The 57,671-nt window shown below is 39.6% G+C and carries 51 protein-coding genes (2 of these 51 only partly in view); 31 read left to right on the top strand and 20 right to left on the bottom strand.

What is annotated here, in order from left to right; all coding sequences use genetic code 11:
• From CJ263_RS17385 to CJ263_RS17370, 4 genes are all read left to right on the top strand, one after another.
• Positions 1-512, top strand: partial view of a superoxide dismutase family protein gene (locus CJ263_RS17385; RefSeq protein WP_094998434.1) — the 3' portion only. It extends 79 nt beyond the left edge of the window; 512 of the gene's 591 nt are visible here — the last part of the coding sequence; its start codon lies beyond the left edge, outside the window; the stop codon is at positions 510-512.
• A gap of 73 nt (positions 513-585) precedes the next feature.
• Positions 586-1,122: an RNA polymerase sigma factor gene (locus CJ263_RS17380; RefSeq protein ID WP_094998433.1), complete on the top strand. Its 537-nt coding sequence runs from the start codon at positions 586-588 to the stop codon at positions 1,120-1,122.
• Positions 1,123-1,923, top strand: a complete 801-nt coding sequence (locus CJ263_RS17375; protein ID WP_094998432.1) for an anti-sigma factor — start codon at positions 1,123-1,125, stop codon at positions 1,921-1,923. It abuts the gene before it with no gap.
• A 54-nt stretch (positions 1,924-1,977) separates the two neighbouring features.
• Positions 1,978-2,163 carry a hypothetical protein gene (locus CJ263_RS17370; protein ID WP_094998431.1) on the top strand — a complete coding sequence of 62 codons (186 nt, stop codon included), beginning with the start codon at positions 1,978-1,980 and terminating at the stop codon, positions 2,161-2,163.
• 9 nt (positions 2,164-2,172) lie between these two features.
• Here CJ263_RS17370 and CJ263_RS17365 read toward each other — a convergent pair whose 3' ends face one another.
• On the bottom strand, positions 2,173-3,261 hold the full coding sequence (locus tag CJ263_RS17365) for a VOC family protein (RefSeq protein WP_094998430.1): 1,089 nt from the start codon (positions 3,259-3,261) through the stop codon (positions 2,173-2,175).
• Positions 3,227-3,928, bottom strand: coding sequence for a glycosyltransferase (locus CJ263_RS17360; protein WP_094998429.1), 702 nt, complete (start codon positions 3,926-3,928; stop codon positions 3,227-3,229). The genes CJ263_RS17365 and CJ263_RS17360 overlap by 35 nt, the downstream gene beginning before the upstream one ends.
• Before the next feature lie 188 nt (positions 3,929-4,116).
• Between CJ263_RS17360 and CJ263_RS17355 the strand changes: the two genes are divergently transcribed.
• On the top strand, positions 4,117-4,905 hold the full coding sequence (locus CJ263_RS17355) for a DUF547 domain-containing protein (RefSeq protein ID WP_094998428.1): 789 nt from the start codon (positions 4,117-4,119) through the stop codon (positions 4,903-4,905).
• A gap of 61 nt (positions 4,906-4,966) precedes the next feature.
• Positions 4,967-7,216, top strand: a complete 2,250-nt coding sequence (locus tag CJ263_RS17350) for an efflux RND transporter permease subunit (RefSeq protein WP_094998427.1) — start codon at positions 4,967-4,969, stop codon at positions 7,214-7,216.
• Positions 7,217-7,568: 352 nt separating this feature from the next.
• Here the strand turns inward: CJ263_RS17350 and CJ263_RS17345 are convergent, their stop codons facing one another.
• From CJ263_RS17345 to CJ263_RS17335, 3 genes are all read right to left on the bottom strand, one after another.
• A complete protein-coding gene (locus tag CJ263_RS17345; protein WP_094998426.1) occupies positions 7,569-8,846 on the bottom strand; it encodes a tetratricopeptide repeat protein in 1,278 nt (425 codons plus the stop codon).
• Between the two features lie 87 nt (positions 8,847-8,933).
• Positions 8,934-9,728, bottom strand: coding sequence for a DUF4331 family protein (locus CJ263_RS17340; protein WP_094999290.1), 795 nt, complete (start codon positions 9,726-9,728; stop codon positions 8,934-8,936).
• A gap of 25 nt (positions 9,729-9,753) precedes the next feature.
• A complete protein-coding gene (locus CJ263_RS17335; protein WP_094998425.1) occupies positions 9,754-10,464 on the bottom strand; it encodes a DUF4331 family protein in 711 nt (236 codons plus the stop codon).
• Between the two features lie 253 nt (positions 10,465-10,717).
• On the opposite strand from CJ263_RS17335, the gene CJ263_RS17330 reads away from it, so the two are divergent.
• A complete protein-coding gene (locus CJ263_RS17330; protein WP_094998424.1) occupies positions 10,718-11,911 on the top strand; it encodes an LETM1-related biofilm-associated protein in 1,194 nt (397 codons plus the stop codon).
• Positions 11,912-11,969: 58 nt separating this feature from the next.
• Here CJ263_RS17330 and CJ263_RS17325 read toward each other — a convergent pair whose 3' ends face one another.
• The 13 genes from CJ263_RS17325 to CJ263_RS17265 all read right to left on the bottom strand — a co-directional run bounded on the left by CJ263_RS17325 (position 11,970) and on the right by CJ263_RS17265 (position 25,558).
• A complete protein-coding gene (locus CJ263_RS17325; protein ID WP_094998423.1) occupies positions 11,970-12,725 on the bottom strand; it encodes a LytR/AlgR family response regulator transcription factor in 756 nt (251 codons plus the stop codon).
• Between the two features lie 77 nt (positions 12,726-12,802).
• Positions 12,803-13,153, bottom strand: a complete 351-nt coding sequence (locus CJ263_RS17320) for a 2TM domain-containing protein (RefSeq protein WP_094998422.1) — start codon at positions 13,151-13,153, stop codon at positions 12,803-12,805.
• Positions 13,153-13,518: a 2TM domain-containing protein gene (locus CJ263_RS17315; protein ID WP_094998421.1), complete on the bottom strand. Its 366-nt coding sequence runs from the start codon at positions 13,516-13,518 to the stop codon at positions 13,153-13,155. The genes CJ263_RS17320 and CJ263_RS17315 overlap by 1 nt, the downstream gene beginning before the upstream one ends.
• Positions 13,508-13,843, bottom strand: a complete 336-nt coding sequence (locus CJ263_RS17310) for a 2TM domain-containing protein (protein WP_308423242.1) — start codon at positions 13,841-13,843, stop codon at positions 13,508-13,510. Before CJ263_RS17310 ends, CJ263_RS17315 begins: the two co-directional genes overlap by 11 nt.
• The gene (locus tag CJ263_RS17305) at positions 13,843-14,145 is read right to left on the bottom strand and encodes a 2TM domain-containing protein (RefSeq protein ID WP_094998419.1); all 303 of its coding nucleotides are present in this window, start codon (positions 14,143-14,145) and stop codon (positions 13,843-13,845) included. Before CJ263_RS17305 ends, CJ263_RS17310 begins: the two co-directional genes overlap by 1 nt.
• Before the next feature lie 49 nt (positions 14,146-14,194).
• Positions 14,195-14,473: a 2TM domain-containing protein gene (locus CJ263_RS17300; protein WP_094998418.1), complete on the bottom strand. Its 279-nt coding sequence runs from the start codon at positions 14,471-14,473 to the stop codon at positions 14,195-14,197.
• A 221-nt stretch (positions 14,474-14,694) separates the two neighbouring features.
• Positions 14,695-16,017 (bottom strand): 2TM domain-containing protein, encoded by a 1,323-nt coding sequence (locus tag CJ263_RS17295; RefSeq protein ID WP_094998417.1) that lies wholly within the window; start codon positions 16,015-16,017, stop codon positions 14,695-14,697.
• A gap of 3 nt (positions 16,018-16,020) precedes the next feature.
• On the bottom strand, positions 16,021-16,644 hold the full coding sequence (locus CJ263_RS17290) for a tetratricopeptide repeat protein (protein ID WP_094998416.1): 624 nt from the start codon (positions 16,642-16,644) through the stop codon (positions 16,021-16,023).
• A 14-nt stretch (positions 16,645-16,658) separates the two neighbouring features.
• The gene (locus tag CJ263_RS17285; RefSeq protein ID WP_158657191.1) at positions 16,659-17,078 is read right to left on the bottom strand and encodes a DUF2141 domain-containing protein; all 420 of its coding nucleotides are present in this window, start codon (positions 17,076-17,078) and stop codon (positions 16,659-16,661) included.
• A gap of 210 nt (positions 17,079-17,288) precedes the next feature.
• A complete protein-coding gene (locus tag CJ263_RS17280) occupies positions 17,289-19,838 on the bottom strand; it encodes a C-type lectin domain-containing protein (RefSeq protein ID WP_094998414.1) in 2,550 nt (849 codons plus the stop codon).
• A gap of 195 nt (positions 19,839-20,033) precedes the next feature.
• Positions 20,034-21,161 (bottom strand): Gfo/Idh/MocA family oxidoreductase, encoded by a 1,128-nt coding sequence (locus CJ263_RS17275; protein ID WP_094998413.1) that lies wholly within the window; start codon positions 21,159-21,161, stop codon positions 20,034-20,036.
• 11 nt (positions 21,162-21,172) lie between these two features.
• Positions 21,173-22,030, bottom strand: coding sequence for a sugar phosphate isomerase/epimerase family protein (locus CJ263_RS17270; protein WP_094999289.1), 858 nt, complete (start codon positions 22,028-22,030; stop codon positions 21,173-21,175).
• Between the two features lie 24 nt (positions 22,031-22,054).
• Positions 22,055-25,558 carry a PVC-type heme-binding CxxCH protein gene (locus CJ263_RS17265; RefSeq protein WP_094998412.1) on the bottom strand — a complete coding sequence of 1,168 codons (3,504 nt, stop codon included), beginning with the start codon at positions 25,556-25,558 and terminating at the stop codon, positions 22,055-22,057.
• A 173-nt stretch (positions 25,559-25,731) separates the two neighbouring features.
• Between CJ263_RS17265 and CJ263_RS17260 the strand changes: the two genes are divergently transcribed.
• From CJ263_RS17260 to CJ263_RS17250, 3 genes are all read left to right on the top strand, one after another.
• Positions 25,732-26,601: an AraC family transcriptional regulator gene (locus CJ263_RS17260; protein WP_094998411.1), complete on the top strand. Its 870-nt coding sequence runs from the start codon at positions 25,732-25,734 to the stop codon at positions 26,599-26,601.
• Between the two features lie 30 nt (positions 26,602-26,631).
• Positions 26,632-28,197 (top strand): NAD(P)/FAD-dependent oxidoreductase, encoded by a 1,566-nt coding sequence (locus tag CJ263_RS17255; protein ID WP_094998410.1) that lies wholly within the window; start codon positions 26,632-26,634, stop codon positions 28,195-28,197.
• An 88-nt stretch (positions 28,198-28,285) separates the two neighbouring features.
• A complete protein-coding gene (locus tag CJ263_RS17250; RefSeq protein WP_094998409.1) occupies positions 28,286-29,578 on the top strand; it encodes a DEAD/DEAH box helicase in 1,293 nt (430 codons plus the stop codon).
• A 120-nt stretch (positions 29,579-29,698) separates the two neighbouring features.
• On the opposite strand, the gene CJ263_RS17245 is transcribed toward CJ263_RS17250, so the two are convergent.
• Positions 29,699-30,433, bottom strand: coding sequence for a LytR/AlgR family response regulator transcription factor (locus CJ263_RS17245; RefSeq protein ID WP_094998408.1), 735 nt, complete (start codon positions 30,431-30,433; stop codon positions 29,699-29,701).
• Entirely contained in the window at positions 30,433-32,394 is a 1,962-nt protein-coding gene (locus CJ263_RS17240) for a histidine kinase dimerization/phosphoacceptor domain -containing protein (RefSeq protein WP_094998407.1), read from the bottom strand. The genes CJ263_RS17245 and CJ263_RS17240 overlap by 1 nt, the downstream gene beginning before the upstream one ends.
• A 187-nt stretch (positions 32,395-32,581) precedes the next feature.
• Here CJ263_RS17240 and CJ263_RS17235 point away from each other — a divergent pair, with 187 nt between their 5' ends.
• The 21 genes from CJ263_RS17235 to CJ263_RS17135 form a co-directional block, all read left to right on the top strand.
• On the top strand, positions 32,582-33,118 hold the full coding sequence (locus CJ263_RS17235) for an ester cyclase (protein ID WP_158657190.1): 537 nt from the start codon (positions 32,582-32,584) through the stop codon (positions 33,116-33,118).
• Between the two features lie 69 nt (positions 33,119-33,187).
• Entirely contained in the window at positions 33,188-33,883 is a 696-nt protein-coding gene (locus tag CJ263_RS17230) for a Type 1 glutamine amidotransferase-like domain-containing protein (protein WP_094998405.1), read from the top strand.
• Between the two features lie 568 nt (positions 33,884-34,451).
• A complete protein-coding gene (locus CJ263_RS17225; protein WP_094998404.1) occupies positions 34,452-34,850 on the top strand; it encodes a nuclear transport factor 2 family protein in 399 nt (132 codons plus the stop codon).
• Positions 34,851-35,035: 185 nt separating this feature from the next.
• The gene (locus CJ263_RS17220) at positions 35,036-35,491 is read left to right on the top strand and encodes a cupin domain-containing protein (RefSeq protein ID WP_094998403.1); all 456 of its coding nucleotides are present in this window, start codon (positions 35,036-35,038) and stop codon (positions 35,489-35,491) included.
• 53 nt (positions 35,492-35,544) lie between these two features.
• On the top strand, positions 35,545-35,880 hold the full coding sequence (locus CJ263_RS17215; RefSeq protein ID WP_094998402.1) for a hypothetical protein: 336 nt from the start codon (positions 35,545-35,547) through the stop codon (positions 35,878-35,880).
• Between the two features lie 225 nt (positions 35,881-36,105).
• Positions 36,106-40,821, top strand: a complete 4,716-nt coding sequence (locus CJ263_RS17210; RefSeq protein ID WP_094998401.1) for an ATP-binding protein — start codon at positions 36,106-36,108, stop codon at positions 40,819-40,821.
• Positions 40,822-40,827: 6 nt separating this feature from the next.
• Positions 40,828-44,499 carry a sensor histidine kinase gene (locus tag CJ263_RS17205; protein WP_094998400.1) on the top strand — a complete coding sequence of 1,224 codons (3,672 nt, stop codon included), beginning with the start codon at positions 40,828-40,830 and terminating at the stop codon, positions 44,497-44,499.
• A gap of 39 nt (positions 44,500-44,538) precedes the next feature.
• Complete coding sequence (locus CJ263_RS17200; RefSeq protein ID WP_094998399.1) at positions 44,539-44,913, top strand: response regulator; 375 nt, start codon at positions 44,539-44,541, stop codon at positions 44,911-44,913.
• Positions 44,913-45,953 carry an adenylate/guanylate cyclase domain-containing protein gene (locus CJ263_RS17195; RefSeq protein WP_188669458.1) on the top strand — a complete coding sequence of 347 codons (1,041 nt, stop codon included), beginning with the start codon at positions 44,913-44,915 and terminating at the stop codon, positions 45,951-45,953. The genes CJ263_RS17200 and CJ263_RS17195 overlap by 1 nt, the downstream gene beginning before the upstream one ends.
• 27 nt (positions 45,954-45,980) lie before the next feature.
• Positions 45,981-46,607, top strand: coding sequence for a Pycsar system effector family protein (locus tag CJ263_RS17190; RefSeq protein ID WP_229702431.1), 627 nt, complete (start codon positions 45,981-45,983; stop codon positions 46,605-46,607).
• A gap of 143 nt (positions 46,608-46,750) precedes the next feature.
• Complete coding sequence (locus CJ263_RS17185; RefSeq protein ID WP_094998397.1) at positions 46,751-48,436, top strand: N-acyl-D-amino-acid deacylase family protein; 1,686 nt, start codon at positions 46,751-46,753, stop codon at positions 48,434-48,436.
• A gap of 17 nt (positions 48,437-48,453) precedes the next feature.
• Entirely contained in the window at positions 48,454-49,953 is a 1,500-nt protein-coding gene (locus CJ263_RS17180) for a serine hydrolase (protein WP_158657189.1), read from the top strand.
• A 34-nt stretch (positions 49,954-49,987) separates the two neighbouring features.
• Positions 49,988-51,475 (top strand): M28 family peptidase, encoded by a 1,488-nt coding sequence (locus CJ263_RS17175; RefSeq protein WP_094998395.1) that lies wholly within the window; start codon positions 49,988-49,990, stop codon positions 51,473-51,475.
• A gap of 44 nt (positions 51,476-51,519) precedes the next feature.
• Entirely contained in the window at positions 51,520-52,497 is a 978-nt protein-coding gene (locus CJ263_RS17170; protein WP_233726862.1) for a metallophosphoesterase family protein, read from the top strand.
• 9 nt (positions 52,498-52,506) lie between these two features.
• Positions 52,507-53,280 carry a DUF6090 family protein gene (locus CJ263_RS17165; protein WP_094998393.1) on the top strand — a complete coding sequence of 258 codons (774 nt, stop codon included), beginning with the start codon at positions 52,507-52,509 and terminating at the stop codon, positions 53,278-53,280.
• 9 nt (positions 53,281-53,289) lie between these two features.
• The gene (locus tag CJ263_RS17160) at positions 53,290-54,039 is read left to right on the top strand and encodes a DUF6090 family protein (protein WP_094998392.1); all 750 of its coding nucleotides are present in this window, start codon (positions 53,290-53,292) and stop codon (positions 54,037-54,039) included.
• Positions 54,036-54,794 carry a DUF6090 family protein gene (locus tag CJ263_RS17155; protein WP_094998391.1) on the top strand — a complete coding sequence of 253 codons (759 nt, stop codon included), beginning with the start codon at positions 54,036-54,038 and terminating at the stop codon, positions 54,792-54,794. Before CJ263_RS17160 ends, CJ263_RS17155 begins: the two co-directional genes overlap by 4 nt.
• The gene (locus CJ263_RS17150; protein WP_094998390.1) at positions 54,791-55,531 is read left to right on the top strand and encodes a DUF6090 family protein; all 741 of its coding nucleotides are present in this window, start codon (positions 54,791-54,793) and stop codon (positions 55,529-55,531) included. The genes CJ263_RS17155 and CJ263_RS17150 overlap by 4 nt, the downstream gene beginning before the upstream one ends.
• Positions 55,528-56,295, top strand: a complete 768-nt coding sequence (locus CJ263_RS17145) for a DUF6090 family protein (protein ID WP_094998389.1) — start codon at positions 55,528-55,530, stop codon at positions 56,293-56,295. Before CJ263_RS17150 ends, CJ263_RS17145 begins: the two co-directional genes overlap by 4 nt.
• A complete protein-coding gene (locus tag CJ263_RS17140; protein WP_094998388.1) occupies positions 56,288-57,043 on the top strand; it encodes a DUF6090 family protein in 756 nt (251 codons plus the stop codon). The genes CJ263_RS17145 and CJ263_RS17140 overlap by 8 nt, the downstream gene beginning before the upstream one ends.
• Positions 57,044-57,132: 89 nt before the next feature.
• A protein-coding gene (locus tag CJ263_RS17135; protein ID WP_094998387.1) for a hypothetical protein crosses the window boundary here: on the top strand, positions 57,133-57,671 show its 5' portion. Its footprint extends 265 nt past the window's final position; only the first 539 of its 804 coding nucleotides appear in the window; its start codon is at positions 57,133-57,135; the stop codon falls past the right edge of the window.

Here is a 57,671-nt window from a genome sequence, read left to right as displayed (position 1 = left end):
CCAATGAAGCTGCCGATGAAATGGAAGAGACCATGGAGGAAATGACTCAAGAGGAAGAAGTGGAAACCGTTAAATTTATGATGGAGCCCAAGAGCGATAGCGGTGTTCAAGGTGAAGTGACCTTTACCGAAGAGGATGGTGAAGTTAAAATGATGGCAACCTTCTCCGGTCTGTCAGAAGGAGAACATGCCATTCATATTCACCAAACCGCAGATTGTTCCGCTGCAGATGGAACATCGGCCGGGGGACACTGGAATCCAACCAATGAACCACATGGTAAATGGGGGTCTAGCGAAGGATATCATAAAGGTGATATTGGTAATTTTACCGCAGATGCTGATGGCAATGCCACAGTTGAATTTTCAACCTCAGAATGGTGTATGGGTTGTGATGACGAAAACAAAAACATTATAGGCAAGGCCGTAATCGTGCACCAAGGAGCAGACGATTTCACTAGTCAGCCAAGTGGCGCCGCAGGGGCCCGTGTAAGTTGTACCGGCATTATTCAATAGGATTAAAATTAAATAGTATAAAAGCCATCTTAAGAGGTGGCTTTTTTTATTTTTAATGGCTAAATTCACATCCATGCAATTAGACCTATTAGTCGAAAAATTTCAAAAGAAGGATGCTTCCGCTTTTGAAACACTTTATGGTATGTATGCGCAAAATATTTGCGGAGTCATTAATACGATTGTTAAGAACGAAGGTCGCTCCCAAGAAATCTGTCAGGATGTTTTCGTGAAAATTTGGAATAATTCCGATAGCTATAATGCATCAAAAGGAAGGTTTTTTACTTGGATTTTAAATATTGCCAGGAATGCGGCCATCGATGAAATACGTAGTAGGTCGTATAAAAATGAAAAAAAGAACCTTTCCGCAGACTACTTCGTAAGTGTTTTGGAAAGTAAGGAGGACGAAAGTAATGCTACTATAGATACAAAAGGTCTTAAAAAGTTGGTACAAAGTCTAAAGAAAAAATGTGTTCAAATCATAGAACTGCTTTATTTTAGGGGATATACCCAAAAAGAAGCTGCCGAGGAATTGGCCATACCAGTAGGAACCGTAAAAACAAGGAATAGAAGCTGTATCTCCAAACTCAGGGAAAACATGGAAGTAAAATAAATGAATGTTCAAGAATACATAGCGTCAGGGATATTGGAACTTTATGTTGCAGGTGTTCTTACAGAGAAAGAAAATCTGGAGGTAGCTGCCTATGCACAGGAATATCCTGAAATCATGGTTGAAATACTAGCCATTGAGAATGCCATTTTGGAATTGACTCGAAAAAGTAGTTCCGTGAATCCGTATTCTTTTGATACGCTAAAACCTAAATTGGACAACTTGGAATCCGATACCAAAGTGATTCCTCTGAAAAAGGAAACTTCTAATTGGACGGCTTATTTAGGTTGGGCCGCTTCCATACTACTGGCTATTGGCTTATTCTGGGTTTATACTCAAAATGAGAATTTAAAATCTGAAATTCAGCTCGTAGAACAACAAAATCAGCAATTGGAACAACAAATTGCAGATTCTGATGCTTCCCTGGAAAAAACCCAGGATTTATTGAACACCTTAAGGGACAAGGATATTTCCGTAATTCCATTGGGCGGACAAGAAGTATCACCGTCCTCCTATGCTAAGGCGTACTGGAACAAGCAGGAAGAAAAGGTTTTTATAGATGCCCAAGGTTTGCCTGAACCACCCAATGGTTTTGTCTATCAGGTCTGGTCGCTAAAACTTTCACCCTTGACTCCAACAAGTATGGGATTATTGGAAGATTTTGCCACGGATGACAACAAGGTATTTGCTCTAAATAATCCTAACGATTCCGAGGCCTTTGGTATAACCTTGGAACCCGCCGGAGGTAGCAAATCCCCTACTTTAGAGCAATTATATGCCTTGGGTGTTGTCTCCACATCCTAAATAAATCGATTCCAAACAGCTTTTGAATATTGGAAAATTTACTATTTTTCCACCATGGATTTAAAGAAACTCTTCGGAACCATTCTCACATTGCTAGGCATTGGTGGTTTGGTATATGCCGCTATTTTATTTGCCAATAGCACGGGAACTACAAAGGCTTTGATTGTTTATGCCGTATTGGGCGGAATATTTTTCTTTTCGGGAATAGGATTAATTAGAACAACCAAGGGGAAAGAGTAACTTAGAGGATTAAATATCCTTGGATATTCTATGAAAGCCCAATGTCCTTACCAACCATTTTGGCAAGGGTTTGGTCGGATTTCGGTTTTTTAAGTTCAAGTACAGTCCCAATGGTTTAAAAATGGGAACCTTATGGGTTTCCACAAACTCTATCAAGGTTCCATCCGGATCTTCTACATAGCTAAAATGGCCTGCCGCATCCCCCATATCAAAACTATTGGCACTATCCACAGTAAAAGGATAACCCAATCTTGTCGCTCGTTCCCTAAGCTTTTCCATACCGTGGACATCAAAGCATAAATGAATATATCCCAAATCTCCCCAAAGTCTATTCTCAAAAATTTTGATGGGATTCCTATCCAAGGCCTGCAGCAATTCTATTTGCGTTGGTCCCAATAACTCTCCAAAGCCTCCTATTTTGGGTCTTGAATGCGCCAATACCACTTTTCGATAAAGGCCAGCTTTATCGGAGTTCGTATTCTGCGGAATTTTTATGGTCTCTTCGCTTAGCACTTTACCATATCCTAATAATTCTTTATAAAACCGGATAGCGTCCGAAATCTGTGACACTCCTATAACGGCTCCCAGAACACCACCAATACTCTGTTTTGTTTTGGAAAAGCGATATCTATCCTGTACAACCTCCACCAAATTGTCCCAAGGGTCTTGAAAATAGAATGAAGTTCCAGTTTTCTTGTTTACGATGGGTGCCGTTAAGTATTCAAGGTTTAATTTCATTAAAGAGGCGTAACTGGCTTCAATGTCGTTGGTTCTTAATTTCATCGCGTTGATTCCCAAATCGCCTAAAATGATAGGGTTTTTAGGCTTTTCCGGAGTCCGACTCGTAAATTGCCAAATTTCCAATCCCCCGCCTCCATGCATATTCAAGGATAGATAGGCATTTCTATGGCAGACCTCTTCTTGGGTGTATCGGGTCATAAGGGTTGCCGGGGCTTCGTCCTTAAATAACAATATATCAAACCCCAGATGCTTTCTGTACCAATTGAAAACAGCCTTGGTATCGGATACACCAATTCCTACTTGCTGAATGCCATTGATTATATCAGGAGTTATAGGGTGTTTTGATGAGTTTATCATGCAGGGTCTTTAATTTTTGGCTAGAATATCCCATTTTAAATAGTACAACCAGCAGTAAATTGGACAGGTTCACTCTTAAATAGGAATTGGAATCGTATTTTCTAGCGGATACAATAAGGTTGTTTTTTACAATTTTATATCTAAGTCCATGCTTTTTTATGCGTTTAAAAAACTCAAAGTCCTCCATCACTACTTGGGTTTCATCAAATTGTCCCAATCTATTGAAGAGTTCTGTCTTGATAAAAAGGCATTGGTCACCGCCCCCCGTAAAAATACCGTTCTTGCCGGTGAAATAGGAATTGATGCGCAAGGGCAGGCTTTCCTTGTCAAACCTATACGAAAAGAATCCGGCATCATATTCTTCCTCCATAGTTCTTCTAATATCGAGTAAAAACGTTTCAGGCGGTCTTACATCGGCATGTAAAAATGCCAAGACATCTCCCTTCGCTGTTCTGGCCGCTTCGTTCATCTGTGATGCCCTACCCTTCTTATGACACTGGAGAACAATAGCATTTTCAAGGGTTTCATTGCAAAAATTGGCCTGGCTTTCCGGAGAAAGCGCCACCAATATTTCAAAGTGTTCCTTCTTCTTTAAACCTGATAGTTTTCGAACTAAAAAGTCAATATTCTCTGCTTCCTTATGTGCTGGGATAATTATACTGATCATAAAAGCAAAAACATCATTCCCTAAAATGTAATTTAATATACGGATGTGCTAAATCTACGGAAATAGATTGCGAAAGGTTTTAAATAAGCACTACAATTCTAGAAATAATATCTGAAAGTTTAAAGATTATTTACGACCTAATATAAAACCTTACCCTATACAACTACGTATATGTTAAAAAGATAAGTATGATTCGATTAAAATATTTATATAGTTTATTGATAATCCTATTTTTAGGATTTAATGAGGGTAACGTACAGGCCCAATCCCCAAAAGAGAAAATTGATTTCAACGAACTTTCAGAGCAGTTTCTCCATAGAATAAAAAACAATGAAAGTACCCAAGAAATTCAGGACATTTTATCAAGCACCACTATTGATGTACTGGAAAAAACGTTGGATACGAACGACAAAAAATTGGCCTTTTGGGTAAACATCTACAATGCCTATATCCAAGTAATCCTTCAAAAAAATCCGGATTTGTACCAAGATCGAAGCGAATTCTTTAAAAAAGATCAAATTCCCATTGCTGGGGAAACGATATCCTTTGAAAAAATTGAGCACGGTATCATTAGAAAATCCCAATGGGAGTATGGATTGGGATTTGTTGGAAAAATTTTTCCGGGCGAATTTGAAAAAAGACTACGAGTTGATGAACCGGATTATCGTATTCATTTTGCCCTCAATTGTGGTGCGTTGGACTGTCCGCCGGTGGCCATTTACGAATGGGAGCGATTGGACCAGCAATTTAAGAAGGGAACCGCTCAGTACCTTAAACGAACCACGGACTACAATGCAGCTGAGAAAAAGGTAATGGTTACGGCTCTTTTTAGTTGGTTTAGAGGAGATTTTGGCGGGGTTGACGGAGTAAAGGATATCCTGAAGGACCAAAATCTTATCCCTACCACAAAAGGCATCGATATTGATTATAAAAATTATGATTGGACCTTGAAATTGGATAATTTTGTGAACCTCTAATTTTAGACAAAATAAGAACAAACTGGTTGTCATTGTTCTTCCCATGCAGTAGATTCACTTTATGAACCACTTATCCCTGATAAAAAAATTTTGTATCATTTTATTTGTGGGACTAGGGATTTTTGCAGCCACCTTACTCCCAAATCTTAAATTTTCATTTGACTTCAGTCAGTTTTTTCCCGAGAAGGATCAGGACCTTGAATTCTACAAAGGATTTGTTGAGGAATTTGGTACCGATGATAATTTCCTTTTGATCGCCATAGAGCAGGACCCAACTGTTTTTGAACCTGGGTTTTTGAAAAGATTCAGAGCGTTTTCAGAAGCCAGCAAGGATTTTGATTACGTTACGGAAAGTGCTTCGTTAACGTCGTTATCCTACCCACTTAAAACCTCCTTTGGCTATACTACCCTACCCATCATCCATATAGAAGATAGTTTGGCCTATGCTAAGGATTGGGAAAAAATAAAGGAGGACGGACTTTTCATAAACTCCTTGGTCGATGAAAAGGGTACCTCCATGGTAGTTGCACTAAGAACCTTGGATGACCTAAACTATGAACAGAGTGAACTTCTGTTGTCTCAAATAAGGACTTCCTTAAAAACATATGAATTAGAAGAATACCATATTTTGGGCAGGGCCTTTTTTTTGGAAGCCATTGTTGAGATGCAAAAAAGTGAGGTACTCAAAACCAGCGTCATAGCAGCTATTTTAGTGTTGATCATTCTCCTACTGGTCTACAGAAGTTTACCCTTGGTATTGATTTCCATGGCCTCTATAAGTCTCTCCTTGGTGATTTTTATGGGTATATTGGCACTTTGGGGCAAGGAGCTCAATGCCATGGCGGCTTTCTATCCCGTCCTGATGCTTATTGTGGGTACTTCTGATGTTATCCATATTACGGATAGTTTTATACGCAAAATTCAGTCCGGAGCGGAAAGGTATACGGCCATAAAATCATCGTTGAGCGAAGTAGGGCTCACCACCTTGCTCACTTCGGTAACTACCGCGATAGGATTTATCACCCTTTTATCCTCCCGACTCCTGAGTATTCAGGATTTTGGTATCAATGCGGCCATTGGGGTCATTGTGGCCTATATCACCGTAATTTTCTTTACGGGTTCTCTATTGATTAGTCTCCCGGAGAAAGCATTATTGGGCAGAAAAAGTGTTTCCAAAAAATGGGTGAATTATTTATTGGTCATTAATCACTTTACCAAAATTCATCCCAGGGCCATATTGTTGGGCACCTTGATTTTTTCAGGTTTGTGTTTCTGGGGCATCAGTTTGGTAAGCACGAATTATGAGTTTAAAAGAACATTGCCCAATAAGAGTGAAATCGCTTCGGATTTTGAATTTTTTCAACAAAACTATTCCGGGTTTAGGCCTTTGGAAATAGCGGTAATGGCCCAAAACGATTTCTCAGTGCTGGATTACGGGGTGGCTGTGGAAATTGAAAAATTGATGGATTATCTCCAAACGATACCTTCGATAGGAAACCTGCAATCCTCAAATTTACCATTTAAAATTCTCCACAAGGCGAACAATGTAAATAAGTCTGATTTTCTGACTATGCCCAAGAGCGCATCGGTTTTTGAGAAGTACAAAAAGGATGTCCGTAGATTGGGAAGAAAGGAGCTGGAACGTTTCGTTAACAGTGATGGTAGTATGGCACGTATAAACGGAAGGTTGCAGGATATAGGTACGGACAACTTGAAGTTGGTATACCAAAACATAGAAAATTTTGCACAAACAAAGTTGGATACCAACATGATAAAAGTAAGGGTCACCGGAAAAAGTATGTTGCTGGATAAAAATTCCGAGTATATACGGGGAAGTCTATTAAAGGGACTATTCTATGGGCTTCTTCTTATTGGGCTATTAATGGTATTTGTCTTTAGAAACTTTAAGATGTTCGTTATTTCGATCATCCCCAATATACTTCCCATTCTTTTTGCGGGGGGCGTTCTAAGCTTTTTGAACATACCCTTGGAAGCCTCCTTATCGGTAGTATTCGCCATAGTTTTTGGCATAGCGGTGGACGATACCATACATTTTTTAGGTAAATACAAGTTAGGGATAAGCCAGGGGCTTACTCAAGAGGAAGCATTGGAAAAAACTTTCGCCCATACGGGTAGAGCCCTTGTTATTACCACAATCATCCTGTTTTTTGGATTTATGGTCATGCTGTTTTCCATTCATCAGCCCAGCATCACCATAGGTTTGATTATCAGTGTAACTTTAGTGACGGCCTTGGTATTGGATCTACTCCTATTACCAGTACTAATACGAAAATTGATTAAGGAAGCGTAGTTTTATTTCCTATCCAACATTTTTTTGAGTGAGCGATGGGCCACAATTGTTTTTCCGAGCATAATGGCCATGAGTGCAATCCACAAAGCAAAGAGTAGGTATTCCATAACACGTGAATTTTAAAAGTTTGGTTCGGTTAAATTCGTATACTATTTCAAAGTTTTGGGGCTTATAAAATAGAACATGAATGTATTTCACCGATAAATATATGTATTTCATCCTACCAATTGTTAAAATTCGTTAACTTTTCGATGAAATGCATCCAAAAAAATCGCCATGACATTAAGCCATGGCGATTTCAACAAAACAATCCAACCTAAAACAAACCAGAAATGAAAACTGTGTTTACCAATTATAAGTCCTGAATTTGTTTTTCCATAAGGGGACCTAATTCATAAGCCGCTCCAATAAGTTCATTTTTTAATTCCTTAACCTTCTTAACATCATTATGGGCCTTATATACCTCCGCAACCTGGTACAACAAAGCGGGCTCATAGGTTTTGTCCACCACATAAATATCCATCAATTCCTTGGCCCTGTCCTTATCACCTGCTTTTAAGTAAGTATATGCTAACCAACTATAGGATTCCGGGGTAGGTCTATTCTGAACTTCCTGTTTTGCCAATTCCAAAGCCTTTTCATATTGTTTGGTCTCATCAATGTACAGGCCTAGATTGTAAACATTATACATACCTCCATAGGACGGGTTGTCCACTCTTTGGAAATATTCGTCTAGATTTTTTAGCCGGATAAGGTTGTTTCCCATATAATCCGCTATTTCTGCCTTCAGCAAATAATAATCAGGGGCATTATAGGTCATGGTGACCGAATCAAGGATTCTTAGGGCTTCCTCCGGATTTTTATCATTTGAAAAAACGATCCATGCTATACCTTTTTTGGCATAGGCATTATTGGAATCGATTTCCAATGCCTTTAAATAATGTTCGTACGAATCCTTCAATCTTCCTGCATGCCCGTAATAGTCGGCCAAATTGGTCAAACTCCATAACATCAAGGATTTATTCTTGGACTCCAAGGCAATGGATTTAGCCTTTTCCATAAAGGTGATGGTCGCATCCAAGTCGCCTTTATAATCGTTCCATTTGGCCAGTCTGATCAGGTAGCCAAAATCCTTCATGTTTTTAGTACTGTCCAGATATTTTTCCGCTAACCCGTAATTTCCCAATTCCATGTGCACATCAAAAAGCAGGAACTGACTTTCCTTTGGATCAGCACCCAACTTTCTAGCTTCCTTGGCCATGACCAATGCCTCCTTAAACCTATGCTGGGAAATATAGTTTCTAGCCAAGGACCTTCTATAACCGGCCCTACCTATAGATGCGATTTCAACGGCCCTTGTGAGACTTTGCTCCGCCTTTTTTAAATAGGAAATATCCCCGGTTTCCTTAAAATATCTATTGTACTCTCCGCCTACAATACCAAAACTGGTAAGCTGCATACTATCCGGCCTTATTTTGGCATTCCATAATTCATAATATTTGGATGTGGTCTTAGTAGGTTCAGTCTTTAAATACGGATTGTAGTCCGCTTCGCTTGCTACAGTTTCATGTGCCTTTTCACTACAGGAAAACGTAAGTAACAGGGCTAAAAAATAGATGTAAAATTTCATTGTCGGTTTCTTTTGGATTGTTGTTTTTAGGCATTTAAAATAAGGGGGAGATTTAAAGCTCCCCCTTGCTCCTCTTTTTCATAGTCTTTATTCAGGAGCTCCCAAATAAGGGAATGTTGTTGAAATATCGGCAGTAAGCCCAACACCATCTGATGTTAATCTTGGTAAATCTTGCATTCCGTCCATATCCGTATCCTGACCGCTGAAACGTGCTCCATCACCACCTCCAAATAATAATATTAGGGAAATATCTATGACATCGTCTTGTGGGGTTCTTCCAGTGAGTCCTATAGCACCTTCATAATTAGGGGCACCCATACCAGGGTTAAAATAGGTTGTTGGTAAATCCGGAGCTACCTCTAGAACATCATTGGCCAATACGGTAGTAAGTACCGTTGCTGATACCGGATTGTTGGTAAACCCATCATCTTCCGGTCCGTTCAAAATATCGCCCAGAATATTTGGTTCAAAATTTACGGCCGCAGGATCTGCGCCCAATATGTTGGCATACACATCGTGATAAGCTTCCAAACGTGCTTCAAAACCTGCTTGGAACATTGCTCCCATCTCGGAAGGGATAGCCATGTTATGGGCATTTTTGGTCTCGTCGTCAGCACTTAGTACCGTATTGATTCCCGGTCTACCCATAAAATCTATTTGGGTGTATGTTCCAGAGAAATCAGGCATCATGGGCTCCATTCCATCTTCGCAAGGGGTACAGGACCCACCGCAATCCACACCGGTTTCATCACCGTTCATCATGCCATCGTTACAGGTGGCCATTGCCATAGGTGGTGTATAGTCGTCATCATTATTACAAGAAGCCAGCATGGCCAGTGAGCCTACGGCTAAGAACAAAATTTTTATATTATTTAGTTTCATCTTTTTATTTTTTACAGTTTGATTATTATTGTTTGGCATTGGTGGTGACCCAGGTCTTATACACATTTAATCCCAAAACATTTGTCGCAGTTGTCTCTCCCAACATACTATTTGGAATTTCTACGACGATAGACATAGTGTTGGCATCATCAAAAGTATCCACAGCTGTAGTATCATCGTCGTCAGTTGAATTGGGATCACCCGCAGGTTTAAATCCATCTGGTGCCATTCCCCCAATTACCGCATTGAATTGAAAAAAGTCAAAGAAGAAGGCATCCTGCCTTGGTCCAGCAAATAGGGAAACCCCATCATCGGTGGTTTCCACAATGGCGGTATCCGAAGAAATATCTACGGAACCTAAGGGACTATCTACCATCACTTGACCACTTATTCCTGTAGTGGTTGGAGCAACCGGCCCAAAGAAGTACATTTTTCCATCTCTTGGAATGGCCTGGATTACCAAATCCTCTACCAAATCTCCATCCGTATCGATATTGATTTCGGTCAATACATTCTCATCAAATGTGCCGTATGCCAAATCTGGCAATACATTGGATTGAATGTCTACAGCAAACACAGTGTTGTCTGAACCCTCAGTAGGCTCAAAAGCATAAAAGTCGGCAATATCGGCAGTGGTTCCCATGGAATCCGGTGCATCGATGTGATCTGCGGCAACCAATACTATGGCTGTCAGGGCCAATGCCCCAAGCCCAATAACTAATTTCGTTTTTTTCATTATTATTAATTTTTAGATTAGAATCACCCTTACCTACGCAGTGGACCTACGAGGGTTTTATATTAAATGTTAAAATATTGTTAATTATATTGAAGGGGGTGTCCCGCCTCCTGGTCTTAACCGTAGTAAAATTTTAAGGCGATACAATATTTTATTATCCCACAATCCAATCCAAAAAGAAATACTTATAACAATTTTGTAAACTAAAGGCAAGAAGCATTTAGCTAACTTTGCGACTTCAAAAAAACAGGAAATGAATCCGTCAGCCAGCGGTTGGATAGATAAGTTTGGGTCCCTTGTAAAGAACCATGTTTCCGCGTACACTACTTTTGGTGATTTATATGAAACCCTAAAGAAAGTTGGCTTTGTTTATGGTATAAATACAGGTTACCCAAATTTCATATTGCCAGAACACGAGTTCTCCGAAGATGAAAAGGCGAAAGTAAATTTGGTAACAGCGCTATACTTTACTTTTAGGATTGAAACGGGCCAAACCGATTTTAACCTGTTCCTTGAAAAAATATTCTTGTTCTATGAAACCTTGGAGGTCAATAAAGTCTCCTTCTTGGGAAAACTTTTTTCGGGTAACAAAACTTCCACAAAGCTTGAAAAAATTCTGGAATCACGCGTTTATCTAGAGGATAATATCATAAGCAAGACCTTCAATAGTTTTATTACCAATTCGCTGTTGTACATTGATGTACTCTTGTTCAGAAAATATTTGTTGAAGGCAAAAGGAATAAAAAAGCACGCTCAAAAGCTTGAATATCTTTCCATTAACATTACCTATCATGCGTTAAACTCAAAGGAAAAGAATAGAAAGGATGAGAAGTTGGCCCAGTTATTAGCCTCTTCATTGACTTTTATAAGCAGTGATACGCAAAAATTCGATGATTCGTACAGGGAGCATTTACTGGCCAATGACGATGAATGGGAAAACAAATATTTATTGGATCTAGCCTGCCTCACCGTATGGGAAGACCATACTTTACAGCCCGTTGAGTCTGAATTTATCCATGAAATAGGTAAGGACCTGAAATTGGATGAAAAAACAGTTCAAGATTCCCTGTCATACGTCACCTATTTTATAACCGCTCACAAGGAAACTATACCGTTTCTACAGGAACATAATATGGCCGTGCAATTTTATGATAGCATGTCCAAACTGGTGAACAGGCTTATCCTTCGAAACCGGAAACGTTTACATAAGGAACTCTCGGAAAGTGCAGAATTAGTATCCCTTTTATCAAAAAGCACTATTAAAGACCTTACAAAGGAGGAAAAGAAAAAAGTGCAATCGCAACTTCTGGACATTTTTAAAAGTATACCTTCCCTGGCCATTTTCTTGCTTCCAGGTGGGGCCATTTTACTTCCGATATTTATCAAATTGATACCTAAACTATTGCCCTCTGCCTTTGATGAAAATCGGGTGGAAAATGAAGGGTAGTTGTTGGTTGTTGTTAAAAAACCAATTCCTTTTAACTATTAACTATAAACCATACCACCTACTCCAACCACAACTTAAAATCCTTGACCCGTTCCCTACTCACAATGATTTCCTGTTCCGAAAATGAATTTAGCTTAATCTGCAAACGGGAATTGGTATAGGAAATGATGTCTTTAATATAGTTGATGTTCACATAAAACTTTCTGCTGACCCTAAAAAAGGTTTCAGGTTGTAGCTCCCCTTCCAAATTTTCCAAGGTTATATCCAGCAAATAATTTCTACCATCGGATGTGGCCGCATACGTGCCCTTGTTCTCACTATAAAAACATTCCACATCATCTGCGTTTATTATTTTCAAATGCTGACCCACTTTGGCCGTAAATCTTTTTTTGTATTCTCTTTCCAAAGGATTTACCAATAGCTTTTTTATATCCTCAAAATCCAAGGTCAATTTTTTGGTCTCGGGTTTTAAGGTGCGGTATTTTTTAACGGCACTTTCCAATTCCTCATCATCAATAGGTTTCAACAGATAATCTATGCTGTTTAGTTTAAAAGCCTGAAGGGCATATTCGTCATAAGCGGTGGTAAAAATAATAGCACTCTTAACATCTACCACATCAAATATTTCAAAGGAAAGCCCATCCGAAAGCTGAATATCCAAGAAAATAAGGTCCGGATGCTGGTTTTCCTGGAACCATATAATGGATTCCTCCACGGAGTGAAGCATGGTAGATACTTCCACATCCAATTCAGATAAAAGTCTTCCAAGTCTTCTGGCGGCAGGTTTTTCGTCTTCTATAATAATTACGTTCATGCTTTTTTCAATGCTTGTGGTATGTTAAAAATACAATTTATTATATGCCTTGATATATTTTTTTAGGTTGTCCATTTTTACCTTTTATGGCTACCAAATTTTTCCGCATCCCGCTTCTCCTGTTCCAGATATTTTTGAATCTGACGCTCCTCCCAATTTTTAGAAAAAAGTGTGGTTCGGTTAAAAACTTTCAGACCATGGAAGAATAAGCCTATTCCCCAGAAAAACCATGTACTAAAGGTACTAAAGTGCCATACCGGCCCCATAAAGGATTCCCCATAGGAGGCATTTCCGATCAATTTCAATATTAAAAGAGTGATGTTTACCACTAAATAAATGGTAAGATGAATATAAAAGCCCTTCAATTGCTTTAGTCTTTCCTGAGCCCTTTTTAGCTTTTTTCTTTCGTTAATGTCCCTTGTTTCCATCAATCCTTATTTTCTTCCTTTAGAAATTTATCCAATTGTCTTTGTTCCCAATCCCTTATGAACTTAGGCTTGAGTTCGTCCCAAGATTTTGATTTGAACTTAAAAACATAAAGTGCATGTCCTAAAAGCCCTATTCCCCAAAAAACAGGAGTTCCTAGAAGGTTTATACCTATCCAGTCGCTAAATTGAGGATCTTGCATCCAGTCATAATCATCCTTAAACCAATTAAATAAATTTAATTTCACAACTAGTAACAATACATTTACTATAATGTAGACTCTTAGATGACGATAGAACTTTTTCATATCGTTGACCCGTTTGCGAGCTTTTATTAATTTTTCCGATTGGTGTAGTCTATCTTCCATTTCTGCCAAATTTTTCAGCTTCCTGCCTATCCTTTTCCATAAATTTCTGAATTTGTCGCTTTTCCCATTCCTTTGAAAAAATAGGATTATAGGAAAACACCTTCATCCCATGGAAAAATAAACCGATTCCCCAAAATATCCACACTGCAAAGGTTCCAAAATCCAGTACATCCAAAAAATTGGCTCCGTTACTCATTCTACCAATAATAGAAGAAATGCTTATAAAGCTGTTAACTCCTATATAGGCTGCCAAGTGCCAATAAAAGCCCTTTAATTCCTTAAGCCTTTCCTTGGCCCTTTGCAATTTTTCGTTATTTTTTTCCATCACTTCCATTTTGTTTGTTCCTCTTCTTCTTTCATCAGCTCTTTTAGCTTTCTGTTTTCCCAGTCCTTACCAAGTATTGGGTTGAAACCGTATGCCTTGACCGCTTGAAAGATTAAACCAATTCCCCATCCGAATGCCGCCCATAAAAACCATGGGTAATTCCACTCATCGATCCAATAATTCAATCCCGCCAAAAAGGCTATAAAGATGGCGTAGGATAATAAACTGGTATAGAACTTCTTTATATTTTCTACTCGCTCCTTCGCCCTATAATATTTGGACTCTTGATTATTATTTATCATAACGTGTTGGTTTATTGATTCTTTGGATTATTTAAAGATACCTTATTCCTTAAAATTCATCTCTTTTCATAAATTCTTCCAGTTTTCTCCTTTCCCAGTCCCTACCAAAAAATGGATTGTACCCATAGGCATTGGACCAATGACCAAGCAAACCTATGCCCCAGCCTATTGCGGGAAAAAGGACCCATGGAAAACTGGTCGTGTTATAGTTTATCCAAGCTAAAAAAGGGATAATGATGCAATATGCCAGCAAATTATTGTAAAAACCTTTTATAGCTTCAACTCTTTCCTTTGCTCTCCTGTACTTAAATTCATTTGTAGTTTCCATGTTATTGATTTTTTTAATGAGTATGAACTCCTGATTTATTTTTGATTACACTTCAAATTTCCCCAAAGTATGGGGGTTTTAAAAAAAGGAAGTACCCAACTGTATTTTTTTTAGGATGGATTGTAAAAAAGGGGATTATATGGCGAAATACATTTTGAAGTTTAACCAAATAAGGGATAAAAACAAGGAAACCAAAAGCTGATTTTACAGTAAAATAAGGGCTAAAAATCGTCCCTTTCCATTAATTCACGCAATTTCCTTTCCTCCCAACGTTTACCCCAAATAGGATGGTATCCAAAGGCCTCCATGCCATGGGTGAGTAACCCAAAGCCCCAGCCCACTACCGGAAAGATAATCCAAGGAAAACTAGTTGTCTTATAATTTAAAAAAGCCAGACAGGGTATTACGATACAATACGCTATAAGATTTCCGTAAAAGCCCTTTATATTCTCTACACGCTCCTTGGCCTTTTGATACCGCTTGTCCTCTATAAAATCTTCTTGGGTCTCAACTACAGATATTTTTTGGGTTAACATGGGAAGCTGCACGGTAAAATCAGTGGCCGTTTTTTGGATTTTCATTTTTCGCGTACTCAGAAGTTCATAGCGCTGCTGAATATTTTGCAAGCCTACCCCACTACTTTTTTTAACCACCTGTTTTTCCTGTAGGTTATTGGTAACCTTTAAATGCCCGTTTTCCTCATAAATCCTGATATGCAATGGTTTTGCCGAGTTGACAATATTATGTTTTACGGCATTTTCCAGCAATAATTGTAGTGAGAGTGGAACTATTTTGGCCTCCGGATCGGAAGCCTTTTCAGGAATATCCAAGATTATGCTATCCTCGAACCTCATCTTTAGGAGCTTTACATAGGTCTTGGCGAACTGTAATTCTTCATCCACGGAAACGAGATCCTTGTTTTTCTGTTCCAAAACATACCGATACACCTTGGAGAGCGAGGTTGTAAATTTTTGCGCTTGATCCGGGTCTTCCTCAATTAAGCTCGTCAATACATTAAGACTATTGAACAAAAAGTGGGGGTCTAATTGGTTCTTTAGCGCATCAAACTTGGCGGATGCCGTACCTGCTATAATTTTCTGTTCCTTGACCTTATTTTCCTGCAGTGCCTTATAAAAATGAAAGGCATGCAGAAACAAGGATATCAAAACAGTAATGATAATGGCAAAAACATAGGAAAAAGACTCTTCATTCTCCAAAAAACTACTAAAGGAATTTCCATAGAGGACCATGGATAAAAACATCCGTACCAGTCCAAAGGCAATAATGGAGAGTATGACCGAACCTAATGCTCCCACCCAAAGCCGAGCTTTAGGTTGTGTGGCCCAATCATATCTTATGGATACACCATCATAGTAATAGGCATTTACCAAGGTCAGTACAAAGCTGAACAAGAAACAGATACCTAGGTACTCCAAAAAGACAGGCCAGGTTAATGGTTCATTTAGAAAAAACAAAAGGTTAAGCAGGGTTACCCCTGCTGTGATATAAATGGATATTCTTAAGAGTTTTAGAAATTTTTCCATTTCCTAACCTTTACACTGTTCCAACATGGCCTTGGCTCTATCTTCTCCCCAATCTGGGTAAAAGGGACCTTTCGGTTTAAAGTTAGCAAAAAGTTCCAAGGAGTGCTCCACATCCTTACAGAACGGAGCGGTATCCTGGCCAAAGTAGGAGGCGGCACCCATGTCCCATTCCGCTTTTGAAAATACTACACGTGGATTTTCTGGTGCAATTTTAAGTGCCTCGTTATAAAGTGCAACTACTTTTCCTGAGTGCGTCATCCCATAGGTGGCTCCATCGTAAGCAATCCACGCGGTATAAGTCATGGCCTGTTGGACCATAAGCTCGGGATTGTTGGGCGATATCCGCTTGGCGATGTCCAGAAATTCCTGGGCTTTTTCCAATTGTTGTTTCAATCTTTCTTCGTCCTTTTCGCCAAAAGAGTTGATGGTATTTATTTGGGCAACATAATAAAAGGGTAACCAATTGTCCTGCTCTGCATTCGATATTCTTTCGAACAGGTTTGAAGCTTCATTTGATTTGCCTTCCCCCCAAAGGGCAAAGGCCTTTTCCATTCCTTTGGTAAACTGATCCTGGGACCAGACATGGGTGGTGAGCACTACCAAGAGCAGTGTGATGATTTTTTTCATTTTGAACAGCTTTTTTAATGAATTTGTATTGAGTGTTTCAATGTTCCGCCCAACAAATGAAATTTTGCGTCCCGCCATTTGGGAGGGCCAAATTTGGAAGGTGCGTTGTTGGAAGCTCCAAATCGTTCAGTAGGAAGACCAAAAAGCCTGTTAAGCTTTCCATCATTGTCCTTGTCGTGAAACACGGAAATGGCATAAACTCCTTCTGGAACATCCCTAAAAATAACCGTGGCAACGCCATTGGCAATTTTCCCAAAAGCTCCCTTGTAAGGTTTTAGCAACCATCCTTCCTCGGAATTATAAAGTCCGATCAACATTTGACCTTCGTCATTTTCCATACCGGTTATTTCCAGTTCAATGGTTCCCATAGCGGCTGTCTGTGCCATTCCTAGGGAAAACCAAAAAATACCGACCATGGTAAAAAGACATTTCATTGGGTTAAACATTTGTTTGCTGTTCAAATTTCCTTGAATAGACCTGCAATTTATAAAAAGAATGACCCAACTGTAGATTTTCTACGATGGATTGTATGTTTTTATTTAGATGGTACCATAAAACTACAGGTATAAAATTTTTGTTTGATCGGAATTATATCCAATTGACCTGAGAACTTGTTTAAATTGAGACTTTATGAGTTTTTCCGACTAGTTTTTATTGACTCGATGGGTAATACGCCTATTGGTAACTATGGTGCGCACACCAATGGTCAAAATAGCGGCCTGGGAGACTAATGGCGGACATGATGCGGTGGAATTGGATACCAATACACGGTAACGATAGCTATTCTTCTGTAGGTCTACAGAAGTTCCTAAAAGTTGCAAATTAGGTGTTTGAACACCCGCATAGCCGTTGCCATTGACTAGGTCAGTAAAGGATGTTCCACCATCCGTACTTACTTGCCATTGGTATTGGTCCGCATTGTTCGCAATAACCATAAAGTCAATAGTAGTTCCCGCCACAGTAGATATATTGGAGGGTTGTGTAGTTATTTCCACGTTATAGACATTGATAGTTTGAAAAACACTACTAGAGTTCCCGGCACTATCCGTAATACTATAAGTCCTAGTTATGATTTCCGGGTTAGTGCCTCCATCGGTACTATCTCCTATGTGGGCCACCGTCAAGGGACCGATACAATTGTCGGCTTCATCCGTAACCACGTTTATGTCGGGAGCAGGTACGTCGGCACTACAAAAAACGGTAACGGAAGCGGGATTGCTGGCTGTGGGCGCCGTGGTATCCTGCACGGTTATGGTCTTCGTAAAAGGAACACTTGTATTACCACTGCTATCCGTTGCCACATAAGTTATGACCCTTGTAAAGTCACTGGCCGAACTGAAATTGATAATCGCATCATTTACAATAGAAATGTTCGCTACGGTGCAATCATCCGTGGCCACGGGAGGTGTAAAAGGAAGTGCCCCACAAAAAACCGAAGTACCATTCGAAGAGGGATTATAGCCAAAATTGACTCCAGACCATTCAATATTTCCTCCTGGAATACTTCCGTATGGTGCAATGGGGCCCGTACCGGAAAGGATAAGGTCATACGTACCGTCATTATTGTCCACCTCAGTATAAACGAAAGCACTTTGGTTACTTAACTGACTTGCATTCAATTGATAATCGGCATTAGTGATGCGTACCTCCCAAGCATCAATTTGGGAACCTGTATTGTTTTGAAGACCGAAACCCCATGAATATTGAGCTTCGTTAAAAAAAGTTACATTGAGGGCTCCACAGGCCGCTAGGGAAGGTACATCGGCAGCACATTGGTAATTTTCATCCAAAGCTCCTGTGGCAGTTAACCACGTAGGGGCAGTGTTATCCATGGTCAAAGTGGTGGTGGCGCTGATATTCAGCACAGGATCTCCTGGCATGCCTCCGTATTCCACCACATAGCCTTGTGGGCTGTATGCGCCGCTCCCTCCAGCATTGGGCAAATCGTTCCAAGATCCTAAGGGAGCTCCCCCCCTAACCACGGAGGGGTCTGTAATATGTGCATAATCTTCATTCCCGGACTGATTGGGTTCCCCTCCGTTCCAATTGGCAAAATTAGTGGGCGGCAGGGTAGTTCCACCGGCCGTCCCACTCCAAAACGGTGTTCCCGCCTCTGGTCCGGTAACCCATAACCATTGGCCTTCGGAAGCGGCATCAGAGGCACCTATCCATCCAACGCCCTGCGCTTGGGAACCGGAAAAATCGGCTTCTTCTTGGTTGGTCAGAGTGGCCAGATAGCCCTGGAGCCCGAAATACGTACGATTGCTGGCCGCTACTTCGGCATCTGTCCAGGTAATACCTGCATCAGCCACATATTCATAATAATGTCCTGTTGCAGGCAAAAAATTGGCCTCGCCCACGGTAATGGAAAATTGTCGCATACCTGTAGGATTTGCTGCACTGGTGGAATAGTGGACATCCAAAATGGCATTTTCAAAAGCCGTATAGGACGCCGGTCCCCGTAGCGTTAGTTTTCCTTCAACAGGATCCCAACTTGCGGTGATGCCCGGATGGCTACCGGTAAGGGTTAGTAAGTCTTCCCCGATAACGTATCCATTGGAAATTTGAATATAAACTGCTGTGGTAGAGGTATCGTCTGGATCGGTGATATTTATACTTTGGGCAATGGGTGTGGAACTCCCGTTACAATACACCTGATCCCCTGCTCCAACAACTACTGGAGGATCATTTGGAAAAATGACCGAAAACAATACATTGTCTATATACATCGTTTCAGAATTGCTCCAACCGCCACTACCAGAAATAAAACGGATACCTGCATTGTAAACCATTTGGTTGGCGTTCAAACTATAGCTAAAAGAACCCGAACCATTAAGATTGCCTATTGTAGTATATGAGGTACCATCAAAGAGTTGAACCGAGACGACTTCATTTCCATTGGTCCGCTGAAAATCAAAGGTAAGTGTCGCACTTAAGGCATTTGCCAGGTTTAGGTTTCGAGTAATATAGCTATTGTCCAGATTTTGAAATCGCAGGCGTTGACCATCAATCAGTATTCGTCCAGAACCCGGGTTATCAGATTCTCCTGTTTCGGTCCAATTCCCATCAAAGGTCATAGAACCGTCATTATTGCCGTAGGAAAAGTTGGTAAACGTATCTGAATACGTTTCTTGTCCATGTATAACATGGAATCCTAACACTAAAGTGAAAAGTAAGCCTAGAATGTATTTCAAACCTATTCGAACTAGAGATAAGCCCTAAAATTAAACAACTAGGGTACCTTCCCCTATTTTATGTTGTCAGGTAGGTACTTTTCGTGGCAAACAGACCCTTTAGAGGGGTGAGGTCCAACTTAATAACGTACTTTTCACATAGCCGTAAATCGCTCTACACGAATCAAGTATGCAGAATGAACTATACTTTCGCTCTTAAGAAAATGTAAACTCCGGCAATTTTATGATAGCCCCACCCTGCTGGGCGGATTCATGTGCTAAAATCCCCACACAGGTTATATTGGCCGATTGCTTTGCATTGGGATATGGAGCTCTCTCCTGCACCAAGGCTTCCACAAATTCATGCACCAAGTGCGGATGTGATCCCCCATGCCCAGCACCTTGGGTAAAGGACAAATGTTCATTTTCCTCGGAATCATAAACCCCTTGGGTCGTAAAATGTTGAATTTCCTTGGGCAACAATTTAGCGTAATCCGGACTTTCAACCTCTTCTGGAATCTCTGGTTCTGGTTTTTTAGCGGTGTGGACTACCAAGGGTTTTCCCTCTATCAAGGGCCATTCCACAGATTTCTTGGAACCATAGACTTCAAAACTTTCCCGATATTGTCTGGCGACATCAAACAACGAACGGTAGACTTGTGCACTCAAATCGGAATCCTTGAATTTAATATGGGTCGTTTCCACGGCATACGGCGAATTATATTCTTTGATCAATTCTTCCCTTATTGTACCCGAACCAAAACAGGAAACATATTCCGCTTCACCTTGGGTCAACGCCAAAACCGGTCCCACACAATGTGTTGCGTAATGCATAGGTGGCAGTCCGGGCCAGTAATTGGGCCATCCGTCCATATCCTGTTGGTGGCTTGCCTTTAAAAATTGAACCTTGCCCAACTCACCATTTTCATAAAGCTCTTTCATATATAAGAATTCCCTGGCATAGACCACCGTTTCCATCATCATGTAGGTGAGTCCGGTTTCCTGGGTCAGTCGAACAATTTCGGCACATTCCTCAACCGTGGTGGCCATAGGTACCGTACAAGCCACATGCTTACCGGCATTTAAGGCCTTAATGGATTGTTCCCCATGGTTTGGGATCGGTGTATTGATATGCACGGCATCAATCTCTGGGTCTTTAAGCAGTTCCTCATAAGAGGTATATCTCTTGTCGATACCGAAGGCGTCCGCCAATTCGTTCAACTTGGCCTCGTTTCGTTGGCAGAGGGCCACTAAATTCGCATTGGGATGCTTTTGATATATGGGAATAAATTCTGCACCAAAACCTAAACCGATAATGGCTACGTTCACTTTCTTTGTACTCATATTTTTCAATTTTACTTAAACGTATTCTTTAAAAATTTTAATCCTTCGAATGCAAATGCATCCTGTGTGTCCGCCAGTTTTTTCCAAATATTGACGGCCGCGGCCAATTCGGGGATTTCTGGGGTAAAACTTTCAATTACTATGGCCCCGGAATAATTCACGTCCTGTAGTCCTTTTGCGAATTCGGCCCAAGGTGTCAAACCCGTACCGGGAATCCCCCGGTGGTTTTCCGAAACCTGAACATGGATCAATCTATCACCGGCCAAATTAATGGCTTTACGAATATCCTGTTCTTCTATGGTCATGTGGAATCCGTCCAGAATAATTTTCATGTTATCCTTGTCGATTTCATCCAATAATCTGACTACATCCGAAGTCGTATTGATCAAATCGGATTCAAACCTATTCAAGGGTTCCAATGCAATATCCAAACCGTATACCGTAGCAATGTCAGACAGAACCCTTAAGTTCTTAACGGACCTCTTCCATTCCTTCTTCTTAACATTCTCAGGTGCCAAACGAGCCTTTCCCACAGCGGCATAGAGCGGTCCGGCGACAAAACTTACACCAAGTGCGGAAGCTAGGGAAAAACATTTTTCCGCATGTTCAAAACAATTTTTGTGTAAGGTCTCATCTTCTGAGGTCAAATCCTTATCATCGCCAAAAACAATGCAAATCGTTGGTTGTAGTCCATGGACATCCAATGCTTCCTTTAAAACTTTAACATCAATTAAAGCCGGGTCTTCGACGGGAATTTCCACAACATCAAAACCCATGGCCTTGATTTTTGGAAAAAGCGCTATAGTTTCCGTTGTAAAGGGCGATTGCCAAAGCCACGTACTTACACCAAAATTTATCTTGTTCTTCATGCTTCCCATTCTAAATCTTGGATACTATTTTACGACCATTACCCCTTGCATAATTCTCCAGTGACCAGGGAACGTACATATAAAGGGGTATTCACCTGGCGTTGTTGGCGCCGTAAATTTCAATGAATAGCTGTCGTTCGGATTTAATAACGGAGTTGCAAATAATACATCATCAGTTTGTGGAATATAAAAGAGTTCCGCCGCATCTGGGTCCGCTGCCATTTTATCCGCCGCTGCACCTACCGCTTCCTTTTTACCAGGTTTGGTTATAATGAGGTTATGTTGCATAAAATCAGGGTTTTCCAATATCAATTCCACCTGTTCTCCAGCTTTCACTTCAAACTTGGTAACATCGTATTTCATCTCGTTCGTTATTGTTTTTATAACAATCTTTTTCGCATAGGAAAAATCTTCATCCGTCATATCCGAAGAGACACCACCTTCACTTCCATAATTCTTCATAAGCAATACGGCAAAATCTGCTTCTGTATATGTTTTTGCTACCTTGTTGGAATAGTTCTTTTCCACTTTATACTTCCATGGTCCGGCCAACGAGTACCTTTCTTCGCCAACCCTGATGTTCATTGACCAACTTCTACCATAAATTCCGCCTTCACCACCAGTATCGTCCACGCGTACGGCAATAACATTTTTCCCTGCTCTTAATACGCCTTTCGGGATATCATATTTTCGCATGGATTTATAACTGGCCGCCATACTTCCAACTTCGGTTCCATTGATATATGTTACATCGGAATCATCAACGGGTCCCAAGGAAATTATACCTACTTTATCCGAGGCCGATGATGGTAAGGAGATTTCCTTTCTAAACCAAATAATCCCGTCTATATCCAATCCTGCATCCTCTATGTATTGCGGTAAATCCATAGTCTCCCATTCCGAATCATTGTAATCCATTGCTCCTATATCACTGGTAGTTTCTACAGGCATTTCATACGTTGGGTTATCCTGTGTAAAGGCGTTTAAAAACCCATCACTATGTTGAGCAGATGCAGCATATATTCCTTTGAACATCCACTCATCGTTTAAAACAGCTTCGTTTCTGCCTAAATCATAGAGCAAAGAACCTACCTTTTGTGAGGATGGCCTTTCCGAAAAATAAAGCAGCGCCTCTAGCTGTACATTCGGTTCGCGATCGTTCAGGGTATTCGCCTTAAACAAGGCATCGTCAGAATCATCATTTCGAGGCAATAACTGGATGGCCGCTTTACGAACGCCGGCAGCCTTATGATATAGCGCTCCTTTCACCACACCTAGTGCATTACTGTCAGATTCCAAAGCACCTAGACCATCAATCGTCCAAAGTGCATGTAACGCGACATTATTCAAGCCTTCGCTGTCAACCTCTTTTGTATTCGCCAATTTATACAGGTCATTTAAAACATCGGTTTCTCCTCGTTCCACCAAAAGACGTTGAGCGGTCAATCTCCAAAATTGATTATCGTTGCTTAAAGCATCTACCAATTTATCCGGATCATCATTAGACAGTGTTATGGGTTCGTAGGAATAGTCATATTTTGGAACTATCCTGTAAATCCTGCCATGAGCCTTATCACGTAATGGATTCACATAGGCATTTCCATCCCCATTTTCTGCATCATAACCGCCCCTATCCTTATTTGGGGTGGGATTGTGCTGTACAATAAAATTATACCAGTCCGCGACCCAGACCACACCATCCGGACCCACTTTGGCTTCCACTGGGGAAGACCATTCATCGGCGGACGCGAAAAGATTACCGGCATCTTCCTCTACATATCCTGCGCCATCCTTTACGATTCTTGCCTGGTGCACCAGTCCTCCCGTAGGCTCGCATACAAATGCTATCTTGTTCCAATACTTTTCTGGGTAAGCCCTAGCGGTATAGAAATGATGTCCGGCAGCGGCCGTAAAGCCACCAAAAACATCGACCTGTCGGTAATTGGGCGTAATAGGTTGCATGTCATAGTGACCATCTATTTTAGCACTACCATCCGTTCCTATTCCTTTTACATGGGTAAAATTGGCATTGGGTATGCCTACAAAAACGCTGTGCGTATTGTTTGCCGTAGATGCGAAGATTGAATTATCCTCGGTCAAACCTAATCCCCACGTATTATTTGAGGTGTTCGTCAATACTTCAAAGGTGCTTTTTTTAGGATTGAACCTATACACGTTTTGGTTAAATTTAAAATCGGTTCCAAAAATCTGACCTTCAAATCCGGAGTAGCCCACTACCCCATATAATTGATTGTCAATTCCATATTGTAAATTGGAAGGACCTGCATGCGTGTCAAAAGTACCCCAGCCTTCTATTAGGGTCTCCCGAACGTCTGCCTTGTCGTCCCCGTTCGTATCCTTTAAAAAGATGAATTCCGGTGCTTGGGATACTACGATACCGCCATCGTAAAAAGCAAAACTGGTAGGGATGTTCAGTTTATCGGCGAAGACAGTGACCTTATCTGCCTTACCATCACCATCGGTATCCTCTAAAATCTTTACTTTATCATCACCTATACTATCATCGTTTCGTACTGTATTTGGGTAATCCACCGTTTCAATCACCCAAAGTCGGCCTTTTTCATCCCAGTTCATGGCAATAGGATTTATGATATCCGGTTCCGAAGCAAACAATTCAACTTCAAAGCCTGCGGGCACCTGAATGAATTTCTGGGACTCTTCGGGAGATAATGGCAATTGGTATTTAGGAGCGGGGTCCCTTTTCTCGTAATTTGGAATATTTTCCCTATCCTCATATTTCAAAGTAGGAATATCACTGGCGAAAGCCATCCAATTTTCTTTTGCCTTTTCCGGAACGGCCCAAAGAATTCCCTCCTTGACCAAATTTTGGAAACCAGGGTTGTTCCAAGTGCGCTCGTCATGACCGTAAGCGGTGTAGAACACTTTTCCTTCCCCATAATTCTTAACCCAGGTCCATGGTTCCCTATGGTCGCCCTCCACACGTTCCATTAAAACGTGAATATCATCCGCAATTTTATCGTGTACGTAGGTTTCGTCCCAGGTTTCAAAAGGTTTTAAGTCCTTTGTGATTGGATGTTCCTTATCTACAATTTCAGCCGTGAAGGTACCCGTCTCGTGACTCATGAACTGCGCCCCGACCAAGTCTATATATTCCGGTGAATTTTTAAAACAAAAACTGGCCGAATGAATAGGAATAAATGCATGGCCTTCACGAACATAATCCAATAAGGCTTTTTCTTGTGCGGCTGTAATCTCTTCGTGATTGGCGTAGATTATCAGTCCATCGTAAAGTGATAATTCCTCTGGATTTAAGTCGTTCACATCTTCCGTATACGTAATATTGATGCCATCCTTGGTTAAGGCCGAAGCCAGTATGGGGAAATACGCACCAGAATTGTGATGTTCAATGGAATGCCCCAGAAATAACATTTCTATTCTTCGGGGAGAATCGTCCTTAAATGCCTTTTCCTTCTTTTCCGATTTGCAGCTTGTTATCAGTATAAAAACACCAAACAATACTGCACATATCTTATAAAACGTCTTCATAAAATGCCAGATATTAAATTAAGTACCAATTTTAATCATAATTTGACAAATTAAATTCCTTTCATTTATCTCATACTGACTGTATTTTGTCATGTTTAAAAACAAAATAGTATTTTTACTGGCAAATAAGTGTTTTGTTTTCGTAAAACCAAATCTCTTATCCAAAACGAAGTATGAAATTAGCGCTAGAAAAATCACCAATTCCCGAATCCCATGCCTTGGTCGCCAAAGCGTTGAAACAACCGCTGTTCGACCCTAATTGGCATTTTCACCAAGAATACCAGTTGTTTCTGGTTCTAAAGGGAAGGGGCACGCAGTTTATTGGGGATAGTATTCGACCCTACAAGGAAGGGGAAATTACCTTTACAGGGCCCAACTTGCCCCATTTATGGAAAAGTGACTTTGACAGTCAATTACCTAGCCATAAAGCCTATTCTGAAGGAATAGTTGTGTATTTCAACGGAAATTTTTTAGGAGAACACCTTTTACAGAAAGAAGAGGGACTTAAGTTGAACCAACTTTTTCAGAAAAGCCTTAGGGGGTTACTTATCAATGGAGACACATCCCAGGAAATTAAAACATTAATGCAGAATTTGCTTCAATTGGAAGGATTGGAACGCGTTTTGGAGCTTTTAAAAATATTAAACCTCTTGAGCGAGACCAAAGAAATGGAAGTATTGGCAAGCCCTGGGTACATAAACTCGCTTAAGCAAGGAGATACGGAACGCATGAATAAGGTATATGACTATGTCATGAAACACTTCCAAAGAAAAATAACTTTAGAGGAATTGGCGGAATTGACCAATATGACCCCTACTTCTTTTAGCCGGTATTTCAAGGTGCACGCCAACAAAACATTTTCCGAATTCGTCAGCGAAATTCGGATAGGCCATGCCTGTAAGCTTTTACTAGACCATAATATGAATGCTTCACAGGCCTGTTACGAAAGCGGTTTCCAAACCTTGTCCAACTTTAACAAACAGTTTAAAGCGAATACCCGTAGAACGCCATCGGCCTATAAAAAGGAGTTCGGTCCACGCTAACTATCATTTTATTTCGAGTAATTTTACCTCATGGTCAGAAATATGCAATTACGGGTTAGCTTAAAGGAGGTTGAGGAAGCTGAAGAAGAAAAAGGCCTACTGCAGCAGAAAATAGCCCATCGTTTAGGGTTGTCCATTACTGAAATCAACTTTAAAATACTTCGAAAATCCATCGATGCCCGTAAACCCACCATTTACTTTAATTATAAATTGGCGGTTTACACGAAGGGCGAAACCTTGGATAAAACCGAATATACATTTGACTATCGAGATGTTTCCAAAGCCAAACCTATTCATATCATAGGATTTGGTCCCGCAGGAATGTGGGCGGCACTTCGCTGTCTGGAACTTGGGTACAAGCCCATTGTTTTTGAACGTGGCAAAAATGTACAGGACCGCAGACGTGACCTCAAGGCTATCAATCAAGACCATATCGTAGGCGAAGATTCGAATTACTGCTTTGGTGAAGGGGGTGCGGGCACCTACTCGGATGGTAAGCTCTATACCCGTAGCTTAAAACGGGGCGACGTGAGACGTATTTTTGAAAGTCTTGTCCATCACGGTGCCAAAGAAGATATCCTCATTGATGCCCATCCGCATATCGGTACGAACAAATTGCCCAAAATTGTACAAAACATGCGGGAAACTATCCTGAAATATGGTGGTGAAGTACACTTTAATACTAGGGTGACCGACTTCATTATTAAGAATAATCGAATAGTTTCCGTTATTCTGCAAAATCAGAATGAAGTTCCGGTAGAACGGGTCATACTGGCTACCGGACATTCCGCTCGAGACATTTTTGAACTGCTCCACAAAAAGAAAGTTGCCTTGGAGGCGAAGAGCTTTGCCATGGGGGTTCGGGTGGAACATCCCCAAGAAATCATCGACAGTATTCAATACCACTGTTCCGGTCAAAGAAATGAGTTGCTTCCCGCTGCCTCCTACAGTTTAGTAGAACAGGTTAAAGGCCGAGGCGTGTATTCGTTCTGTATGTGTCCCGGTGGCTTTATAGTACCGGCTGCAACCGCCCCAGGTGAAGTCGTGGTGAACGGCATGTCGCCCTCTAAACGTAACAATCAATTTGCCAATTCCGGTATTGTTGTTGAAATTAATGTGGACGAGGACATTCCCAAGTACGAACACTACGGTGCATTAAAAGGACTTGAATATCAAAAAGATTTGGAACGTTTGGCCTTTACTTCAGGAGGAAGGTCGCAAACAGCTCCGGCACAGCGATTAACGGATTTTGTCGAAGGTCGATTTTCTTCGGATTTAAACATAACTTCGTACCAACCTGGTTTGAAATCCGCCCCATTACACTCCCTTTTGCCCAAACTTATCGGTAGCCGCCTACGTGCTGGATTCAAGGCCTTCGGTGAAAAAATGCATGGCTATTATACCGCTGAGGCAAACATCGTGGGTGTGGAATCCAGAACTTCCTCCGCCGTGACCATTCCAAGAAATGAGAACTTAGAACACATTGAAATAAGTGGATTGTTTCCATGTGGAGAAGGCGGGGGTTACGCCGGTGGTATTGTTTCGGCCGCTATGGACGGAGAACGTTGTGCCGAAGCTGCCGTTGCAGGACTTTAGGTGCAGGTTACGATAATTTGTGCTATTGCAGGTAACACCCGAAACATGCTAAAACAAATAACCATACCTTTGCCGCTTATAAAAAATTATGACATTTAAAGAACTCGGCTTAGCCGAACCCATTCTAAAGGCCGTAGAAGCTGAAGGATATACCCACCCTACCCCAATACAACAACAGGCCATTCCTGTATTATTACAAAAGAAGGATTTATTAGGTGTAGCCCAGACCGGTACCGGAAAGACCGCTGCTTTTGGAATTCCGATCCTTCACCATTTATATGAAAGCATTAGCCTTAATCAGAAATCAAGAAAAGTAAAAGCCTTGATCGTAACACCCACACGGGAATTGGCCATACAAATTGGTGAAAGCATGACCGCCTATGGAAAATATACCGGATTAAGAAATACGGTGATTTTTGGAGGGGTTAAACAAGGCAAACAAGTGAATGCCCTGAAAAGTGGCGTAGATATCCTAATTGCTACCCCTGGTAGGCTTTTGGATCTTATGAACCAAGGTTATATTTCTTTTAGGGACCTTGAGTTTGTGGTTTTGGACGAAGCAGACCAGATGTTGGATATGGGCTTTATTCATGATGTGAAGAAAATCATAGCGAAACTACCTGCTAAAAGGCAATCGCTTTTCTTTTCCGCAACCATGCCACAAGCCATCGTTCAACTGTCCAAATCCATGTTAGGTGATTTTGAACGTGTGACCATCAAACCGGAGCAGGCCACGGCGGAAAAGGTTGAACAAGGTATTTACTTTGTAAGTAAGCAAAATAAACCTAAGCTTTTGGTGCATTTGTTAAACGAAAGACCAAAAGACTCGGTATTGGTATTTTCCCGCACAAAACATGGTGCCAATAAAATCGTAAAAAAATTATCGCAGGCCGGTATCAAATCTGCTGCCATCCACGGAAATAAGTCGCAAACCGCCAGACAAAAGGCTTTGGGTGATTTTAAAGATGGTAAGCTAAGGGTTTTGATCGCTACCGATATCGCAGCCCGGGGCATTGATGTGGACGAACTTTCCTTGGTGGTAAATTACGATCTTCCCAACGTATCGGAAACCTATGTGCATAGAATTGGTAGGACAGGAAGGGCAAATGCCAGCGGTATCGCATTGTCGTTCTGCGATAAGGACGAAAGACCCTACCTCCGAGACATTGAAAAGCTGATAAAGCAATCTGTTCCTCGAATGCCGGAGCATCAGTTTGTGGACGATACTCCTGAAGAGAAAAATGATCGACCTGCAAGACCATCTAAAGGCTCAGGAAGTTCAGGTACTAAAAACAGAACTGGCGGCAAGAATTTCCGAGGAAAAAATAACAGGAATACAAGTAAACCTAAAAAGCGAAATGATTCTAGAAGCAGAAACTAGATGGATTTAAAAAGAATCGAAAAATAAACCCTCAATGCTTTAAACCATTGGGGGTTTTTGCTTCAAAATATGAAGTTGCCCAGTAAATCATCTCCACTTTTTTAAATAGATTTCAGTAAACTAAACTGTACGTAATCTACTTAATAACATCCCCTTATAAGACTTACCGATAGGTATAACCTTTCTGCCGATTTCTAAATGACCGTCGGCCAAAATATCTAATCTTGATATATTGATTATATAAGAACGGTGTACACGAACGAATTTATGTTTTGGAAGTTTTTCTTCTAAGACCTTTAAGGTACAGGTAAGCATATACTTAACGTTTGCGGTAATTAGAGTGCAATAATTTCGATCAGCCTCAATGTATAGTATGTCTTCCAAAAGTAATTTTTCCATTCTTCCATTATGGCGAACAAAAATTCTGTCTTCGAGAACTTCTATATCCTGAATATTTTGCCCCGGCTCTTTATCATCTTTAATTGATTCCACTACCAAAGCTATGGTACGCTGTAAACTCAACTTATTAAACGGTTTCGTGATAAATGCCTTCGGATGGGTTTCTTTGGCTTTTTCAAAAGTAACATCGTCGCTATTCGCAGTAAGATATATTATGGGAATATCATTCGATTTTTGAATTGCTTTCGCTGTTTCAATTCCGCTAATCGCTCCTTTTAAATTGATATCCATAAGCAATATCTGTGGTGCATTTTCCCTCACATGTTTTACGGCTTCTTCTCCTCTTGGTAAAATACCAGTAACTTCGTAACCAAGGCTGGTCAACTGAATGGATAAGTTAGCAGCAATGATCATATCATCCTCAACAATTAATATCGATACCTTTTCCTTCTCCATTAGGCGGCCTTCTTATTTTGAAATTGTATGGATACAGAGGTTCCTTTATTTGTAACTAGAACCATCTTTCCATCTAATTGCTTTACCAACAAATTCACCAAATGTGTACCAAAACCTGTAGCATCGTGTAGCTTATCCGCTATCATGCCAATACCATTATCGCGAACTTCTAAAATAAGTAAGTCCTCATTTGTATTTAACGCTAAGTATATGTGACCTTTCCTCCCATCAGGAAAAGCATATTTTAAAGAGTTTGTAATCAACTCATTGACAATAAGACCTATAGGTATCGCCATATCTACATCAAGTTCAAGTTTTTCCATTTCTAAACTTATGTTGACTTGATGACTCTTTCCATAAGAATGAATGATATAATCAGTTAGGTTCTCAAAATAATCCTTCATTTCTATGGCGGCTAATTTTTCGCCCAAATAGAGATTTTGATGAATCATTCCCATACTGTGCACACGATGCTGACTTTGCTCCATGGCCTCTAATATATTCGGATCTTCTATTTGTGAGGCTTGTAAAGAAAGTAAACTGGACACAATCTCTAAATTGTTCTTTACTCGATGGTGTATTTCTTTCAACAAAAATTCCTTCTCCTTATTTTTCTTCTCCAATAATCTATTTTTCTTACTATTATTAGAAATAGCTTTATATGCCAATATCAGTAATAATAACAATAGTACTGTTATAACGATAATGAGCTGTTGACGGATCTGTTGCTTTTTAATTTGTGTTTGCTGTAATTCTATCGTCCCCTCTTTTTGAGCTACATCGAACTCAGTTCTTAATTGCGAGATACGCTGATCGGCTTCTGCGGTAAAGACTTCACTTTTTAAGGAATCATAGACTGCAAACGCCGAATATGCATTTTTATAATCGTTGCTTTTGGCATACGCATTACTCAATTCATTATATGCATCGCTCAAATAATAAGCATCCCCAAAATTCTTGGTTGCAACAGAAATAGATTTTTTGAGTCCTTCAATAGCATCCGTAAAGTTTCCCCTCTTGTTCTGCATTTTTCCGATAGCAAGCCAAGAACGCATGATCATAAAGTTATTATCTAAGAGTTCTGCATATTTCACGGCATTTCTACCGGCTTCACTTGCTCTTTTAAAATCACCAAAATGGGTATAGAGATCAACTAATGAAATATAGACATCACTCAAATTATTATAAAACCCATAACGCTCGCCAATGATTATGGAGTGTTCATAGTATGACCTAGCCTTTTCATACTCCTTTAAAGCCAAATAATTATTTCCAACTACGTATAGGGTAAAGTCATAGTCTAAATCGGTAATACCCCAGGTTTCAAAATATTTTAGGGAACGTAGACCATACTCAAGTCCAGATTCAAATTTTGATTGCTTCCAAAAAAGATTACTTAAATCACTATAAGCCATTGCTTTGGCCTTGTTATCGTTTAGCTTCTCACCTAAATCTAATGCTCTTAAGGCATAATCTGCCGCTTTATCCAATTGTCCCCTTCGTTCAAAAACATAGCCTAATTGAGTGTTTAAAAAAGGTAAATCAGATTCAGGTACTTTTTCTTTGGCAGATTCCAAAACTTGTTGGGCACTATCTAATTTTTCCATTCGTAAAAGAACGGCTCCTTGGGTGATTTGAAACCTACCGTTCCAAAGCTTATTGTTTTTTGAAAAAGTGAGCTGAAGACCTTTTTGGGTAAAATTCATAGCAGTATTCAAATTACGGGTATGCCAGTAATACGCTAAATCATTCAGAATGGAGAACTGAACAGAGTCTACCTTCATTTTGCGATAAGCCTGATTAAGGGTATCTAAATAGGATGCTCCAAAATTATCGGTGTCAACGAACACTTTTTTATACGGATGTTCATTGTTTAAATCAACAATTTGTCCATAGCTAAGGTATAGCCCAAAAAAGGACAATAAAAACACAAATCTGATTCTTTGATATACAATACTCATTTTGCGAATTGATTCTCACTAGGGAAAATGAGTTCTCAATAAATGTACAATAATATATGCAGATATCTTTTGATCAAAAAATAAGAGTATTCGGACAGAATATACAACTACTCATACTCTACCCTTCTCTATTCTAAGAATTTATACTTTCTTTTAAAGTAATGAAATGTTTTGCGAAAAGTCCGTTATGGAAAAACTCAATTTCAAACTTTTTATGGTGCTATTCCTAATAGTCTTTGCATGTAAGAATATCAATTCGAGTGAAACCACAGAAAATTTACATAAACCTACCTGTTTAGAGACAACTTTAAAAAAAGCTACAAAAACCTACTTCTACGCTTGGAGTAAAAACGACAGTACACTGATTGATTCCGTATCCGTTAAAAATTTGATTCGAAATGTGAACGGTGAAATTGTTTCAACTAACCAAAACGAACTTTTAAAGACGATGTATTTCTGGCATACGGCAATGCCCAATTTTAAAATGGTTGATAAAGAAATTAATGTTGTTGGAAACAGAACTTACGTGAATTGGTCAGGCACAGGAACCAATACAGGAATGTATGCAAATACCCCACCAACAGGTAAAATTGGGCATATCGAAGGTATGAGCATTTTAACTTTTAATAATGACGGGCAGATAGTATATGAGGGAGTCTTTTTCGACAAATTGGGTTTATTGGAGCAATGGGGTTATTCTGTTATACCCCCTATTATGAAATAAAATAATATTCTATTTAAAAAAGTAGTACTATCTTTTTTAAATGACTTTAGAATAAATTAATTTGTCTTTATGAAAAGACAACTTTTAGTGTATGGCAGTGGGAGACACACTGTTCAGTTTTTAAAATATATGGCAGAGGCAACAGGCAAGAAAAAGCCCAACCTCTGCTTTATACCTACCGCAAGCGGTGAAGACCCAACATACATCGATGCCTTTTACGAAGTCTGTTCGCAAATCAACGTGGTACCACATGTCATGAGCGTTTGGATCAACTCTTATGACCAAAAAGAATCTTTTGAAGAGATTATTTCAAAAATGGATGCGATTGTCGTTGGTGGTGGTAATACCCTAAATATGCTTTCCATTTGGAAAGCCCAAGGTATTGATGTTGCTTTGAAAAAGGCTTACAAAAACGGAGTTGTCATGGGCGGTGGTAGCGCAGGTTCCCTCTGTTGGTTCAATGGAGGCACCACCGATTCTAGACCCAAAGAATTAAGCATTGTTGAAGGAATGTCGTTTATTGACAAAAGTCACTGTCCGCATTATAATTCGGAAGCTTCCCGACGTCCCTTGTACCATAACAATATACTTTCCGGAAAATTGACCGATGGTTATGCATGTGATGATCGGTCAGCCATTCACTTTATTAATGAAAAAGTATACACCTCTGTTTCATTGGACGGTCAAAATCATTCTTACTATGTAGCTATGAATAATGATGGTACAATCAATGAACAAATTTTAACGAGCACTATTATAACCTAAAGTTAGTCCGAACAAAAATTTTTTTTAGGTTTAGAAATTCTAATTATTATAACAGAGGTATTAAGTTGCTACTGGCAAACTCCCTTACTCCTAATCCTGATTAAATTCTAAACTCTCATCTAGTATAGAAATTCATCTTTTGATTTTCAAATTAAATCCATTACAAAAAGCTTCGATAAATAAAAAGTGACATTCGGACAGTTTAAAATACCATCCGTCCAAAATCGATTGCAATTCATATCTAAAATTGATTCCTTTAAAATAGACCATTATAGATTTTTCAAAAAGTAGAATCGATATGTAAAATGAAAGCTTCTGAAAATAGTTGAAACCAAAATATAAACCATTTAACACCAACTGTACTTTTTTAAGAATAATTATCTAATGACAGTTTAAAAATAACAGGCAGACAAATTTAGGGGGAAACTTCTTGTCAACATAAATTTTTTTTTTTTGAATGTTAGCAACTCATCAATAGACAATAGGAATCTGCCTGTTTATTAATCTAATACAATAAAAAATACCCAAACCAATAGAATAATTTAAGGAAACTCAGAATAATATTCGCATGAAAAATACAACTATAATTGACAATATTTATAAGGCTTTCTCTAATGGGGATGTTCCTGTGGTGCTGGATTTATTAGATGAAAAAGTGGTGTGGAACGAAGCAGAGGGTAACGCATTTGCAGATGGTAATCCTTACATAGGTCCTAATGCCGTATTAAATGGTGTTTTTGCCCGATTAGGAACTGAAAATGAATATTTTAACCTAAAGGACATCGAACTACATGATATGTATAATGATAAAGTACTCGCAACTTTACGTTATGATGCCAAAAGGAAAGATAATGGTGCGGTGTATGATGCCCAGGTTGCCCATTTTTGGAAATTGAAAAATGGAAAAGTTGTATCCTTTCAACAATATGCAGATACCAAAAAATTGGCGGATGCCATGAACAATTAACTATTATAGACTATTCGACATCGACAAAATATCATTTTAAAAATCTAAAATATAAATGACATATTAAATTAAAAGAATATGCTATTCACTTGTTGTGCGTCATATGACGAACGACATTAATAAAGAAAAACGGGAAAGCTGAAAACCGATTAGAGTAAGAACTTCAAATTAAAACTGACCAAAATATGAAATCAACATTTAAATTTTTAATTGCTGTGATTTGCTTTACAGCCTTTTCGACTATTTCTGTTCACGGACAAACAACCGATGAACAAAAGCTTTTGTACAAAACTGGAAATCCAGCGGATTGGCCTAAAGATCAAGATGCAGTTGTGTCTGCACCAAATAACCATAAAATTTTATTGGAAAATGACAAAGTAAGAGTTTTGGAAGTAACTCTTGCGCCAAAAGAATTAGAACCTGTCCATCATCATCAGTGGCCAAGTGTACTTTACATAATGGAAGCAGGAGATTTCATTGACCGTGATGGAGAAGGGAATGTAATTATGGATACTCGTCAAATACCTGAACCTCTTGTTTTTCCAATGACAATGTACAAAGAGCCCGAAGCACCTCATTCAGTAGAGAATCTAAGCGACACAAAAACAATTAGACTCATTAGAGTTGAAATGAAACAATAGGGCTTTTAAAACGGACAAAAATACGAACGCACAACAACCGTATAAATACCGCTATGCATAATTCAAGTAAAAATTGGTCTAAGGAACAACTCAAAGTTTATTTGCTATTGCTATCTGCACAGGCGGATTTCGTTCAAACCAAGAAAGAGATTGACCTTATTAAATCAAAGACAGACAAAACAACGTTTGATGCCATTTTTGAAGAATTTAAAAATGATCATCAAGATACTAGCCTGCAAAAAATTGAGAATGCGGTAGCCAAGCTTAAGTTCAGTCATATGGAGCTGACCGATCTTAGAGAGGAAATCAATGAAGTCTTTCATTCGGATAAAAAATTCTCTGTATCGGAACGCTATTTGGATAAACTCTTGGATAACCTGATTTATTAAAAAAATGGAACGTGTTCCCGATTTACCATCGGGCTTATATTTAGCTCAGGAATGCAAACGCTGTACATATAAACAATGCCATAAAGTACTTTGAACGAAGCAGATTGATTTTATGGCCATAGCCTTAAGGATTAGAATACTAAATTTTTCTAATTTTTTTTCGGTGTTACATCAACAAAAGGAATTGAGAGTTCCTGATTTACAATAGAAAAACCAACTGTAAAATTGACCAAACAAGAAGAAACTGAACTCCTTAAAGTGTATGACGCTTGGTTGTACAGCTACCTTAACGGCGATGTAAAAACGTACGGTTCCTATTTTGATAATACCTTTCATTTCATAGGTTCAACCAACAATGAAGAGTTTTTAAACAGAACAGAAACCACCAACTTCTTTAAATCAACTGCCGAACAGCTTTCCGGAAAATCTGAACTGCGCAACGAAACCAAAATTGTGGAACAGTTTGGTGAATTGTTTTTTATCACTCATTTGTTCGATGCCTGGTTTAAGAATGGAAAAGATTGGTCATTTTATAGCCGTTTTCGTTTTACCAATGCACTCAGAAAGAGTAAAGAAGGTTGGAGATTCATATATCAACATTATTCCACACCGGACAGTAAGGCGCAAGAAGGTGAAACAATTGGTTACAATCAAGTTACAGCAGAAAACCTACAATTACGCGAAGCCATACAACGCCGCACAAAAGAACTCGAAGAAAAAAATCGTGAGTTGGAAATAGAGGGAGCATTGCAAAGAATCCGTGCAAAAGCGGTAGCAATGAAAGAATCTACAGACCTGCTGGATATTGTGGTCACCATGCGGACCGAATTCACTAACCTAGGTCACGAAGCACATTATTTCTGGCATATGATGTGGCTGCCCGATACATACGAGAAGGCAATGACTTCTGGGGACGGAACCAAAATAGGTTTTGTAATGGAGTTACCCAGACACATCCATGGGGATATCCCGTTGTTGGCCAAATGGGAAAAGAGCAAAAAACCTTTGATCGTCTATCCTATGGAGGCCGAAGAGGCCTTAGCGTATATAGATAAAATGATAACCTTGGGCGATTTTCAGAATATAGATCCCCAGGCACCAAGTCATGACGATGTCCGGCATATTGGTGGACTTACCTTCATTATGGCGCGTACTACCCATGGGGAAATCGGGTATAGCTTACCTGGGGTAGTTGAAAATCCGCCACTGGCAGACCTTGAAATTTTGGAACGTTTTGCTGGAGCGTTCGACTTGGCTCACCGTAGATTTTTAGACCTTCAAAAAGCGGAAAAACAGGCCCGTAGGATAGAAATAGAACTCGCTTTAGAAAAAGTAAGAAGCCGTACCATGGCCATGCGCAACAGTTCAGAGTTGGCAGAGGCCTCTGCCCTGTTGGACGAACAGGTACGTAATCTAGGAATCAAAACCTGGGGATGCGCTTTTCATATCTATGCGGACAATGATGAAGGGGATGGCGAATGGTTCACCAGTGAGAATGGGAAATTACCTTTCTACAAAACCCCTAGAGATAAATTCTTTTTAGATTTTTATAAGAAGGGACAGCTAGGAGAAAAGTTTCATGTAGAAGAATTTTCAGGGGCCAAATGCAAGGCGCATTATGAGTATTTAAAATCAATTCCCGTTATAGGTGATTCGCTTAGAGCCATGGAGGACTCGGGTCTTAGCCTACCCGACTATCAGATTGATAATATTGCTTTCTTTAAGTATGGGTACATTCTTTTCATCACATATGAGCATGTGCCGGAAGCCCATACCATTTTTCAACGCTTTGCAAATGTTTTCGGACAAACGTATACCCGCTTCCTCGACCTTCAAAAAGCAGAAGCCCAAGCACGAGAAGCAAGAATTGAAGCTGCCCTTGAACGTGTACGTTCCAGAAGTATGGCAATGCATAGCAGTGATGAATTCAAAGACGTCATTCAGGTAATATATGACCAATTTGTACAGTTGAATATACACATTGAGCATGCTGGATTTATTCTGGATTATAATAACAATAAGGATATGCATATTTGGCTGGCAGATCAGCATGCTGTATTTCCTGAGATAACCCTTCCCTATTTTGATTGTGCCCATTGGAACTGCTTTAACAAGGCCAAGAAAAAAGGGCAACGGTTTTTCGCCAACCAATTGGGTTTTGAAGAGAAAAACAAATTTTATAATGATCTTTTTGAATTTATTCCAGACTTAACGGAAGACACCAAAAAAACATATTTAAAATTTGATGGTTTAGCAATATCTACAGTGTTACTGGAAAGTATTGGTTTATATATTGAGAATTTTTCTGGAATTCCTTTTACAGCAGAAGAAAACGCAGTGCTGATGCGCTTTGGAAAGGTGTTTCAACAAACCCATACCCGTTTTATCGATCTTCAAAAAGCAGAAGCACAAACAAGGGAAGCACAAATAGAAAATGCCTTAGAAAAAGTGCGTTCTCGAACGATGGCTATGCAAAAAAGTGAGGAATTGCCGCTTGCTGCGAACGATTTATTCCTTCAGGTTCAAGAATTGGGGATTCCTGCATGGAGCGCTGGCTATTGCATTTGGCAAAATGAAAAACACAACGCAAGTTGTAATATGAGCTCAGAGGGTGAAATCCAAAAAGGCTTTATTTTACCTAGTATTGGCGAAGGGTATGATTTTTATACACCGCAGAAAAATGGTAAAACATTTCATGTAAAAGAATTGGGGGGTGAGGCTTTGGTAAAGCATTACGAATTTATGATGGAACTCCCTAATGTAGGCAGTATACTGAAGGAACTTAAGGATGCAGGATTAGAACTTCCTACATTTCAAATATTCCATATCTGTTATTTTAAATACGGCTATGTAATGTTTATTACTTATGAAGCTGTGCCAGATTCCCATGATATTTTCAAACGATTTGGAAAGGTGTTTGAACAAACCTATACACGCTTTCTTGATCTAAAAAAAGCCGAAGCTCAGGCCCGGGAAGCACAAATTGAAGCTGCTTTAGAAAAAATCCGTTCGCGTTCCTTAGCAATGCATACAACAGGTGAGTTACAAGAAGTCGTTGCTTTAGTTGCTGAAAAACTTAGAGATTTAGGAGTAATTTTTGATGCAGGAGGTGTGATTCTTTGTACCTATTTTTCAGATAATAAAGACGTGATGCACTGGATTGCCGCTGAAGATTTTTCATATTCAGGAAATTATTTGGTGCCCTATTTTGAATCCACAATATTTAATGATACCTGGGAGTCCAAGAATAGAGGTGACGTCTATTTTTCAAAAGAATTTTCAGTCAAAGACAAGAACAGTTTTTTCGAATATGCATTTGAGCATAGTGATTATAAGCACTTTCCTGATGAATTTAAACAGCATGCGCTACAAGCCAAAGAACATAGAGTTACGGCAGCTTGGTCTAAAAATTCAGCAATACTCATCCCTTCGTTCAATAAAGATGAACCCTCTGAAAACCATGCTGAAATATTAAAACGCTTTGCCAAGGTTTTTGAGCAAGCCTATATCCGATTTATGGATTTGCAAAAATCGGAAAAGAGAGCGCGAGAAACTCAAATTGATATTGCCCTTGAACGCGTTAGGTCACGCGCCATGGCAATGCACCAAAGTGATGAACTTTCTGAAGCAGCAGAAGTACTGTACCAAGAGTTCTATAAATTAGGAGTGACACCTTTTTCTTGCGGTTATCTTATAAATGATGAAGAAAACAAACAGTGGAAAGTTTGGATGACAGATGCCAACTATGAAGCTTTTAAGAATTTTTGGACGCTTCCGTTTAACGCAGATCAACATTTAAAGAATCGCTATAAAAGTTGGAAAAAGAAGGAAGAATTTCACGCTACAGAATTAGAAGGAAAAGAAAATGTTAAGCATCATAAAATCATTTCACACTATGCACCTTGGAAAAAAGAATCCATAGGGCAATTACCAGAAAAATTAGTCCTTAGCAGCGCACATTTCACACATGGTCACCTACTAATCGTTACAGGGGAAAGCTTAATACAAGAGGTAGAATCAATACTAACTCGTTTTGCAAAAGTTTTTGATCAAACCTATATCCGGTTTTTAGACCTTAAAAAGGCAGAACACCAGGCGTTACTTATAAAAGTAGAAAAAGAAAGATTAGAAGCTACATTGGATGATTTGCAAGCCACGCAAAAACAATTGATTCAGTCCGAGAAAATGGCTTCACTTGGGGAACTGACCGCTGGAATCGCCCATGAAATCCAAAACCCTTTGAATTTTGTCAATAATTTTTCCGAAGTCAGTAAAGAATTGTTGGAGGAAATGCAGGAGGAAATAGAAAATGGCGATTTTGAAGAAGTGAAGGCCATCATGGAAGATATCATTCAAAACCTCGAGAAAATAAACCACCATGGCAAACGTGCCGATGGTATAGTAAAAGGGATGCTGCAACATAGCAGAAGCAGTAGTGGCAAGAAGGAACCAACGGACATCAATGCATTGGCAGATGAATACCTGCGTCTGGCTTATCACGGACTGCGCGCCAAGGATAAATCCTTTAATGCGGAATTAATAACCGATTTTGATGAATCCATTGGAGAGATCAATATCGTTCCCCAAGATATTGGGCGGGTAATTTTAAACCTGATTACCAATGCTTTTTACGCCACCAACGAGAAAAAACAACAGGACGACCATTTTAAACCTATCGTTTCTGTCTGCACTAAAAAGACCAAAGAGCATTTGAAAATCGAGGTATCGGATAATGGTAACGGTATACCCCAAAAAGCACTGGATAAAATATTCCAACCCTTCTTCACCACCAAACCCACTGGTCAGGGCACTGGATTAGGATTATCCATGAGCTACGATATTGTCACCAAAGGCCATAGCGGGAATCTAAAAGTTGAAACCAAAAAAGGTGAGGGTACCATATTTACAATAGAATTGCCTAATCTAATATTCACCAATTAAGCCAAAATGAAAACCAGACCAATTCATAAATCTAATTTATTATTAACAGGCCTTTTCATAGCTATATTTCTTGTATCCTGTAACAAAAAAAGTAAATCTGAAACAGAAACCACTATTGGCAATTATAAAGTGCCAGAGACCATTCCGCTACAATTTACGGAACCAGAACCTTTTGAGTGGGAAACCATCACTTCTGATACGCTGACGACGCCGGTGACCTATTCCTTAAATGTGGATGCCTTACCCAACGCAACTTTTGAACTCAACACATTTAAACCGCTAAAGTCCCCAATGAAGGAATATAATTTGGATTGGGACAATTATCCGACGGAGGAATTAAAGTTAGATTCTGTTTCTTTTATAATTACAAAAGCCCCTATAAAAAAGCCCACAATTGTTAAAATGAAACCTCCTGGGATTATGGAAGGCACCTATGCCAATCTCCTACAGCTTTCAACTAATGAAGGTCTGGCAAATAATGATATCACTTCCTTTTTAGAAACGGAAGATGGGGCTATTTGGATAGGGTCTAGCTTAGCACCCCTAACTTATTATGATGGTGAGAACGCCTTTGTTTATGACTATCCCGGGGTCTATAGGATGACCTTGGACCAACAGGGAAAGCTTTGGTTGGTAAGTCCAGCAACCCGTGTTTTAACCGTATTGGATTTTAAGAACGATACCGCATATAGCATCACCAAGACCGATAGCTTTATACCTTTCGACATTATCTGCGACCACGCAGGCACCCTCTACATGGCATCATTGAACGAAGGTTTCTACGCTATGGATCCTCAAATGGAGAGTCTGCAAAGGATAGCGAATAGCGGTAGCTCTCGGCCCTGGAGACTTATGGAAGATAGCAATGACAACCTATGGTTGGGTTTTGTGGATGGCATCAAGGTACTGGACAAAGAAGGAAAGGAACTTAAAACACTTCCGCAGATTGCAGCTATTGAAATGAATTCCGTTGTTACCGATATTACCGAAGATGAATCTGGTGATATCTGGTTGAGTTTACCTGATCCTTCCCAAACGAACAACATAACCTCATCTACCCTTCTGAGGCTCTCCCTACAGGAAGGTACAGTAAAGGTACTGGATGCAGAAAATGGCTATAACAGCACAGGCACCGAAATGGTAGAAGACAGCCAAGGTAATCTATGGATATTTGGAGCTAAAGAGGCGTTCATTTTGAGTGAAAACCGAAACAGGCACAAAACGATAGCCTTGAACAGCATACTACAGGCCTCCCTTAAAATACCCAGACCATTAAAACGAAAAGATGGCTCCCTTTGGATTGCCACAACTGATAAAGGACTGGTCATTGCCAATGATTTTACCTTAAATACAGAATATTTTGATGCCTCTAGAGGTTTAGTTGATGACCAAATTTGGGATATCGAGGAAAGCGTTGGAGGAGAACTATGGCTAGGAACCACTAAAGGTATCAATATTATTGATCAAAAAAATAACACCATTAAGTCGCTAAGCCATGACATACTCCATAGTACGAATGCTATCACAATTTTAAACATCGAAGAGATTTCAGAAGAAATTTATTTTATTAATGCTGGTTCTGGCTTTTCCATTCTAGATCGAAAGAAAAACGAGCTAACGGTTTATGCCAGTAATAAAAAAAAGAATTTTAGGGTATGGGATGTGGAATTGATAAATGACCATGTTTTTTTATTAAGTACGGAAGAAGGCGTATTCACCTATGATATTAAGAATAATAGCTTAATGAAAATCATTTCAAAAACAGATCCGGAATTACTTAAGAGTAGTATCCAGACCATCATGTACTATGATAAAAACGAAATTCTTTGGTTACCAACTAAGAATGGCTTAGCCAAAGTTAACCTGAACGCAAATACCATTAGTTATCTAAGGGAAGAACAAGGGCTTTGTGACAATAATACCAATGTAGCCTCTTTTTCTAAAGAAGGCGAATTATGGGTAGCCACATTAAACGGCATTGCCATAATTAACTTTAAAGACGACACCCTAACTAATTTAATGAGGGAAAATGGCCTGTCACCTACGGAGGTTTATGATCTTGTAGAGAAAGATAGTCTAATGTATGCTGCTAGTGTAAATGGCCTTATTCCTATCCAAAAAGCAACGGTTAAAACTTCAACCAAAGGATATCATACCTTTAACGGTGGTTTAGGTTTTAAGTCAAACGATTACTTAGAAGGCTCCCCAAAATTCCTTAAAAACCAACAGTTTTGGTCTGGTGTTGCGAGTCCGTCAAGTGAATTTAAGCTTATGGTCCTAGATACTGCCCCTAAACAGGATTCCACATCCGGTAGCGTGTATATTACCAACCTGTTCGTCATGGATGAAGAACCAGGTTTTGAGAAGCATAATAGTACGGACTCCTTAACGAATGACGTTTCCTCTTATGCAATCAAAACACAAATGGAATGGGATTCTGTTAGTACGCCGTACGCTATTCCTGAGGGTCTTGTACTTCCTTACGACCAGAACAGTCTAAGCTTTAGCTATGGAAGCGGGGATGTATTTAATAGAGAGCAATTAACCTATCGATTTATTCTTGATGGCGCTGATGATGATTGGAACTATGCCAGTAACGAAACCAAAACCAAGAATTATTACAACTTGAAACCAGGAGATTATACTTTTAAGGTTTCCGCTAGGGGTTTCAACAATAAATGGTCGGTTCCGGATTCTCTGGCCTTTAAAATTAGCCCCCCTTGGTGGCAAACTTGGTGGGCCTATTTAATTTGGATATTGATATTGGCCAGTATATTAAGAGCCTACATCTCGTTCAGGGCTCGTAAATTAAAAAAGGAAAACCGTGTTTTGGAAGAGCGAGTTTCCCATAGAACAGAGCAACTTAAAAATAAAATAGATGAATTAAAGGCTACTCAATCCCAGCTCATCCAATCGGAAAAAATGGCCTCACTTGGAGAATTGACCGCCGGTATCGCCCATGAAATTCAGAACCCGTTGAACTTTGTCAACAATTTCTCCGAAGTAAACACGGAACTTATTGAGGAAATGCAGGAGGAAATAAAAAAGGGGGATTATGAAGAGGTATTGGCCTTGTCAAATGACATTAGGGATAATCAACAAAAAATAAACCATCACGGCAGACGAGCGGATGGAATTGTAAAAGGAATGTTGCAACATAGTCGTAGCAGCAGCAACGAAAAGGAACCCAGCAATATAAACGCCATTGCCGATGAATATTTAAGACTTGCCTATCATGGATTACGTGCCAAGGATAAATCGTTCAATGCCACATTAAACACCCATTTTGATGAATCAATCGGTAAAATTAATATCGTACCCCAAGATGTAGGCAGGGTCATCCTAAACTTAATCACCAATGCGTTCCATGCGGTCATAGAAAAAAAGAAATTAGAAAAAGAAAAGCAAAACGATTCTTTTCAACCTACCGTTTGGGTCTACACAAAACGAAAGGGAACAACAGTTTATGTGTCAATCAGAGATAATGGTTACGGCGTACCGGATAAAGTGAAGGATAAAATATTCCAACCCTTTTTTACTACCAAACCATCTGGCCAAGGTACAGGGCTAGGCCTGTCACTTAGCTATGATATTATAAAAACACATGGCGGGGAACTGTTATTGGAAACCGTAAAAGGAGAAGGAACAACATTCACCATAACACTACCAGAGGTGTAGCTATAGTAAAAACAAATTTAAAAACTAAAGAGTCAAAAAATGAAGATATTAGTTGTGGACGATGAACAAGACGTTAAAATTTTATTTCAGCAACGCTTTCGTAAAGAAATAAGAAACGAAGAACTCAATTTCGTTTTTGCATTTTCGGGGGAAGAAGCATTGGAAAAAATGGAAAGCATTGAGCAGGAAGCCATCCTAATCCTTTCGGATATTAATATGCCGGGAATGAGTGGACTGGAGCTCTTAAAACGTATTAAAGAAAATTACAAGGCGCCTCCACCTGTGGTGATGATGGTAACCGCTTATGGGGATGAGGAAAATAGAACTACCTCAAAGCAATTGGGAGCAGACGATTTTTTAACCAAACCCTTGGATTTTAAGGAGTTAAAGACCAAACTTAAAAATTTAGTATAATGGCAAAAATAATGGTGGTTGATGACGAGACGGATTTGGAAGTCCTGATCAAACAAAAGTTCAGAAAACAGATTCGGCAAAAAGAATATGAATTTCTCTTTGCCATCAACGGTAGAGATGCCCTTGATCAATTAGTGGAAGATCCTGAGGTAGATATTATTTTGAGCGACATCAATATGCCGGAAATGGACGGACTTACCCTGTTATCGGAACTTCAGGAAAGCAGCCCATTGATTAAATCGGTCATTGTCTCCGCATACGGTGATATGGACAATATTAGAGTGGCCATGAACCGGGGTGCCTTCGACTTTATCACCAAGCCTATAAATTTCGAGGATTTGACCATTACCATGGAGAAAACCATAAAACAGGCCAAGCAAATAAAGGATACGCTAAAAGCGATTAAAGAAAATAACATTCTTAAAATGTACGTAGACGAAAACGTGCTCAACTTTATGGGAGGCCATGAATATGAGTCCAAGATCATGGCGAATGAAAGTATAGAGGGTACCGTTATTTTTATTGATGTTTGTGGTTTTACTAAAATTAGCGAAACTTCAAAGCCAGATATCGTAGTAAAAATGCTGAACACCTATTTTGACACCATGGTAAAAGAAATCATGGAACAAAATGGACATATTGATAAATTCATAGGAGATGCGGTCATGGCGGTGTTCAAAGGAGAATATCATCTGGATAGGGCAATAGATGCGGCTTTGGCCATACGCAACCAAGTGAACAAGCTTCCCAAACAAGAAGGTGAAGAAATGTACCAACCAAAAGTATCCATCGGCATTAAAAGCGGGGAAATGATTTCTGGCAACATTGGGTCGGCCACACTACGACGCTTGGATTATACGGTCATTGGGGATACCGTAAACACCGCAGCAAGATTACAGGACGCCGCAAAGGAAAACCAGATAATCATATGCGACGGTTGCTATGAGCAAGTGAAAGAAGCCTTTAAATGTGAAAATATGGGGCAAATTGAAATGAAAAATAAGGCACAACCTGTAATAATATATAATGTGCTAGAATAATTCTTTGGAGTCTTTAAATTTCAATCTATGACCAAACCAGTTTCATCTAAAAACAAAAAAAATACCAAAACCAAGCAAAAAGAGAATCCGTTATCCGCTTTTGAAAAAGAACTGATTGATGAACTTAAATCTAAGGGGCATTCAGAAGAACTGGTGGATCATTACTGGGGTACCATTAATTATATATCCAGTCTTATAAAAGCTTCTGAACTAAAAGCAGGACTTATACTCTCTTTCTACGGCATAATTCTAAACTTCATTTATCAAAGTGCCGCACCGGTTATGCATTCCGTGTCTAATGTCATATTCTTCTATGTATTTATAGGGCTATGGTTTGTAGCTACCACAGTTTCTATTTTTTATAGCATACGCTGTTTCATACCAAAATTAGAGGGAAACTATAGCCCGAATGTTTTTTACTTCGGTGATGTCATTACCAAGTTTGGAAGTATTAAGGAGTTCTCAAAAAAATTCTATGATATTAGTTTAAATGAACAAGAAGTTTTTGAGCAATTGGGAGAACAAATTTATATCAATTCAAAAATATCGGCTTGGAAGTTTAGAAACGTACAGCGATCCATACGATTTTTGGTTGTTAGCCTTATACTTTTATTAATAACATCTGTTTATTACGGGTTTCTTAGACTATTCTAAACCACTATTTTTAGCTGACAATACAGCTCGCTAAAAAGAAAATTTTAAGCATTCTAATTTTTGGAAAAAAATTAGTTAAAATTTTTAATTCATTGAAAATCAATTAATTTAATTATTTTAGAACATACCGAACCAACGACCAAATGAAACACTTATATCACTTTACTTTTTATCTTTTTTTAGTTTTAATTACATCCTGCACCACGACTGAAACCTTTGATATCCTCATTAAAAATGGTCAAATCGCAGATGGTACCGGTCAGCCCATATTCACAGGCGATATCGGTATCAATGCTGATACTATTGCCGCTGTTGGGAATTTGGAAAACTCAAAAGGTCTGCAAGAATTTGATGCTACTGGACTAACAGTTGCACCAGGCTTTATTAACATGCTTAGCTGGGCTACCGAATCTCTAATTGTGGATGGTAAATCTGAAAGTGATATTCGTCAAGGAGTCACATTAGAAGTTATGGGTGAAGGTTGGTCTATGGGTCCGTTAAACGATGAAATGCGCCAACAAGAGCAAAGTAGCCAAAAGGATGTCAAATATCCTATAGAATGGACAACGCTTGGGGAATATTTAGAATTTTTAGAAAAACGAGGCATTGCTCCCAATGTAGCTTCCTTCGTAGGTGCTACAACTTTACGTGTTCATGAACTAGGGGAAGCTAACCGCCCTCCCACCCCTACTGAATTGGAAAATATGAAAGCCTTGGCCAAAACAGCCATGGAAGAGGGAGCTATGGGTATCGGTTCTTCATTGATTTATGCTCCTGCCTTTTATGCGGATACCGAAGAATTGATTGAATTGTGCAAGGTCGCATCGGCCTATGATGGCATGTACATTTCCCATATGCGAAGTGAGGGCGACTATTGGTTGGAGGCAATTGATGAATTGATACGAATTGCAAAGGAAGCGAATATTCCTGCGGAAATCTATCATTTAAAAGCTGGCGGAAAAGACAATTGGGGAAAATGGGAATCGGCAATTGCCAAAATAGACTCAGCACGCTTTGCCGGACTGCAAATTACTACAGATATGTATAATTATACTGCTGGAGCCACAGGTTTAGATGCTTCTATGCCTCCATGGGTGCAGGAAGGTGGTTATGGAAAATGGGCCGAACGCTTGCAAGACCCGGCCATTCGTAAAAAAGTAATCGAAGAAATGAAAGCTAAAGGGGATGGTTGGGAGAACCTTTATTTTGCTGCCGGTAGTCCAGAAAAACTTATTTTAAATGATTTTAGAAATGATAGCCTGCGCTACCTTACCGGTAAAACCCTAGGGGAAGTTGCCCGCATGCGTGGAACTAGTCCTGAAGAAACGGCAATTGACCTTGTGGTTCAAGATAGTAGTCGTGTTGGGACGGTTTATTTTTTAATGTCTGAAGAAAATGTAAAAAAGCAGATAGCGTTGCCCTACATGAGTTTTGGCTCTGATGCAGGTTCATTGGCACCCGTAAAACCTTTCACCAATTCCAGTCCCCATCCTAGGGCTTACGGAAATGTTGCCCGACTTTTGGGCAAATACGTGCGTGAAGAGAAAGTGATTCCTTTAGAAGAAGCGGTTTATAAATTGAGCGGATTACCTGCCTCCAATCTAAAGATTAAAAAACGAGGTTCTTTGGCCATAGGCAATTATGCGGACTTGGCCATTTTTGATGCCAACACCATTATGGACAAAGCTACATTTGATGAACCCCACCAATTTGCTGAAGGTATGGTACATGTTTTTGTAAATGGCGAACAGGTATTGAAAAATGGTGAACATACAGGGGTTACTCCTGGCAGGGTCGTTCGTGGACCGGGATGGAGGGGCCACAACTAAATTCAAAAACCAACCAAATGAAAAAACTAGTACTATTCTTCTTAATCGGGAGCTTTTCCCAAATAGCCTTTTCCCAACAAAAAGGCAACGACAAAAAATTGGATGCCATGATTGTTGAGGGCATGAAAGATTGGAAAGTTCCGGGATTGGCCGCCATTGTGGTAAAAGATGGCGAAGTGGTCTTTCAAAAAACTTATGGGGTCAAAAACTTGGAGACCAAGGAGCCAGTAGACGAAAACACCTTGTTCAATATGGCTTCCACGACCAAAGCCATTGTGGCAATTGCTATGGGCATGCTGGTAGATGATGGTAAACTGGATTGGGATGACAAAGTAACGGACTATGTCCCGTACTTTAAATTATCGGATTCCTATACTACAGCAGATGCCCGGGTTAAGGACTTATTGACCCACAACCTAGGTATCGGCAATGCCGATGCCCTATGGACGTTGGACAGTGTTTCTACCAAAGAAACGATACAACACTTTCGGTTTGCAGAAAAAACCTATCCGTTGCGCGGCGGATTCACCTATCAAAATATTATGTACGCAGTAGCGGGAGAGGTCATTGCAGCGGCCAGCGGAAAACCATGGTACAAATTTGTACAGGAACGTATTTTTAATCCATTGGAGATGACCCGTACACAGGCCGTCGCCGCGGATATCTTTAAAGCTGGCAACTACGTAACACCTTATTTGAACGATGATGAGGACGGCATGGTAGAGGTAGATTACGGATTCTCGGACCAAATTGGTCCGGCTGGGATGATATGCTCTACCGCTCATGACATATCCAATTATCTAACATTCTTAGTTAATGACGGTGTTTATAAACAAGACACTTTGGTACAACCAAAAACCTTCAAAAAATTATTCGAGCCCCATTCCTTTTTGGGTACTACAGGAATCTATCCTACTAATGCCCTTACCAAACCAAATTGGAATACCTATGGTCTGGGATGGTTTCAACAAGACTATAAAGGCCATAAGTTGGATTTTCATACCGGGAGTCTATTTGGACTAGTCGCGATTGCTGGAATCATGCACGATAAGGACGTTGCAGTTTATGTTTTTGCCAATTTAGATCATGCCGAATTGCGACATGCCATTTTATACAAGGCCATGGACCTCTATGCTTTTGAAGATAACAGTCGGGATTGGCATAAAGAGGTTTTCAATTTGTATGAAGGTTTTAAAAAAGAAGGCATTGAAAAGGCCAAACAAGAGGATTCGGAACGAGTGAAAAACACCAACCCGAGCCTACCGCTATCTAATTATGAGGGTACCTATACCAACCAAATGCTAGGCACAGCAAAAATCACTTTAGAAGATGGATCTTTGCAAATCAATTTTAATGACTTTATAACCTATACGACCGAACATTGGCACTACAACACATTTATCACCAACAAAGACCCTCGTTTTTACGAGAGAATAAAAGTCAATTTCGACCTTAACGAAGCGGGCAAGATTAGCCAGTTTCACATTATGGGGCGAAAATTTACAAAAGAGAAATAAATTTAAAATATCAGTCGATACAAAAAACAGCTAAATGAAAAACTATACACTACTAATTGCACTTGTTTTTTCAAGTGTATTATTTGCTCAAACCGATGCTGAAATTGCCGAGCAAACCGTCGATAAAAACGAAATTGAAGGTCATATCTATTTTCTGGCGGACGATGTCCTAAAAGGTCGGGCCACAGGCTCTCCAGAACTTAAAATAGCAGCGTCGTATTTGGCGAATACACTGCGAGGATATGGAGTAAAACCGCATCCGGCCAACAATTCCTATTATCAAACATTCAATCTTTTACAGACCGCGCCACCCGGTGAAATCAAGGTTTCCTTAAACGGAGAGACCTTCCCGCATAGTATTGCGGTTGAAGCAAAACCAACCGCACTTTCCGGTGATGCTGTTTATGTCGGTTTTGGAACCGAGGAAGATTACAAGGGAAAGGATGTACAGGGAAAGCTGGTTCTAGTAAAAGCGGGCACTTCAGAATCCGCCGATGCCAGAGCTATATATCGAACACACCAAGAAAAACAAGATTTAGCTATAAAAAATGGGGCTATCGGACTTTTGGAAATGACCTTGCTAGAAGAAGATTGGTGGTCACGCATGTCACATTTCATGGGAGAAAGTGTTAAGATTCCGGATGCCATGGCCGACCAAAAAGATGAATTCATACATCTCTGGGTGAATACCACTTCTGAAAAACTAGAGGCGTTGATTAAATCAAATCCATCTTATTCCATTGAAACCGATGGTAAAAAAGAGAAAACGCTTGTTACCCAAAATGTTATAGGCGTACTGGAAGGCACCGACCCCAAACTCAAGGACGAATACATCATGTATTCCGCCCACTATGACCATGTGGGCATCGGTACGCCAAATGCAGAAGGAGATAGTATTTACAATGGCGCACGTGATAACGCTATAGGTACAACCGCTGTTTTGAGTATGGCGGAGAATATTGGAAAGTATCCTACAAAACGATCGGCCGTGTTCATTCTTTTTACCGGGGAGGAAAAGGGCCTTTTGGGAAGCAAATACTATGCTGAACATCCCATATTTCCGCTAAATCAAATCGTTTATGGATTTAATACCGATGGTGCCGGCTACAATAACACCAAACTGGCCACTGTAATAGGATTAAATAGAACTACGGCTAAAAAGCACATTGTTGCCGGAGCTGCTACTTTCGGACTTGAAGCTATTGATGACCCTGCACCGGAACAGGGCCTTTTTGACCGTAGCGATAATGTAAGTTTTGCAAGTAAAGGAGTTCCTGCACCCACCTACTCTACCGGTTTTGATGCTTTTGATGACGAAATCAATAAATATTACCATCAGGCCGCCGATGAGGCCGATAGTTTGGATTTTGACTATTTGGTAAAATTTTACCAAGGATATGTGCTTTCTGGAAGGTTGATAGCCAATGACCCGGAAACACCCTATTGGGTCAAGGGAGATAAATACGAGGCCGCTGGCAATGTATTGTACGATAAAGTTCCCAAAGCTCCAATGAAAAACTAATTAGTAACGACGATTACACTTTTATGAAAGGTTATTTGATTAAAATGATTGTTATTCTTCTTGTACTTTCCAGTTGCAAGGAAAACAACCAGAAAATTGAGAAATCCACTTTTGAACATTCGCTTGGAGAAAGCCCGAAACCATGGACTAGTGCTATTTTTGAGCCCACGGAAGATGACTTTACCTTTGCCATCATTTCAGATTTAAACGGAGGTGAACGTGACGGGGTGTACAGTGCTGCTGTAGAGCAATTAAATGCCCTAGACCCAACCTTTGTCCTGAGTGTTGGCGATCTCATAGATGGCGGAACGGAGGATACACTGCAATTGGCCAAAGAATGGGATTCCTTTGAAAACAGGACGTCAAAATTAAAAATGCCCTTCTTCCATCTGGGTGGCAACCATGACCTTACCAACCCCACAATGCGTAGTATTTGGAAGCAACGTTTTGGCCCAAGATACTATCATTTTCTGTACGATAATGTACTCTTTCTTATGATGGATTCCGAGGATTACGAGGAACAGCGCATGGTGGAAATCTATGAGGCACGTGCGAAAGCCCTAAAAGTTATCGCCGGGGAAATAGAAGGCGTGTATGAGGAGACGGAATATTACAGCATGCCGGAGCGTCAACTAGGTGGTATGGGTTTGGAACAATTTGAATATTTTAAGAAGGTTCTAGAAGAAAATCCTGATGTTACATGGACTTTTGTGCTCATGCATAAACCGCTTTGGCAGCGGGAAGATGAAAAGGGTTTAAATCCCTTGGAAAAGCTTTTGGCCGATAGACCATATACCGTAATCAATGGCCATATCCATTCCTTTTCCCATAGAATAAGGAACAACCGGGATTATATCATACTTGGCACCACCGGTGGATCCCAACAAGCCCAAGATTCCATGGCCTTTGATCATATTTCCCTGGTGAGAATGGCCAATAAACCAATCATCACCCACTTAAAAATGGACGGTATTTTGGACAAAAAAGGGAAACTGCCCTCAAGTGGTTCATTGATACATTAAGTGTAAAACATGATAAAATTTTTCCGAAAAATCCGCCAGCAGCTGCTCGAGGAAAACAGGTTTTCCAAATACTTCCTATACGCCATAGGTGAGATAGTCTTGGTGGTGGTCGGAATTTTAATTGCCTTGCAACTAGATAATTGGAACGAAAATTCCAAAAACGCTACCAAAGAAAAAGAGTATCTCTACGGACTACAAGAGGATTTAGGGAAGCAACTCTCCTTATTTGATGATCGCGCTGTTTTCTATGACCAACTTATTGAAACGGGGGAATCTATCCTTACCGATTACACTCAGAGGGAGAAGCTTCTGCAAATTGACAGTATCAATAAAAAATTAAGCTTTTTACTGTATACCAATAGTTACCCGGAAGTCAATAGAACATTCAACGAGTTAAACACAACCGGGCACATTAATCTTATTAGGGAGAAGAACCTTAAATCTGACATCATAACGTATTATCTAAATTCCGAATCCACAGCAAGAAAAATAAATGGAAATGTAGAAAACGTGAATTACAATCAAATCTTCCCCATATTAAAATCAGCGATTATCGTGAATTTGGAAAATTTTGGTTTCCCATCAGATAATACCGATCAACAAGGTTTGACCAAAAAAATGGCCAGCACCCTTGAAAATAGTTTGGATGACCCCAATAAGGAGTTTGAAATAATAAATGCTATTTCCATGCGGATTATTTTATTAAAATCGAACGAGCTCAGGATACAAAAAATCAAGGATGAAGCCGAAGAACTTTTATCCACCATCAATGCGAAACTATAACCATTCATTATGATAAAATTCTTTAGAAAAATTCGGCAGAATCTCATCATGGAAAACAAAACCTCCAAATATTTTAGATATGCCATTGGCGAGATTGTACTCGTGGTCATCGGTATTTTGATTGCCTTGCAGATTAATAATTGGAACCAGGACCGAATCAACAATATCGAAAAAAAAGCTTTACTTTCTAAACTACATGTAGAGTTCAAAACCAATAAAAAACTGGTAGAGGATTTTAGGCTTGAAGAGCAAAGGGCCATAAAATCTTCCAGTGAATTGATTAGTTTGATCGGGGCCAAAAAAGAAGAGCTCGCAAACAAAAATTTAGACAGCCTATTTTTTGAATCCTTTCCCTCTAACGAACTGGCATTTGCCAACAATTCGGTAAACAGTATCGTGCAAAACGGACGTCTTAACCTTTTTGAAAACGATTCCATCACCTCACTTTTATACCACTGGAATTCACTATCTGAAATCAGACAAACACGTTTTGACAAATTGGATGCCTGGAACAATGAACATCTTTTGCCCTTTTTGCTACCTTATATTTCATTTAAGGAAATGGACAGTAACGCCCATTATCCATGGTCTGGGAAATCCAAAGTGAAACCGGACTACTATCCCTTGTTTCAGAAAGTGGAATTTGAAAATTTGTTGGATAATTCCTTATGGCTGCATCAAAATATAATGGATAGGTTGGATGAAACCGAAATGTTGATTGAAGAAATTCTTCAGGAAACCAAACCTGTAGTAAAATGATAAAATTTTTCAGAAAAATCCGCCAGCAGCTGCTCAAGGAAAACAGGTTTTCCAAATATATGCTCTATGCACTTGGCGAAATAATTTTAGTGGTCATCGGTATTTTGATTGCCCTTGCCATTAGCAATTGGAACGAAACACAAAAAAGCAAAAAACTGGAACAGCAGCTATTGCATGCCTTGTTGGCGGAATTTGAATCCAACCTTCAGCTGTTGAACGATGTTATCGCCCTGAACAATTCCAATATAGAAAATAGCATTCTCTTGGGCGAATACACAGGACCTTCGGTCACAAACATCCATGAAAAAGAACTTTCGGAAAGAATGGTCGGCATATTTAAAATAGAGCCCAGATATTTGCCCAATCAAGGTACCGTTCAAGAAATCATTAACTCAGGAAGACTCAGTGTGCTTTCAGATGACAAACTACGCAAGGCGCTATCCGCATGGCAATCGGGCCTGGAGAGTGTCAAAAGGCAAGAAAACTATGTGGTGGAGCGACGGGATATAGGACACGACTTCTTTTTAAAAGAAGGAAATTTCAGAAGACACCTTGACCTCATCAACGACGCACTTCTTGACCCAACTCCCAGTAAATTTCCAAATAACGATTTCAAATTCTTGGAAAATCAAGAATTTGAAAGCCAGCTGTATCTATTTATCGTGGCTTCCAGAAATCTGAATGTGGTCTTTTACGAACCCCTAAGGGAACGGATCAACACCATCATTGCACTGATTAAAAACGATATCCAATGATCAAATTCTTTAGACGAATCCGGCAACAGCTTCTCTCAGAAAACAAATTCAGCAAATATCTGCTCTACGCCATTGGAGAAATAATCCTAGTAGTCATCGGCATACTAATCGCCCTTCAAATAAATAATTGGAATGAAGATCGTATAAACTCGAAAAAAGAAACTATTGTCTTGGCCAATATTCATAAAGAGTTTACACAGAATAAAAAGCAATTGGACTCTGTTGTTGGTCAGCATCAGGTCGTATTCAAAAATTGCACCGGCGTCATTGGTCTTTTCCCAATAAAATCAAAACCAGGACCTGAAGCATTGGATTCATTGGCCACTATGCTTTGGTGGACTTACGGCGGTAATACCTTCAACCCCACGCAAACGAGCATTAATGCCCTTGCCAGCACATCTTCTTTCGATATCATAAAAAATGAAACCTTGCGGGATCTATTGATTTCCTGGAATGACTTGGTTACGGATTATCAAGAGGAAGAATTGGCTTCTAGAGATCATATTTGGAGTCAATACGACCCTTATCTGTCCAAGCATTTTGATTGGAACCTCAATTTTAAAGATGAACGAAACGATTTTGATGCACTTCAAACACTGGAGTTTGAATATTTGGTTAGGAGCAGGTATGATTTGGTGGATCAAATTTTGAATACAAGCGGTGAGCTACAAAAAGTACAAGCCACTTTGGATAAAATAATTGAACTTTCAAAACCTTCAGGTAACCAAAACCCATGATAAAATTCTTTCGAAAAATTAGACAAAATCTGCTATCGGAGGGCAAAACGACCAAGTATTTAAAATATGCTCTTGGAGAGATTATACTAGTAGTGATTGGAATTCTAATTGCCTTGCAGGTAAACACTTGGAACGAGAAACGAAAGAACAACGCAAAGGAACAAACCTTGCTTTTGGCATTGCAACAGGAATTTGATGGAAATCTACAGCGTTTGAAAAATACCATAACCGTAAATAACGAGCGCATTACCAACTGCTTACTTTTGTTGCATGAATTAGCACCCGAGAAATCTTCCCTTTCCCATAGTCAAATTTCAAAGCTATGGCTCAACGCATTGTCCAAAGATGCTGTCTACCGACCCAGCCTAGGGGTGCTCAATGAGGCTATCGCCTCTGGTAATCTTAGTGTTATTCACAATAGGGAAATCACAACCTTTCTGTCTGCATGGGAATCAGAACTTGATCGAATTAGCATACAGGAAACGGCCGTTAAGGATCAACGCCTTCTGTGTTTTGAACGTTCCAAGGAAATTGGTAACATGAGAATGATCCTCCAGGCTATAGAAAACGATTTGGGTAAAGAATTACAGGAAAGCCCATTTGAGGATACAAACAAAGATTTGCTCAGGTCAAAGGCCTTTGAGTCTGACCTAGTGACTTTTTTGGGCACTGCCAACCATTTAGAATCCGGTTTTTTAATTCCTTTAAAAGAAAGACTCGAGCATTTTTTAACCCTTGTAAAGAAAGAATTGGACCATGATTAAATTCTTCCGTAAAATTCGTCAAAACCTTTTAGCAGAGGGTAAAACCACCAAATACTTCAAATATGCTTTAGGTGAGATTATCCTAGTGGTCATTGGTATTTTAATTGCGCTTCAAGTGAACAATTGGAACGAAGAAAGAAAGAACAATGAAGTTAAACAATCCTTGGTAGAAAATTTAATTGCTGATTTGAAGGAGGACATCCAAAACTTAGAGACACTAAATACCATAAATACCAACGCCGAAAATGAAGGATTTTACCTCGCCTCCTATTTAGACGATTCACTAAAGGAAATAGATACCTTAAGGCTTACAAATTCAATCGTATTTTGTGGTTACATTCCCAATAAATCCCTTATATCCTCTACCTATAACGACTTGATCAACAGTAATAATATTCACCTATTCAATGATGTGAAATTAAAAAAGCTTTTGGACGAATATTATGTAAACAATTCTTGGTTTCAACTCTTGAATTCCCGAATCCTCAAAACAGTCTGGTATGATTACCGTGATGAAATGTCTAAATTTCATAGTCCAAAGCTATATCAGGATTTCTATACATTCCAAAAACCGATTGAATCCAATGTTTCTAAATACCATGTACAATGGAATCAAATCAAGAACAATGATTATTTAAATACTCAAGTGGGAATGATAGGCGCTTACAGAATATTGATAAGGCAAGATTTTGAAAAATATACCCAAAAGGCCAAAACCATCTTAAAATATTTAGAAGAAACAAAATAGCAACGATTTCAATGTTTATTGGTGTTAAAAGCAAGAAACGACAAGGACATCCAAAACTAATTTTTATTAAAAAGACCCACCATTGACCCATGATAAAATTCTTTAGAAAAATCCGGCAGAATCTCATCATGGAAAACAGAACCACTAAATACTTGAAATATGCTATTGGCGAAATTGCATTGGTGATGATCGGAATTCTATTGGCCCTTCAGGTGAACAATTGGAATCAAGATCGTCTCAACAAGAATTTAGAATTTCAATACTATGAGCGTCTTTTAGATGATGTTAGGGAAGAAAAATTAATTATTGAAGCCACTTTAAACTATTCCAAACAGGTTAGCGAACATGCCAAATCTGCTGTCGCCGTTTTTGAAAATTCTTCCAATGCTAACCCTGATCCTGTGGCCAATCTTGTAGATATGTATCAGGCTAGCCAATTACTAGACCCCTATTCTGCGTCATCAACCTATCAGGAGTTAATTGCTTCGGGTCAAATCAACCTCATCCAAAACGATAGTGTAAAGACCGCATTAATTAGATATTATGATATTGGGTGGTCAGAATCTGGCGCGACTATACTTGAAAATACATATAGAAAAAATTTAAGAGGAAAAATGCCCGATGACGT

The organism is Maribacter cobaltidurans (assembly GCF_002269385.1).
Lineage (GTDB): Bacteria > Bacteroidota > Bacteroidia > Flavobacteriales > Flavobacteriaceae > Maribacter > Maribacter cobaltidurans.
This window is presented reverse-complemented; position numbering and strand designations above follow the sequence as displayed.

Bases quoted from the DNA above. Each gene is read 5' to 3' on its own strand.
- CJ263_RS17215 (WP_094998402.1), top strand. From the start codon at position 35,545: ATGCATAATTCAAGTAAAAATTGGTCTAAGGAACAACTCAAAGTTTAT.
- CJ263_RS17150 (WP_094998390.1), top strand. From the start codon at position 54,791: ATGATCAAATTCTTTAGACGAATCCGGCAACAGCTTCTCTCAGAAAAC.
- CJ263_RS17285 (WP_158657191.1), bottom strand. From the start codon at position 17,078: ATGAAATGTCTTTTTACCATGGTCGGTATTTTTTGGTTTTCCCTAGGA.
- CJ263_RS17335 (WP_094998425.1), bottom strand. From the start codon at position 10,464: ATGAAAAAAACGAAATTAGTTATTGGGCTTGGGGCATTGGCCCTGACA.
- CJ263_RS17265 (WP_094998412.1), bottom strand. From the start codon at position 25,558: ATGAAGACGTTTTATAAGATATGTGCAGTATTGTTTGGTGTTTTTATA.
- CJ263_RS17180 (WP_158657189.1), top strand. From the start codon at position 48,454: ATGAAAAAACTAGTACTATTCTTCTTAATCGGGAGCTTTTCCCAAATA.
- CJ263_RS17290 (WP_094998416.1), bottom strand. From the start codon at position 16,644: ATGAAAAAAATCATCACACTGCTCTTGGTAGTGCTCACCACCCATGTC.
- CJ263_RS17240 (WP_094998407.1), bottom strand. From the start codon at position 32,394: ATGAGTATTGTATATCAAAGAATCAGATTTGTGTTTTTATTGTCCTTT.
- CJ263_RS17190 (WP_229702431.1), top strand. From the start codon at position 45,981: ATGACCAAACCAGTTTCATCTAAAAACAAAAAAAATACCAAAACCAAG.
- CJ263_RS17225 (WP_094998404.1), top strand. From the start codon at position 34,452: ATGAAAAATACAACTATAATTGACAATATTTATAAGGCTTTCTCTAAT.
- CJ263_RS17345 (WP_094998426.1), bottom strand. From the start codon at position 8,846: ATGAAATTTTACATCTATTTTTTAGCCCTGTTACTTACGTTTTCCTGT.
- CJ263_RS17235 (WP_158657190.1), top strand. From the start codon at position 32,582: ATGGAAAAACTCAATTTCAAACTTTTTATGGTGCTATTCCTAATAGTC.
- CJ263_RS17305 (WP_094998419.1), bottom strand. From the start codon at position 14,145: ATGATAAATAATAATCAAGAGTCCAAATATTATAGGGCGAAGGAGCGA.
- CJ263_RS17295 (WP_094998417.1), bottom strand. From the start codon at position 16,017: ATGGAAAAATTTCTAAAACTCTTAAGAATATCCATTTATATCACAGCA.
- CJ263_RS17160 (WP_094998392.1), top strand. From the start codon at position 53,290: ATGATAAAATTCTTTAGAAAAATTCGGCAGAATCTCATCATGGAAAAC.
- CJ263_RS17205 (WP_094998400.1), top strand. From the start codon at position 40,828: ATGAAAACCAGACCAATTCATAAATCTAATTTATTATTAACAGGCCTT.
- CJ263_RS17380 (WP_094998433.1), top strand. From the start codon at position 586: ATGCAATTAGACCTATTAGTCGAAAAATTTCAAAAGAAGGATGCTTCC.
- CJ263_RS17260 (WP_094998411.1), top strand. From the start codon at position 25,732: ATGAAATTAGCGCTAGAAAAATCACCAATTCCCGAATCCCATGCCTTG.
- CJ263_RS17370 (WP_094998431.1), top strand. From the start codon at position 1,978: ATGGATTTAAAGAAACTCTTCGGAACCATTCTCACATTGCTAGGCATT.
- CJ263_RS17220 (WP_094998403.1), top strand. From the start codon at position 35,036: ATGAAATCAACATTTAAATTTTTAATTGCTGTGATTTGCTTTACAGCC.
- CJ263_RS17360 (WP_094998429.1), bottom strand. From the start codon at position 3,928: ATGATCAGTATAATTATCCCAGCACATAAGGAAGCAGAGAATATTGAC.
- CJ263_RS17270 (WP_094999289.1), bottom strand. From the start codon at position 22,030: ATGAAGAACAAGATAAATTTTGGTGTAAGTACGTGGCTTTGGCAATCG.
- CJ263_RS17330 (WP_094998424.1), top strand. From the start codon at position 10,718: ATGAATCCGTCAGCCAGCGGTTGGATAGATAAGTTTGGGTCCCTTGTA.
- CJ263_RS17315 (WP_094998421.1), bottom strand. From the start codon at position 13,518: ATGGAAGATAGACTACACCAATCGGAAAAATTAATAAAAGCTCGCAAA.
- CJ263_RS17185 (WP_094998397.1), top strand. From the start codon at position 46,751: ATGAAACACTTATATCACTTTACTTTTTATCTTTTTTTAGTTTTAATT.
- CJ263_RS17155 (WP_094998391.1), top strand. From the start codon at position 54,036: ATGATAAAATTTTTCAGAAAAATCCGCCAGCAGCTGCTCAAGGAAAAC.
- CJ263_RS17140 (WP_094998388.1), top strand. From the start codon at position 56,288: ATGATTAAATTCTTCCGTAAAATTCGTCAAAACCTTTTAGCAGAGGGT.
- CJ263_RS17375 (WP_094998432.1), top strand. From the start codon at position 1,123: ATGAATGTTCAAGAATACATAGCGTCAGGGATATTGGAACTTTATGTT.
- CJ263_RS17195 (WP_188669458.1), top strand. From the start codon at position 44,913: ATGGCAAAAATAATGGTGGTTGATGACGAGACGGATTTGGAAGTCCTG.
- CJ263_RS17255 (WP_094998410.1), top strand. From the start codon at position 26,632: ATGGTCAGAAATATGCAATTACGGGTTAGCTTAAAGGAGGTTGAGGAA.
- CJ263_RS17175 (WP_094998395.1), top strand. From the start codon at position 49,988: ATGAAAAACTATACACTACTAATTGCACTTGTTTTTTCAAGTGTATTA.
- CJ263_RS17365 (WP_094998430.1), bottom strand. From the start codon at position 3,261: ATGATAAACTCATCAAAACACCCTATAACTCCTGATATAATCAATGGC.
- CJ263_RS17310 (WP_308423242.1), bottom strand. From the start codon at position 13,843: ATGGAAAAAAATAACGAAAAATTGCAAAGGGCCAAGGAAAGGCTTAAG.
- CJ263_RS17355 (WP_094998428.1), top strand. From the start codon at position 4,117: ATGATTCGATTAAAATATTTATATAGTTTATTGATAATCCTATTTTTA.
- CJ263_RS17350 (WP_094998427.1), top strand. From the start codon at position 4,967: ATGAACCACTTATCCCTGATAAAAAAATTTTGTATCATTTTATTTGTG.
- CJ263_RS17340 (WP_094999290.1), bottom strand. From the start codon at position 9,728: ATGAAACTAAATAATATAAAAATTTTGTTCTTAGCCGTAGGCTCACTG.
- CJ263_RS17200 (WP_094998399.1), top strand. From the start codon at position 44,539: ATGAAGATATTAGTTGTGGACGATGAACAAGACGTTAAAATTTTATTT.
- CJ263_RS17170 (WP_233726862.1), top strand. From the start codon at position 51,520: ATGATTGTTATTCTTCTTGTACTTTCCAGTTGCAAGGAAAACAACCAG.
- CJ263_RS17145 (WP_094998389.1), top strand. From the start codon at position 55,528: ATGATAAAATTCTTTCGAAAAATTAGACAAAATCTGCTATCGGAGGGC.
- CJ263_RS17245 (WP_094998408.1), bottom strand. From the start codon at position 30,433: ATGGAGAAGGAAAAGGTATCGATATTAATTGTTGAGGATGATATGATC.
- CJ263_RS17230 (WP_094998405.1), top strand. From the start codon at position 33,188: ATGAAAAGACAACTTTTAGTGTATGGCAGTGGGAGACACACTGTTCAG.
- CJ263_RS17325 (WP_094998423.1), bottom strand. From the start codon at position 12,725: ATGAACGTAATTATTATAGAAGACGAAAAACCTGCCGCCAGAAGACTT.
- CJ263_RS17165 (WP_094998393.1), top strand. From the start codon at position 52,507: ATGATAAAATTTTTCCGAAAAATCCGCCAGCAGCTGCTCGAGGAAAAC.
- CJ263_RS17320 (WP_094998422.1), bottom strand. From the start codon at position 13,153: ATGGAAACAAGGGACATTAACGAAAGAAAAAAGCTAAAAAGGGCTCAG.
- CJ263_RS17275 (WP_094998413.1), bottom strand. From the start codon at position 21,161: ATGAGTACAAAGAAAGTGAACGTAGCCATTATCGGTTTAGGTTTTGGT.
- CJ263_RS17250 (WP_094998409.1), top strand. From the start codon at position 28,286: ATGACATTTAAAGAACTCGGCTTAGCCGAACCCATTCTAAAGGCCGTA.
- CJ263_RS17300 (WP_094998418.1), bottom strand. From the start codon at position 14,473: ATGGAAACTACAAATGAATTTAAGTACAGGAGAGCAAAGGAAAGAGTT.